This is a genomic window from Vibrio sp. YIC-376 (assembly GCF_052353105.1).
Taxonomy (GTDB): Bacteria; Pseudomonadota; Gammaproteobacteria; order Enterobacterales; family Vibrionaceae; genus Vibrio.
On record NZ_JBBWFK010000008.1, the window covers coordinates 115344 to 173014 of the forward strand.

Genomic DNA, 57671 nt, shown 5'->3' on the forward strand with positions numbered 1-57671 from the left:
AACCAAGATCCAAGGCAATGCCATGCCTATCGCCAACGCGGTAAAGACCGCAAACAGCGTTAACACATCAGCACCGAGTGCAAAGGCAACTGCAGTCCCCAAGAATGGCGCGGAACACGGTGTCGCAAGTAAAGTCGCGAACATACCTTGAATGTAGTGCCCAACAAGAGAGTTATTCCCTTTTGAAGCCAGCCAAGTGTTAGTCCCCGGTGAAAGTCGAACTTCAAACAGCCCGAGCATATTGGCACCAAATATCCCTGTCACGAGAACCATTAACGCTAAGAACCAGGGACTTTGGAACTGCACACCCCAGCCTATTGCATTGCCGGTAATTTTAAGCGCTACAATAAAGCCAGCCAGAATCCAGAACGAAGTAAGAATGCCGAGCGAAGATGCCATAAACTGGGCACGAATTTGACGACGTTCGACGCCTCGAACCGCAACAATGCTACTTAGCTTCATCCCCAATACGGGCAAAACACAAGGCATGATGTTAAGAATTAAACCGCCTAACAGGGCAAAAACAAACACGCTTGTTAAAGACGTATTCGGCAGGGAACCCACGATCACTTCTGCTTTTGCCCGAGTGGTCTCTTCTGCCAGTAAGTTGTCATCTTTGATACTGACCAAGAGCTCCTGATTACTAAGGTTCACCTCTCCCAGCCAAGTATTCACTTGATAGTTGGCCGTCAGCGTATCGCCTTCCTGATACGTTCCCTCTAACTTAAAACTGTAATCACGAGTTGATTCCTCGACGCCATCCACCAGCACCTGCGGATGATTCCAACCTTGGGAGTTTGTGAGTTTAATTTGCAGTTTCGATTGGTTGGCATCCCAACTTGCCTGAGAAACGTCTATAAATGGCGAAGGTTGAGGAACATTACTTACGGCTTGTGCATAACTGAACATCACGTCTTCATCGATTTGCAAATCTGAAGGCATGAAAGTCAGTTGAATCGGATAATCGGTCAGTACACAAATGGTGGTGCAGGAAGACAAAGTTAATACTGCATCAATAGTGACGGGGTTGGACATATCTTCGATGTGCAGCGTCATCGGAAATAGAGTGTCTCCCTTATAACCTTGCGTCTCAATACCCAACAGTTCAAACTTTTTCGGGTATGGCCAAAGCCAATCCACTTTATTCAAATTTTTCGACTCTTTCCAATCAATAGATGGCGCAATCCCACCTTCACCCGGCGAGCGCCAGTAAGTTTTCCAATCTCCTGATAGCTTTACATCCAGATAGCCGGTGACTGTTTTGGCTTGAAAATCTTGAAGGCCAGTGAGTACGAAACGGGTCTGAACTGGAGGGTGATGAGGATTCGTCATCCAGCCCGTATCTGGCGTCTGAGCTGAAAGTTTTAGAGAAAATAAGAACGGTAGCAACATCATGATGAACATGGATGCCGATTGAATTATTTTAGTCATGTAATTCATAGTGATTCCTGATTAATAACAAGTGTAGACGTTTGCTGACCACTTGGGCCAGTCGTCACTTGTCATTCGCGGAATACACAAAAAGTAAGGTGGACTCGATGTTTGTTGGGGATCGGCTCCGTCCATTGTCTTAACTGAGCGAAAACACCACGTCGACATACTGCCACCAGCGTGACGCTGACAAACAAAATGACAATAAACAGCTCTAGGTGATGTTTGGAAAACTGAATAAGTTTCTCAGACAGCTCGCATTTACTTACGCCTTTTGCTTTAACGTCATGAATCTTCTCCCCGGCTAACACCGAAGTAGCAGTCGGCTCACCTTTCACCGAACATGACGCTACAAAGCCAGAGTTTTGCATCAGGCACACGACAAGCACCCAGCCAATTAAAGCCAGTAACCATTTCGCCTGTTTTTGTGGCGCGTTATGACGGGAAACCGATAAGCTCATAAAAAGTAGAATGAAAGTTGATGCGCTGAAAATCATACGCGAGTCGCAATAAAGCTCAAGCCAAACCGGATAACCACTTGGTGCTCACACAATAGTGTGGAAATCCCTTTCAGCGTCATCATCACTGACCAAATAAACAGGGTTCCGCTTTTCATGGTAGCTCTGAATACAAAAATGCCGCTGGTTTCAGCTGCGTTCATTAAGCTAAAGAATGCAAAAGTTACTCAGTCTTTGATTATTCATGATAGGCCGGATAATCGATATAGCCTTTCTCGTGACCCGCTTTCGTGAGGGCTTTGAATCCTTCAATCTAATATTAACTATCAACCGAATATTTAACGATGGGCCATAGAGCATCGACGAGAATCTCCACTCACAAATGAGCAAAAGTGAGTCATTGATTCCGCTAATTGAACATTTACGGATTATCTTTGGTCACGCGATGTAGCGGAGGAAGGCAAAAGAAAAGTTGTAAAGGGTGTCGGATAAAGCAGACTCAAAGCGAACTTTAGTGAGCCTGCTTGCTCAACGAGTTACGTAGCATCGTTTTGTTTATATAGGCTTCACATTAGTCGCACATGGACCTTTTTGACCTTGCCCTACTTCAAATTCTACTTTCTGACCATCACTCAGCGATTTATAACCACTCATTTTAATTTCCGAGTGATGAACGAATAAATCTTTACTCCCATCATCCGGTGTAATGAATCCAAACCCTTTATCTCCATTGAACCACTTAACTATTCCTGTACTCATATTCTCAATCTTCATATTTGGTGAACTATGAATGACGTACCTTGCTATCACCATTACAAGAGTCGCTTTGTTTTAAGACTTAATGTTGACTCAAAATTAAGCCAATTGATTAAGTCTAAATAAAACTATATGTAACCATTAGCTAAATTTGGGCAATAGGCAAGAAAATTTCTGAATAAATTTGGGAAGTTGTAGTAAAACTCATCATGTAGATGAGCACAGATCAGCCGTCTTGGAATCAATTTCACGTAGAACTCTCGCAGGATTCCCACCAATCACTACGTTATCTCCAAAGCTTTTTGTGACTACGCTTCCCGAAGCCACAACCACATTATTTCCCAGTGTTACACCTGGGTTTATCGTGGCATTTCCTCCAATCCAACATTTATTGCCAATCACAATTGCCTTCGCAGACTCGATACCACTGGCTCGCTCGATTGGGTCAAGCGGATGAGTGGCAGTATAAATGCCAACCTGAGGACCTAGCATACAATCATCACCAAATCGAACTTCAGCACAATCCAAAATGACACAGTTGTAGTTAGCAAAAAAATTCTCACCGACATGGATATTACAACCGTAATCACAAAAAAAGTTTTGATGAATAGATACGTTGTTGCCTGTTGTACCGAGTAAGTCTTTTAAAAGAATTCGTTTATTTTCATCTTCGCCATAGGAAGAGTGATTAAATTTATAGAGTAACTCTCTTGCCCTATTCCTCATCGAACTCAATTGAGTGTCGCTAGGGTCGTACCGTTCTCCAGAGAGCATTTTTTGTAATTCGTCCACAAATCCCTACCTTATACCAATCGTAGTAAATAACTGGTCATTCTAACTTGTTAAAATACTCGATAACTGCGTTAGACTTTTCGTTTCAAAATAAGTTGATTGTAGAATAACTACTTATCGAAAAATCCTGCCTTGTTCTCAGGCATTTTTCCTGCGCTATTTCTGATCACTTACTTACTGTGATTGGTATTACTTAACGATTAAAAACTGAAATAATCTGATGAATACTCTCATTGATGTCCAACGATTGGCGTCTAATTGTACTCAGGGTTGTGCTGTCGTTCATTGTACTCACTTGAAAGCAATCGACGCCAGACCGAGGGGGTTGAACAACAGCCATTGGAATACCATCGCACATACGCGATTCAAACAAGGACGAATCGAGATATGGATTGTCACCATTCGATAAATAAATGATCCCCTCGCATCGTTGATCAACTAGTGTTTGAAAACTTTCCAAACGCGAAAAGTATTCATTGTTGTCTTGCAACACGATTAATGGTTTCTTTAATTGACTCGTAACCTCAATAAGCTGCGAAAGAAATTCCGCCATAGGCGCAGTTCTATTCAAATGGTCTGAAATGATGACACCTATCACTGGGTTGCTGTTTGTTGTCAGTGCTCTCGCAAGTCTATTGGGACGATATCCTAGCCCCTTGAGCGCTTCTGATACTTTTCGGTTGATTTCAGGTGACACAGCAAAGCCATTAACCACTCTTGATACACTTGTTTTAGATACTCCTGCATAATTTGCAACGTCCTGCATCGTTACCATCGCACAACCCTCCCTACCTATTGGGTAATCATTCGCTTTCTTCAACACTATTTGTTACTTCGTACCGAGTATATACAAAAACAAACACAATTGAACACACAAAAACATTTAAATGTTCACGTATTGATAATCGTGTTCATTTGTGTTCTATTATTTAGATAAAGCTGGTTACATTATTGGGAAGAACAATGATTAAACTGATTATCACGGATATGGATGGTACTTTTTTAAACAGTCAGGGCGACTACAACCGGGAAATGTTCAAAGAAGTCGTTAACCGCATGCAAGAACATGGTGTTAAATTCGCCCCTTGCACTGGCAAGCAAGTTGAACGTGTTGAAGAACTATTCGGAGAGCAAAGCAAAGACTTTTGGATACTCGGAGACAGTGCTACGCGTATCAAACATCAAGGAGAGTTCATTTATCAATCTCTTCTCGGTAATACGTTAGGGCTTGATATTATTCAGCAATTAGAATCTATCGACGGGTCACATATTGTGATTGCGTGCACACCTGAATTCGCGGCCATCAAGCGTGATACACCTGAGCACTTACGAGCCTTAGTGAGAAGCTCTTATGCTGAGGTAAAACTGGTAGATTCATATACAGATATTGCATCTGACTTCGTTAAGATCACGGTTTATGATGAGAATAAACAGTGCCCAACAATCCGTCCTCAGCTTTCTCATTTTGACGAACAAGCCTATATCGTTGTATCTGAACCCGCATGGATCGATATTGCTAACGCTGGCGTTCACAAAGGTACAACCGTTGAAAAATTACAAACCATTATCGGTGCAACTGAGGCTGAAACCATGGTGTTTGGTGATGGATTCAATGATATTGAACTAATGGAACGTGCACACTTTAGCTTTGCCATGCGTAACGCTTTTGAAGAGACTAAAGCAGCGGCAAACTATATTACTCGATCAAATGATGAGGATGGCGTGATGCACACGATTTTGCAGTTCTTAGCACTGCAAAGAAAATCATAATCTGTTTCTCTAAGTGGTCATGAAGAAAGGCGTGACCACTTAAACACTCGAATTTTGACAAGCATAAACGAACAGATATGAACATAAAGAGTGTTTGTTTATAATAGTTGTCTTATCTCATGAATAGAAAATGATAATGGAAAAGTTTTCACCAGAAGAACGCCATCAGTTAATCCTGAATTTACTGAAATCTCATAACAAAGTGATGGCAACTGAACTCGCAGTACAACTCGGAACGACTGAAGCGACTGTACGTCGAGACCTGCGTTTTCTTGCTAATGAAGGACTTTGTAAACGCATCCACGGTGGCGCGCTATCTCTCGTCCCACCTTCCGGGACTCAAGAGCAACGTCTTGAAAACCGAAATAACGAAAAGCAAGCCTTAGCGCTTGCCGCATTATCCATTATTAAAGCTGAACAAGTTATATTCTTAGATGCGAGTAGTACCCATATGATGCTTGCAAACTTGTTACCTAACGACATCGGTTTAACCGTAGTTACCAATAGCCCTGCTATCGCGACTCGATTGCTGGAAAGGCAACATATTAGAACCATTCTTATCGGTGGCGAGCTTAATTATGCGGTTGGTGGGGCCATAGACATCACAGCTGTAGAAGCGTTAAACAAATTTCGATTTGATCTTTGCTTTGTGGGAATTTGTGGATGGTCGTCTGAGGCAGGGTTCAGTGCTATTCACTATCAAGACGGTGAGTTTAAACGCCATGTGACCTCTAAAGCTGGTGCTATCGTAGCGTTATGTACAGAAGACAAAATTGAGGCACTAGGACCATACCCATTTATGACGTCTGAAGATGTTGATTACCTAATCTGTCCTCCAAACATTTCCACAGTAAAAGACTATTTTAATCAATTAGACTGTACCGTGATTACCAGTAATCCTCTTTGATGGTAAAGACCAGACATCAAGCGAACGTAGAGACCTTCACTCGCATCAGGTAGCATCACATAAGCGCGAACGATGCCATCAAATGCCTCATCAATACGGGCAATATCGTTAACAGCAAAAACTACACTGGTGCAGGCAAGTCTCCCTTGATGAATTCTGACAGTATCCAATCTCTAAAGATTATTAGCGTAGGATCGTTAGATTTTTCCTCGTTATAAGCCAGATAGTGACACTTCTCTTTGTATCTTGCTTCCAAATCACCAACCCGTACTAACCTTCCGTCTTCGATCAATTTAGACACTAAGTGATGCCACCCCAAACATACACCTTGCCCCTGAGTGGCCATATTAATCAATAAATTATAGTCATTTGAGGTAAATCGATATCCGTTCTTCAATTGAAATGTTTGCTGTACCTCTGCAAACCATACATCCCAATCTACGTGCTCGGCTAACTGTGCCCTTCCATAAGGGCTCAAGTTTAATAGCATTGATTCGTTGAGAAAATCCAGATTCTGAATATCCGGATTAGATTCCAGGTACTTCGGTGAACACACCGGATAAATAATGTCGTGAAAAAGGGGTCTCGATACGTAGCCGCTCAGAGATGTGGAACATTTGCTGATAAAAAAATCGGGATGAGCATCCGGTTCTAAGCTTAGAATGCTGTTAGTTGTTATTATATTTACATTAATTTCCGGGTAAAGAGACATGAATGTAGGAAGATGCAAGGAAAGCCAACAAATTGAAAATGCGGGTGAACAGCAAATCGTCACTTCCTTTTTTTGCACATTTTGATGTTCAATTCGCTGTGCAACTTGTGCAATATTAACAAATGATAGATAAGCGGCATCATAGAAAATATTCCCTGCTTCTGTTAATTCAATAGATCTCCCGACTCTATTAAATAACTTTACTCCTAATGCATCTTCTAACTCTCTAATTTGACGACTTATCGCGGCTTGTGTAACACACAATGATTCTGCAGCAGACGTGAAACTTTGATATTTTGCAGCTGCAACGAAAGATTTTATCGCTCTCAATGAAGGCATTTTCATTAGGATTTTGTCTGGTTCTATATGCTTTGCCATATCCTCTGGTATCTCCTTACACCTACAAGACCGAGCGCCAATTTCTGTTCACATATTCTCAACAGACCATATATCGCTTTATAGGTCAATGCAATACATGTCCTCCCACCCTTACTTAGAACAGCGTTCATTCCAATAGCATCCCGAAGAAACTAATGGTCATAAAGCCGGACCGGAAAGCGCTAATAGGGCATACAGAACGCAACCTATTACTTTAAGTTATGCTTTGTATGAACTAAATGTTTCTCGCCTATAAAGAAACATTTCTTTAACATGATTAACCAAGTTATGCACAAAAGGAGAAATAACAACATCAAAAAATTAACTCATATATCTGCAAAAAGGCATTACTAAAATTATTACCTTACCTGCAGTTATATCGGTTTCATATAAATCAAGTTTGATAATTTATCATATGCAAACGATTTGATTTAAATAATTATAAAAACCACCAAATTCACATTCAATTTAAAGAACGAATTTATATCAAACAAAGAAGTAGAGATATTCATGAACGCCAAATAAGGAAATTACATCTATATGTGTAGGAGAACACAATGAATATAGAAACACTTGTAAATAATATAAACAGTGCTATTTGGGCAATGCCTGTTATTTTATTACTACTGTTTGTTAGTCTGGCCTATATGATAGCAATGCGTTTTGGCACATTGACTAAACCTCGGTTGCAGTTTCGCTTGCTGCGAAGCGGAAGTGAATCTGCAGATGGAATATCACCGTTTGAAACATTTTGCTCTGTAGCCGCTTATCGTATTGCTGTCGGAAATATTGGCGGAGTATGTGTCGCAATTATGTATGGTGGACCAGGAGCAGTTCTGTGGATGCTAATTACCTCTGTGATCACATCCGCACTCGCTTTTGCTGAAAACAGCTTAGGCCAAGTCTATAAAGTTAGACAAGATGGTCAATTCCGAGGTGGACCATACAACTATATTGAAAGCGGTTTAGGTTGGAAACCAGTCGCTGTATTATTTGCCCTTCTTGCATTAATTGGTGTACCACTGTTTGTGAGTGGTGCTGGTGCAAACAACATTGGAATGGCTTTTGAAAGTAGTATGGGGATTAGTCCCGTTATTTCAGGCGCTATCGTCTCAGTCTTATTGTTTCTTGTGATTTCTGGCGGCATTCGTCGCATTGCAAAATTCTCGACTCTGATAGTACCAGTGATGGCTGCTTTCTATTTTGTCATAACATTAGTCGTCTTAGGTGCTAACTTGCATGCGATTCCCGACACTTTAGAGCTTATTTTATCTAGTGCACTTGGAAGTGATGCCGCTTTTGGCGGTTTGTTTGGAAGTGCATTGGTTTATGGCGTCAAGAGAGCTGTGAATTCTAGTGGTGCAGGTATGGGTGAAACGCCCGCTACAGCTGCTGCTGCTGAATGTAAGCATCCAGCCGAGCAAGGCATGATCAATGCCTTCACTGTCTATATTGATGTCGCTGTATGTTTGTGTACTGCCTTTTTAATACTAATTACAGATTGTTTTAATGTTATTGGCACAAACGACTACATCTATATTGGACAAGGCTCGCAAGTTATGGCTGAACAAGCTGCGGCTAATAGCGTTGGTGTAATCTGGGTCCAGGAAGCAGTAAACTCCGTGCTGCCAGGTTTGGGTGGAATTGTAGTTGCTGTGTCTTTACTTTTCTTCGTATTTTCCACAACTATCGCGTACTACTACGAGGGTGAATCTGGGTTAGCCTACTTGGCTCGCAACATCAGCGACAGTGTTCGTGAAAAAATGATATGGGTATTACGTGTATTAATGTGTGTAATGTTCTTCATGTGGTTCAACGTAACTGCAGGCATAGCATGGGCCGTAAGTGAGATTGGACTTGGGGTAATGATTTGGGTAAACGGTATAGCGCTCATATTTTTATTCCCGCAAGTTATCAAGGTTTACAACGACTACATCTCCCAACTTGATTCTGGTAAGGAACCCCACTTTAATCCCCGGTCTTTAGGAATAAAAAATGCGGATCTATGGCTTGAAATTAACAAGTCACACATTGAAAAATCTCAGACTAATAGAGAATTTGAATACGATAAAAGTGACGTTAAAAAAGGTTCACTACTACAACAAAGCGGAAAATAATTAGCATCCCATTTGCTAAAGCCAACGTAAATATCGATTCGTTGGCTTTAGCTCCTCACGAACTTACCGGCTATTTAATCAATTAATCAAACCCTTTCAAGTTCATTTAAACGCCGCTCCATTCCTTCGTACGAGTAATTATCATGTTGCAGCACCCTAAAAATTCACCGACTAGAAAAGACAAATTAAAACAATATCATATAGGATTTTTGTTACAGCCAAATTTTTCTATGATGGCATTTACTGCGGCTATTGACTCCTTAATCACGGCTAACTTAGTGCACGAAAAAGCTCTGTATAATATTCATATCTTTGGTATTGATTCACGTAAAGTACTCAGTGACATAGGTATTGAGATTGTTACGGATTCAACGATTGAATCATTGAATTTACATAACCGAGGGACACTTGACTGGCTATTTGTATGCGGTGGATACAGATGTGACACAAGTTGTTCTGACGTATTGAAATCTGGTTTACGGTCTATAGATACTCAGGGAGTAAGCTTAGGAAGTATCTGGAATGGTACTATCGCACTGGCTCACGCAGATGCATTGAGTAAAAAGACTACGTCAGCAGTACATCCAAGCAGCCATAGTTTTATTCGAACTGCATTTCCTGAGATTCAACTGTCCTCGCATACCTTTGAAGTAGATGAATTCCGCGCCAGTTGTGCGGGTCCTAATAGCGCTCTGGAAATGATGTTAAATATTATTGATGGTCATTTTGGACCATCACTTGTGAGAGCTGTAAGAGAAATATTAAGTTGTGACCAAGCATCAGAAGGACGCCAAGAAGTTCGCTCTCGTCTAGGCCATGAGGAAATCATTCGCGAGCTTCCTGAAACTTTGAAAGAAGCAGTGTCATTAATGGCATCAAATGTTGAAGAGCCTTTGACACCAGATGAGCTAGCTCGATGTATATCTATCTCTAGACGACAACTTGAGAGATTATTTCAATTGCATTTAGATACATCGCCTTCACGTTATTACATACGTTGTCGACTAGCGCGAGCCCACGACTTATTAGAAAACAGTCGTGAGTCCATTATTCAAATTGGCTTGAGCTGCGGGTTCGTTAGTAGTAGTCACTTCAGTAATTGCTTTAAAGACCTTTTCAGTTACACACCTACACAGCTTCGCCAACGCCTCACGCTTTCAGTTCGGAAACAATGAAATTCAAACCATCTCTATAAATCACAACTTTAGCCATACACGAATACTCTACCAACGCTTATCAGTATCGATAAAAAGGCCGCAACTACATCTCGCAACTGCTAAATATTGGTAAGCTTAGTTATCCAGAACCCATGGTTCTACTGCTTTAAAATAGCTTACCAGCCCTAACACAAACTTAGCCTTGAGGATTTAGTTTCGCATTGATCTCAGCATAAGTATGTAGAAGATCTGTCAGCGTTTTAACCCACGCAAATATATCCGTAGGCGCGTTTTCAAGCAGTTTTTCAACTTGCTCACAATGCGTTTCAAGAGTGATAGCTTCTTCCAAACGAAATGAGATCGCATAGAAGTGCCAAAGGACCAATCGCGTCATTCTTTCACTGTTTTGGTTCGCATGTTCTGAGTCATCAAAGGCCTGTTGAATTTCACTCAGTGCAATTGCTGTCATACGCAACATTGCATCAAGGCGTGCCGACAACATGCGATCTTCACTATCAACTTCTTCTTGCTCAAAAGTAAACAGCTCATTCATCACGTCTTCTGGCACCATTTTACTGATCATGCGAGCACTAAACTCTTCCAGTTCATGACGAGGCATGGTTACAAGACAATCGAAGGTGTAATCACGAAGCATAAAATCACTCTAGTTTGGTAATAAGTTTCAGTGTTTGCATTGTAAGTACTGAGATTTCTATTACCACTGTTTATTCTCGTTTGTCGTTAGAAACAGAAATATCTTGTGTGAGTACCTAACTGGCTCACTTTGTTAGAGATACCTTACGTATGTATAGGATTGATATAATTTACACAGGCACCAAAACACCATTAATAAAACTATACTTAAGACAGTCATTCGCAATGAACAATCTCAATATAACAAATTGTTTTTATGAACATTTCATTCAGAATAATGGTATAAATTCATTGGTAGGAAGAAAGCAACTAAGCGTGTCAGTACTCACTGAACACGCTTAATTAGTCTCTATAGAATCGATCCAATACTGAGTAGAACCACTATCAGCAAAGTCAACAGGCCGATTAAAGGGGCTACCCACTTAATCCAACGCACATAAGGTACTCGTGCAATCGCTAACCCTCCCATCACTACTGCCGAGGTAGGAGTGATCAAATTTACCAAGCCTGATGCTGACTGATAGGCAGTGACCACCAGTTCACGGCCAACCCCTGAAAAATCGGCTAACGGAGCCATAATTGGCATAGTCAGGACAGCGAGACCAGATGATGACGGCACCAAAAATGATAGAAGGACTTCAAGAAAGAACATCGCATTGACAAAAGTAATAGATGACAACCCAGAAACTGCCTGCTCTGCTGAATATAAGATGGTGTCTGTGATCATGCCTCTATCCATCACAACCACAATACCCCGAGCAATTCCTATAATTAATGCCACACCTAACAGTTCTCGCGAGCCTTCAATAAAATTGGCGATGAACTCGTCTTCACTCATTCTTGCTATCAAGCCAACGACTATACTCGCTGCCAGAAACATAGCGGATATTTCGGCCATCCACCATCCAGCAACCGACACGCCATAAATCATAATGCCAAATGAAACACCGAAAACCAGTAGAATCATTTTATGTGTAGTAGTAAACGCTTGATTATCTAAGGTGTTATTTCCTAAGAAGTGGTGTTTATTTTCTTGAAATTTGTCATATACGAGAGACTTACTTTGATCGTTGCGGACCATTTTAGCGTAGCGCATAACGTAGGCGACACAGATTACCCAGCCGAGTACAAGGATAGAGATTCGTACAAAGATACCATCGGTAAATGGAATTCCCGCTGCATTTGATGCAATCACAGTGGCAAAAGGATTAATCGTAGAACCTAACGTTCCGATCCCCGCACCAAGTAAAATGGTTGCAGCAGCAACAAGAGGATCGAAGCGTGCAGCCATCATTACTGGCACAAGTAGAGAGTAAAAAGGTAGAGACTCTTCCGCCATACCATATATCGTTCCTCCAGCAGCAAACAAAGCCATGAGGATCGGTATCATTAGTTCTTCCCGACCTTTAAGTTTGAAAGTTACGCTTTCTATACCCTTATCAATCGCACCAGTTTTAGTCACAAGGCCAAGAAAGCCTCCAATAACTAGAATAAACAGGGAGACATCAATTGCCGCTGCTTCATAGGTATTATGGTCATAGAACCCATCGATAGGTGCTAAAAAAACATCCACAACTCCCTGAGGGTTATTTTGAACAGTCTGATAAGTACCCGCAACTGGTACTTTCTTTCCAAGTTCCTCACTAATAACTCTGTCATATTTACCCGCTGGAATTACCCAGGTCATAACGGCAACTATTGCGATAAGTATAAATAGAATGGTATAGGCAGAAGGAAATTTAAACCCTACACGGGAATTTAATTCCTTTTCTTTATTAACAGATTCTACTGTCACATCAAATCCTTAAGCATATGTTTTAAATGATTAATTTAATAAAACAATCATGCTTTCATATAAACAAAAAAATATAAATATTAAATGACTCTATACTTTAAATTAAGTAACACACCAAGATAATAATATTTTCCTGATGTATTATTTTTAATTAAATAAAGTGGAGATATAAATAGAAATATTAAATCCCATCTCTCTCTATAGGGCAACTCATGCAGCGAGCACCACCGCGCCCTCTTCCCAGCTCATTACCGGGAATGGTCAGTACTTCAATACCCGCTTTATCATACTTCTCGTTCGTGTATACATTTCGTTCGTAGCCAATAACGACTCCTGGCTTGACCGTTAATAAGTTATTAGCATCATTCCATTGCTCACGTTCAGCTTCATAGCTATTACCACCAGTTGTAATGAACTTTAGCTGATCAATCCCCAAAGCGGATTCGACGGCTTCAACATAATTTGGTCGCTGTTTCGCACTAACGCTCCCATCAGACTTCGGAGTTAACTGCCAAGTTACCAAATCACGCTTAATAATTTCAGGGTAAATAGAGAAGGTATCGGTATCCAGGTGTGTCATCACCGTATCAAGGTGCATACATGAACGATGTTTCGGAAGCTCCAAGGCAATGACCTGAGTTGCTTGTTGAGATTTAAATAAACTCGCTGCTAAGTTTTCAACACCTTGAGCCGTAGTTCGTTCGGACATTCCAATAAGTACTGCCCCTTTACCAAGTACCAAAACATCTCCACCTTCGATGTTTGCGTTGTCATAGTGAAGATCATCATCACCAAAATATCTAACGAAATCACCGCCAGCAAAAGTTGGATGCCAACGATAGATTGCCCGTAAGTGGTTGGTTTCTCTTTGTCTTGCAGGTTTCATCATTGGATTGAGAGATACACCACCATATACCCAACAAGAGGTGTCACGAGTAAATAAGTGGTTAGGTAGAGGTTCAATGACGAAATCCAACGGTTGATTCATTTTAGGAAGCATTGATGCCGAGCCAAACTCTAATTCTGAGTAAGCCAAACCACCAAGTAACACACTGGTTAAGTGCTCATTATCCAGAGTAGACAGGTAATTTCGTAGCTCTTTAGCGAAAGTAGGACCAAACCTGTAGTCCGAGATTTGTGTATTCAACAGCCACTGTTTCGCCTCATCAACTCTTAGCGTTTCAACTAATAGATCATGCAACAATAAAACCTCTACATCCTGAGATCTCAATGTTTCAGCAAAAACATCATGTTCTCGTCCTGCTTCTTCTACCGCCAGTACATCATCAAATAAAAGCTCCTGACAGTTAGACGGGGTCAGGTGGGTGATTGCTCTTTCAGGCCTGCTTAATAGTACTCTGCGCAGTTGACCGATTTCAGATCCTACAAACAACTCATTACTCATTTAATTTCCATCCATGTTGATTTTTTTCTTTTATTGCAAGAACAAAGAAACAAATCAAATTCAATGAACGGAATTTTATTCTTTACTTTGTGTTATTTTACGCCGAAATCAGAATAATACCTTAATTACTGCAAATTTAACTCGTCAAATAGACGTCTTACTAACCAGCCAATCAAATTTATTTTTATGCTAGCAAAAAAATCATTTTTTACTTTTCCCTATATAGAAGGAAAAGTCGAACGGTTCAAAATACGGTCATTACAACTCGATAATTTATGCATAAATATGTAATAAATTGCCAGTTACATAAATATTATGGTCGCAATATTTTATTCTGAATTTAGCCATACCAATATTTTTTTAAAGAAGCTAAACCGAAGAATATTAGACAAGACGAAATAATGCACCAATATAGATCACAATGCACCATAATATAACACCCTATTGGTGCAAATTATTAAAATTCAAACATTAACCAACTCCCACTACGAAATTATATTCGATTTATCACTCATTCATCTAATTAAATTTCGTTTTTATTAAATATACAAAATCAGGTTTAATTAGTTGCCATAATAAATTTGTTCGTAATTTTTGGCACAACTAATGCTGTGCTTTAGAACAGTGATGTAATCAATTAATTATGAACAGGTATCATCCAGTAACCTAAACACGCTAATTCAACAGGCAAATGAGTATTCAGGTTTACAAGCATGTTTTGATACATCCAGTCGTCACATTTTAACGCGTTTAATTGGACGCTTTAGCTTCCTTAAAAAAGGGGCGCTATGAATGGTATATATAACTTTTTATTGAGGTAAATTATGGCTCTAGTTCAGTCACCAAATGCCGTCGCGATGGTTTGTCCATGGAACTTCTATTCCAACCCTGAAACTTCAAGAGACAATGCTTTTCAGAACATTAATAATAATACTAACAAGGATATCAGTGGACTTGCTAAACAAGAGTTTGAGTCTATGGCTCAGACATTAGAAAACCATGGTGTGAAAGTTCATGTTTTCCATGATTACGGTGACAAGGAAACGCCAGATAGTGTATTTCCTAACAACTGGTTTACTACCCATTCAGGAGGCAATATCGCCATTCACTCAATGTACTCTCCTAGTCGAAGACGCGAACGCAGGGACGACATTATAGAAACCTTAAAACGAGAATATCGAGTCCAATCTGTTGTGGATTTCTCTGGCCTAGAGTGGGACAACCTGTTTTTAGAAGGTACAGGCGCAATGGTTTTAGACCATATAGAGAGAGTGGCGTACACAGCTAAGTCCAACCGAGCGAGCGATATTATCCTAGAAAGGTTTTGTACTATGTTCGGATATGAGCCGATGGCATTTGACAGCGCGGATAGACAAGGCATCCCTATCTATCACACCAATGTGATGATGGCGATAGGAACTAACTATGCTTTAATTTGCCTAGATATGATTGTAGATACAGCAAGACGCGAAGAGATCAAAAACCGACTGCTGGATAGTGGACGGGAGGTCATCGAACTAAGCTATGATCAGATTGATAATTTTGCCGGTAACGCTCTTGAATTGACGAGCGAAACAGGAGAAACGCTTCTCGCTATATCCAAGCGTGCCTATGACGTTCTCACGACGACGCAAATTAATACCATTACAAAGTATGCGAAAATAATTCCTATATCTATTCCGACAATAGAGCTAGCTGGAGGCTCAGTTAGATGTATGCTGGCAGGAATCCATCTAAAAAGAAGAGACCGTTAGATGTACTATGCTAGCTAACGTTCATAGCTAGATAATTTCCCATAAGGGCCAGAGTAATCGATCATTAAACGTTAATGCTCTGGCTCAATAAAACCTCCGGCTCAATAAAACTAAGATAAAAAACTTCTAAAAATCAAAAAACTGCACTTTTAACTCCAATAACTTTTAGAAAATTAAATTAAGTAGCAAGCTCGCTTCAGTCTGGACAATACCCTTTACTGACCGTATACGTCCTAACAACTCCCCGAGTACTGAGAGATTCTCGGCCTGTATTTCAGCGATAAGATCCCAATGTCCATTTGTATGGTAGATGGACAGTATTTCTGGAAATGCATGAAGTTGATCCAACACACCGGCTTCGTCTTTTGCCTCGACAGAAATACTCATGATTGCCTTAACAACATGACTCTCTGACTGCTGATGAAGCTTTATTGTATAACCGAGAATAACGCCATCACGTTCAAGTTTATTAATCCGATTTTGTACTGTCGCCCTCGATACTTTTAGTTCTTTTGCCAAGGTAATTACCGGAGTGCGGGCATCTTTTCTAAGAAGGGCTAATAGTCGTCTATCTGTATCATCCATGAGCTTTATCCTAAAGGTAGGAACTTAGTCACAATGTAACCTATACATAGCAAAATGCCAGATTATTATAAATATTTGTACATTTATCTGACTTTTTGTTGGCTGAGTTCGAGGATAAGATTTCCTTAACAAACAAGTGAATCAATCACACAACAATTGGAGGTTAAGGATGACACTTTTTTTAGATGTTAATGCACTCAGTTCACTGGTCGATAGTCACGGTACGGAAACATTTATGAAGGGTCTCTTGACTTATATGGAAGATGACTTCCGTCGTTGGGAGGAATTTGACAAGTCACCACGTACCGCAGCACACAGTGATATTGGTGTCATAGAATTGATGCCTGTCGCAGATAGCAATAATTACGGGTTCAAATATGTAAATGGTCATCCATCAAACCCCAAACAAGGCTTATCGACTGTAATGGCATTTGGTGCTTTGTCCGATGTGTCTACCGGATTTCCAAGACTGCTGAGTGAGCTAACCATTTCCACTGCTCTTCGTACCGCTGTAACATCCGCTATGGCCGCTAAAGCGCTCGCTAATCCAGAATCGAATATCATGGGAATGATTGGCTGCGGTTCACAAAGTGAGTTTCAGGCTATCGCTTTCCATACAATTCTAGGGATCAATGAGCTACGCATTTTTGACATTGACAATCAATCCATGGACAAAGTGGCGGACAATTTAAAAGTCTATCCTGCTCTTAAGGTAGTCAAGGCAAATTCCGCTAAAGAATGTGTAAAGGGAGCGGACATCATAACTACTGTCACCGCTGATAAAGCATACGCGACGATCCTGACACCTGATATGGTTGAACCGGGAATGCATATTAATGGTGTTGGCGGTGATTGCCCTGGTAAAACAGAGCTTCATATCGATGTTCTAAATGCCGGAAAGATTTTTGTAGAGCATGAGCCACAAACAAGAGTTGAGGGTGATATCCAACAACTACCACCTGAGCATGTTGTTCATCCTCTATGGAAAGTCATTGCTGGAGAAGAGCACGGACGCGATAGCCAACATCAGATCACTATTTTTGATTCAGTAGGATTCGCCTTAGAAGATCTGTCCGTATTACGCTACATATATGATGTAGCGGTAAAACTCAACGTAGGGGAAGCTGTCGAACTGATTCCTAAAATGGAAGATCCTAAAGATTTGTTCGGTATCATGACTGGCAAGAATAAATCTTCTGTACTACAAGTTGCTTAATTTATCTTAACTTCCCCACAGCGAGCGGAGCTGATCAGGATTTTTTATATGCTCCGTTCGCACTTGTCAGTCACTTAGCGGCTATTGATTTAACTTTGCATGTAACGGTAGTTATAGGGACAGAAGGCTATCAGGTTTTTTCAATAACTGTCGATTAATATTTCGCCAATAGAGATATTAAGAGCGAAGTTTATTAATATTATTCATTCTAGTAATTCTAGAGAAAGTCTCATATTATCTTTCAAATTATTAATTGCACCGTGAGCAGTGCTTTCCTCAGGCTTTATAATATGAAAAAATTGGACAAAACGGATTATTGTATTCTTGATATTCTTCAGAGGAACGGAAGAATCACCAATCAAGAATTAGCGAATCAAGTCGCTTTAGCACCAAGTTCTTGCTTGCAACGCGTCCGCCGCTTGGAAGAAGAGGGGTTTATCGACGGATACCATGCCCATGTAAATCTGAGAAATGTCTGCCGATTTGTTACATGTATCGCTAACGTAAAACTTCGCCATCACTCCTATCAAGAGTTATTAGCTTTCAAGGCGATGGCAACATCAATCCCTGAAATTGTAGATTTTTATACAGTAAGTGGAGAATGTGATTATATCCTAAAGATTATCTGTCGCGACATGCAAGCTTATCTGGAAATCAATGATCGACTCATAAGTAACTCAGAGTATTCAGCAACGATTCAATCACATGTCGTAATGGAAGAGAACAGACCAACGACTTACGTTGATTTGGATACATTACGTTAAAATTGCAATAGTAATCATCTCCCATCCACACGGCTCCCCAATATATAATTGTAGGCGTAATAAAACTTACTAAAGATTTTGCTATGTAATTAGTTGTATTCTAATCTGCTAAATCTAACCAATAACCACCTGTTAGCTTTTCGAGTGTTGTTGGGGTTAGTTCAAATAAAGAATTTGGTGTTCCTGCAGCTGCCCATATAACCTCTTGTGATTTTAAATCTTCATCAAGGAAGGTTTGTAGTTTAGTTTTATGAGCAACGGGTGGGATGCCACCAATAGCAAATCCTGTATTCTCTCTTACAAAATCTGCATCAGCTCTGGAAATTGGATTCCCAAGCGCATTTTTTATCTTTTTTGTATCAACCCTGTTACTGCCTGACGCAATCACCAATATTGGTAAACCTGATCGTTTATCTTTGAAAATAAGAGACTTAGCTATTTGATGTACAGCACAGCCGATAGATTCCGCTGCATCTTGAGCGGTACGAGTAGAACTAGAAAACTCTTTAACCACAAAATCATAACCTTGTGAAGATAAACAGTCCTGAACTTTTCTAGCACTAGATTTTAAATTTTCAGACATTCATATTTCCTTTACGTAATCTGATGATTGGGCTTTCTTGACCAAAGTAGTGCCAATAATAAGATACAGACATATGGTTTACTTGCTTTAGACCTAGTTGGCAAGAGGTTTGGTAAATCATTTTAGCCCCAATTCTGGGGCTAAAAAGGTTATTTCTCATACAGGAAAGAGTTAACCATTTCGATAAATGTAGCTGTATGCGTTAATAGCGGGTACACCACCAAGGTGTGCATACAGTACTTTAGAACCTTTAGGGAAATAACCTTTACGAGTAAGGTCAATTAACCCCTGCATAGACTTACCTTCATATACCGGATCCGTCATCATACCTTCGGTACGAGCTGCAATGCGAATCGCTTCATTTGTTTCTTCTGAAGGTACGCCATATTCCGGGTAAGCATAATCATCGATGATAACGATATCTTCTTTGGTAATTGGCGTTTCAAGCTCAACTAAATCTGCAGTATGTTGTGCAATACGAAGTACTTGAGCGTGGTTTTTTTCTGGTGTCGCTGAAGCATCGATACCGATAACGTTTCGTGCACGGCCATCCTCAGCAAAGCCCACTACCATACCAGCCATGGTTGAACCCGTTACCGTACATACCACGATGTAATCGAACTTAATGCCCATCTCTTCTTCTTGCTCACGGACTTCTTCAGCAAACCGAACATAACCTAAGCCACCATATTTATGTTCTGATGCACCAGCCGGAATTGGGTAAGGCTTACCACCTTTAGCTTCAACATCTGCCAATGCATTTTTCCAACTCTCACGAATCCCAATATCAAAACCGTCATTAACTAACTCTACTTCAGCACCCATAACGCGGCTCATCAAGATATTACCCACACGGTCATATACTGCATCCTGGAATGGCACCCAGCTTTCTTGGACTAAACGACACTTCATGCCGATTTTTGCCGCCGTAGCCGCCACTAATCGAGTGTGGTTTGACTGAACACCACCGATTGTTACTAGCGTATCAGCACCTTCTGCAATAGCGTCAGGTACAATGTATTCGAGTTTGCGGATCTTATTACCACCAAAAGCCAGACCACAGTTACAGTCTTCACGTTTAGCATAAATTTCTACATCGCCACCTAAAAATTCAGATAAGCGGCTTAGCTTTTCAATAGGTGTTGGGCCGAATGTTAGTGGGTAACGTTCAAATTTTTCTAAGTTCATAAATAACTTCCTTATTATCGCCTGACTTTTCTTTAATCCGGTGGAATTTCCCTGCCGTCTATGTGATACAGACTATCCAAATTTAGATAAAATGTGCTTTCATTTTTATATGTTATTTTCACTTTTAATTTCACTTTAATAACAAAGGAGGTTAAATTTTGTAAATGCAATCAATTAATATGGAATATTCTTTCATGACAAACACATTAGATCGAACAGACCGCAAGTTATTACAACTTTTACAGCGAGATGGCCGCAAAACGAATGCTGAACTGGCAGAACTCGCCAACATTAGCCCCGCTACGTGCCATAGAAGAGTTGATAGACTATTCAGGCTAGGTGTAGTGAAATCGATTCGTGCGGAAATAAACCCTGTCGATATTGAACTTGGCTCATTGGTTATCGTGGGTGTGGTGCTTGATAGGTCGACACCGGAAAGTTTTGCGGAATTTGAAACTTCAATCGTGAAGCTGAAGATGATCATTGATTGCCAGCTCGTTGCCGGGGAATTTGATTACTTTTTAAAAATACGTGTGAAAGACATGGCCAACTTTAACCAACTTCATGCAAACCATCTGCTCGCACTACCTGGCGTTCGTCAAATTCGTACTTTTTTTGTAATGAAAGAAGTGATTGAAAACGCGCCACTGGCGTTTTAGGACAGCCTGTAACCCTTAGTCACAGGCTTTCTATCGTGGGATGCATTACTTTTGGAATGCATTACTTGTAGAATGAATGGAGACTCAGGATAAATATTGGGCCATTGCTTCTTCTGGCACCATCCCTCCCCCAGTCGCCCATATAACATGAGTACTGTTGGCTAATACATCCGGAGTTAAGCCTATTCGTTGAAGGTATTGCTGATGATTGCTGACCACAACCGGCCCATAGATTGCAGATGCTGCTGATGGCTCAACTTTAATGTTTTCCTGATGATTTAACGTTTTTAACCACTCAAACATATGCTCATCACTGATGGTGAAATAGCCATCAATCAGGCGTTGCATTGCCCTGCCAACAAAACCGGATGGACGTCCTACCGCCAAGCCGTCTGCTGCAGTTTTATTATCAATACCAATATCCTGCACTGAAATACCGTCGTGCAAACCCGTGTGTACGCCAAGCAGCATGCACGGCGAATGTGTAGGCTCAGAAAAAATACAGTGTACATGATCTCCAAACGCTAACTTAAGTCCAAAAGCCACCCCACCCGGTCCACCACCTACGCCACAAGGTAAGTAAACAAACAGCGGATTTGATTCATCTACAACGATACCTAATTCATCAAATTGTGCTTTGAGTCGTTCGCCAGCAACGGCATAACCTAGAAAAAGTGTTTTTGAATTTTCATCATCAATGAAAAAGCATTGCGGATCGCTTTCTGCCATTTTACGTCCCTGAGCAACGGCAATCCCATAATCTTCCTCATACTCAACAACGGTTACACCATGTTCACGTAGCTTATTCTTTTTCCATTCTCTTGCGTCAGCCGACATGTGTACTGTCACATCAAAACCGAGCTTTGCACTCATGATGCCAATAGAGAGACCTAAATTTCCGGTTGAACCCACGGCGATTCGGTGTTGGGAGAACAGAGTACGACACTCTTCATTCAGTAACTTACTGTAATCCTCTTCCTTGGTGATCAACCCTTTCTCCAGCGCTAACGATTCTGCATGAGTGAGTACTTCGTATATTCCTCCACGTGCCTTTATCGAGCCTGAAATAGGCAAATGGCTGTCTTTTTTAATATAAACATCACCCAGTATTTGATTTGGAACTTTTTGCTGTAAGACTTCTTTCAGCTTAGGAGCACAAACAAGCGGAGACTCGATAATGCCTTCTGTTACTTCTGTTTCAGGGAATGCTTTTTTAATGTACGGAGCGAAGCGAAACAATCTGTCAGAAGCATCCTTCACATCGCTCTGATCGAGTCCCACATAGGGCAATGCCACCTCAAGTTCAGTCACTTCAGGGTTAAACCAACACGTTTCTTCTAACTGAATCAGTTGCTGAACAATAGGGTAATCATCGACTAATTGTTTTATAGCAGTCTCGTTCATTCACTTTTCCTTATGTTAAAAGGCACAGAACAGTTTTTGAAACCACTCTGTGCCTATTCATTTAACTGACTTTTTTGTCACCGTTAGCAACCAAAATTTAAAGAGCTAAACAGCACCGCGCAACCACTGTCGCTCGCTCAGCAAAAGTATTCACCCAACAGAACTCGCGCTCCGTGTGAGCATAGCCACCTACCGGACCAGTCGCACACAAAGTTGGAATGCCCATCGCTGATGTCCAACCTGCGTCAGAGCACCCACCGGTGAACTCTCCATCAACCTGTAAGCCCATGCTATTCGCTTCTTGCTTATACAGTGCTAATAGATGTGCGCTAGCATGCTCTTCGAATGGCAAAAAGCCGGCAATTTTCTTGATAGTTGCCTCTGCACCACCCACTCCATGAGAAGTAACACACTGCTCCAACAGCGCTTCAATCTGCTCGACTTGTTCGAGAGTCATAAAACGCACGTCTACTTTGGCTGAAGCAAAAGGGGCTACGGTATTCGGAGTGGTACCGCCCTGAATTACGCCGACGTTAGTTGTTACGCCTGTTTCATAATCCGTCAGCTTATGAATTGACTGAATAATTCGAGCCAGAGCTTCCACTGCACTGATACCGTCTGCGTGACAGACTCCTGAGTGTGCAGCAACACCCGTGACATCCACCACATAAGTACCACCACCTTTGCGCGCTTTAACCACATTACCGGAAATACGTCCAGGCTCTGCATTAAAAACAGCGGTTGCGGGCTTCAGGTATTTTTGAATGAGTTCTTTACCATTAGGAGAACCAATTTCTTCATCACCAGTGAAGAACACACTCACCTTGAATGGCAAAGGTGCAATATGATTAAGCTCATGAAATGCCATAAGAAGAAAAACATTCATAACCAGGCCCGCCTTCATATCTGAAACGCCCGGTCCAAACGCCTTTTCGTCTTCAAGAATAAATGGTCTTTCAGCGACAGTACCACCTTTAAACACGGTGTCCATATGGCCGGTCAAAAATATGTGCTGGTCAGCGCCTTCACCGACGGACGCATGCAATGCATGAGTATCGCTTTCATCAATAACTGTCACTGGAATGCCAGTGTCTATCAATGCTGTTATAAACACTTCTCGTACTGACTGCACCCCTTCCGGATCGTGACTAAACGAATCGATATTAACAATATGACCAAGCATTTCGACCATTCGTGGTTCATTTTCCTTTAGCCACTCAGTAAGGAAATGAATCCTTTCACTATGCTGCATCTCTTGACTCCTTGATACCCGCACCTACTTCTGCAAGTTCCCAGAACACGCCGGTCATCAATTGCAGAGCTTCTTTTGCCACAGACCCTAACATATGTTCATTCGGCCCATGTTGTAAACAAGCAGGGTAAGAGTGAGGAATCCAAACGGTTGGTAAACCGAGCGTTTTAGCAAAGCAGTCATTCGGTAGTGAACCACCTAGGTTAGGTAGCAAAGTCGGATTCTTACCTGTTGTGCGCTTAACTGAATCCAGAACCCAATGAACCCAAGGGTCGTCAGGGTTCAAACGAGTAGCATGCATTTGCACAACGCCTGCTGCAGTGACTTCTACGTCATCAAACCCATGCTTGGTCAAGTGCGCTTTGATGTGTTTCAGGAAGTTATCACTATCGCTGCCAACCACATATCGAAGTTGCGCATGGATAGATGCCTGACCCGGTATCGCGTTTGCCGGTGCTTCAGGGTTACCCGCTTTCATCGACAGTATTTCTAGCGTGTTCCACCCAAACACGCGTTCCGCTGGAGAAAACCCTGGCTCACCCCACTCTTCAGAAATCACCGGATCATTTTCACCTTGTCCAACAGGAATATCTTTAACCGCATTTTTAACGGCATCTGGTAGCGATTCCGGAAGCAATTCAGGAACCAGGATACGTCCCTCAGAATTCACCAGAGAGCCCCATGCATGAGTCAGCCTTGTGGCAGCATTCGCCAACAACCCACCCCAGTTTCCAGAGTGATGACTGCCTTCACGAAGATTTACCGTTAGGTCAAAGTTTAAGGAACCCCGTGAGCCAAGAAATACGGTTGGTAGCTCCGCACCAGCCCTTGGACCGTCTGACGCAATGAACAGATCGGCCGCCAATTTATCGCGATTCTGAGCACAGAATTCAGCCAGACCCGGTGATCCCGCCTCTTCGCCCATTTCCAGAAGAATTTTCACGTTAAAACCGAGTTTTCCTCGTGTTTCCAGGACTGTTTTAAGAGCCGCTAGATTAACTGAATGCTGGCCTTTGTTGTCTGCTGTTCCACGGCCAAACCAGAAGTCTCCCTCAACAGTCACATCCCACGGTTTTAATCCTTCACGCCATTCGTTGTCGTAGCCTCGTACTACATCGCCATGCCCGTACGAAAGAAGGGTAATGTATGAAGGGTCTTCAATACGTTCCGCCAGTAGAAACGGCCAGGCTGATGCATCGTCTGAAGCAGGATTAGGAAGGATTTCACAGCTAAATCCCATTTCAGTTAAGTAAGGTACCATTTCTTTTTCAAGGTACTCGCTCAAGGCAGGAAAACCACTGGCGATTTGACTTTCACTTTTAACGGTAACGCGTGCAGTTAGTTCTTCAAGAAACTTACCAGAATCAAAATATTCAGTGACTTTTTCAATCGCAATTTCACGGCTCATAACAACTCCTTTGAGGTGTAAAACGCCCCACCTTTCTCAATGAGGCGTTTTAAAAACAGTAACGTTAATACGTAGGTGTTTTGGTTAGCTGGCTTCCTGCCAACTACCTGTGTCTATATCCGGTAGACCCAGATCTGGGTCGGGGGTCAAAATTGACGCCAGCAATGCCTGAGTATAAGGGTGCTGTGGTTGATGGAAAATCTGCTCACAGCTTCCCTCTTCAACAACCTGGCCGCGATACATCACCATGACTCGGTCTGCCAAATGTTCGACTACTGCCAGGTTGTGGCTGATAAATAAATAGGTAAGACCAAGATCGCGCTTAAGTTCCAACAGTAGGTTTAATATCTGAGCCTGAACCGATACGTCCAATGCTGAGGTCGGTTCATCACAAATCAGGATCTTTGGCTTGAGAATCAAAGCACGTGCTATCGCAACCCGCTGACGTTGCCCGCCTGAAAGTTGACCAGGATACTGATCCAGCAAACGTTCAGGTAACCCGACACGCTGAGCAATTCTACGTACTTCGTCTTCTTGCTCTGCGGGAGTGCCTATCTTATGCAATTGCAATGGAAGGCGGATAATATCGCAAATCTTTTTGCGTGGATTAAGTGAAGAGTACGGGTCCTGGAACACGGGCTGAATCACTTTTGCCAGTGCAAATCTGTCGTTCAGATCAATCTCTTTATCTTCAATAAGGACATCCCCGTCACTCGGAGGAAGCAGACCCAGAATCATCTTGGCGAGTGTACTTTTCCCGCATCCGGACTCACCGACCAGACCCACCACTTCACCCGGTTTAACCCGTAAAGAAACTTTATCTACTGCGGTAAAGCGAGTTTTCTCTTTCCACATGCCTTTCTTAATATCGAAATGGCGCGTTAGGCTACATAGTTCAAGAGCATAATCCATTATGATGCCTCCTTGATCTCAATTTGATTTGTGGTGTCAGAGTGCAGGAAACAGCGAACCAGATGTTCACCTGAAGCCGGCGTTAATGAAAGATCGACTGCAGTACAAGCAGAAACAGCGTGAGAACAACGGTTCGCAAATGCACAGCCTGTGGTCTTGCCGATTAAGCTTGGTACCACTCCCTGAATCGTTGAGAGAGTGTCACCGGGTTTTGTCTTGCCCGGGATTGGGATACAGTTAATCAGTCCTTGAGTATAAGGATGTTTAGGGGCGGTAAAGATGTCTTTTGTTGATGCGGTTTCTACAACCTGTCCCGCATACATAACCGCAACTCGGTCAGCAATACGTGCGACCACCCCAAGGTCGTGAGTAATGAAAATTACCGCCGTACCAAACTCTTGTTGCAGTTCTCTTATCAACTTAAGAATCTGTGCCTGAATGGTTACATCCAAAGCCGTCGTTGGTTCATCGGCAATGATCAGGTCCGGTTCACACATCAGTGCCATCGCGATCATTACCCTTTGACGTAAACCACCGGAAAGCTGGTGTGGATACTGATTTAATCGCTCTTCTGGCATTGGAACACCGGCACGCTCCAACAGGTAAATCGCACGTTTTCGAGCTTGCTCCTTCGTCACTTTCTTATGGGCAATGATGCCTTCACACAATTGATCACCCAATTTGTAAGAAGGATTCAGTGACGTCATCGGCTCTTGGAAAATCATCGATAAGCGTAACCCACGCAAGGTATCCCTCTTCTTCTTCGGCATTGCCAGCAAATCCTCACCAGCGAATACCAATTTATCAGCGGTACACTTTGCGCGCTTGGGTAATAAATCCATCAGTGCCATAGAGGTCATGGATTTACCACACCCTGACTCACCCACAATACATAACATTTCACCTTTGTTTACCTTCAGATCAATGCCTCGGACAGCGTTCAAGTCACCGTTTGCTGTTGGCAGAGTAACTTTAAGTCCTTTTACGTTTAAAACTGGATTCATCGTTTTTCTCCCTTAGCTACGGTTTTGTGGTGCATTAAGGTCTCTCAGGCCATCACCAACCAAGTTAATGGCTAACACCAGAATCATCAGAGCAATACCAGGAATAGCTATCACCCAAGGCTGGAAGAACATGTATGCCTTTCCTTCTGCGACCATCAGTCCCCAAGACGGTAAAGGAGGTTGTACACCCAGTCCAAGGAACGACAGTGTTGCTTCAAGTAGGATGGCATGCGCCATTTCCAAAGTCGCAACCACAATTAAAGGGCTCAGAATATTAGGAAGCAGTTCTTTCGCTAAGATATACGGTGTTGATGCGCCCAAGACTTTTGCGGAGGCAATAAATTCAGCGTCCCTCAATTGCTGTGTTGTCGCCCTGGCAACCACCGCAAAACGGTCCCACAGTAGAACACCAAGCAATATAATCACGACCTGCAATGATCCCCCGACCAGAGATGACATGGCGAGTGCGACCAATATTACCGGCATCGCCAAACGAGTAGTAATCAGGTAACTAATCACAGCGTCAGTGCGACCACCAAAGTATCCGGCCAGAACACCAAGTACCGTTCCTATTAGTCCAGATATCGCCGCAGCAGCCAAACCAATCGTCAGGGAAATTCTGGCACCAAACAGAAGACGGCTGAAGTAATCACGGCCTAGCTTGTCTGTTCCCAAAATGTGGTCCCAACTGCCTTTGTCATGCCAGACTGGCGGGATCATTCGCTGTGTCACATCCTGAGCATAAGGGTCATGAGGAGCCAGCAATGGAGCAAAAATAGCGGCCAGAACAATTACCAGGATCACACCCGTACCGATAGCTAAACTGTGGTGACCAAGTAGTTTATTTAAACTTTTTCGCCACATCGGAACTTCCGGTAACGATGAATTCATAGATGATGTTAATGTCATAGTACTCACCTTAACCTCCTTGTTAAGCAAAGCGTAATTTTGGATCAAGCATGGCGTTCAACAAATCAGCAAGGAACGTCAGTACGATATAAAACACGGCAATCAACAGAACGACGGCCTGAACTACAGGATAGTCATTACGTGCAATCGAATCCCACGCAAGCTGACCAAGTCCTCTTAGTGCAAATACCGATTCAATAACGATTGACCCACCGAGCATAAAGCCAAGCTCTACCGCCAGAAGCGCGACGACTGGAATAACTGCATTACGTAATGCGTGCTTTACAACCACTCGAGTTTCACTAATCCCTTTTGAGCGAGCGGTACGTATGTAATCCGAACCTAAAACTTCGAGCATACCTGTGCGTGTTAAACGCATGATGGAAGGGGTGGCATAATAGCCAAGCGCTATCGCCGGTAAGATAAAGTGCTGCCATGTGCCTGTCCCACCAGCTGGTAACCAATGTAGGTTTACAGCGAAGATAATGATGAGCACTAAGCCAAAGAAGAAACTCGGCATCGCCTGACCAAAGACCGCAATCATTAATGCAAGTCTGTCTATCCAGGTATCTTGTTTAATAGCAGCAACAACACCGAGCGGAATAGCCACCAACGTTGCTACGCTCAGAGCAATCGCACCCAATGTTAATGTCACTGGTAGCCTTTCACCGATCAACGACATAACTGATTCGGTAAAGTAGTAAGATTCACCAAAATCAAGATGCAATGCACCCCATAACCAATGTATATATTGCAGGGCAATTGGCTGATCCAAACCGAACTGAACGCGTATTTGTTCAATTTGATCGGATGTTGCCTCAGGTCCGGCTATAGCAGTGGCAAGGTCACCAGACAAATGCAGCAACATGAAGCAAATGACCGACACCGTTAGCGCCACACTGATAGCCATTAAAAAGCGACGTACACAATATCCCAACATGATGAACCTCCCTTGTTACATCATTAAATTACTTCGTCAAACTGTCTCGATTACTTCCAGCTAGCTTCCCAAAAACGAGGTAGTTCATCTGGATAAGCGGTAAAGTTCAGATCCGACGTAAACGCATAGTTACTGGTGTAAGAAAACATTGGAGCCCAGTAAGCGTTATTGGTAATTTTGGATATTGCTTTCTTATAAAATTCTTTACGTTGTTCTGGATCGACCGAAGTATCAGCAGTATCCAGCCATTCTTTTACTTGCTCATCTTTGTCGCCATCATCAGCACCACCTTTGAAGTAAACACTGATAATCGCAGAGGCATCATTGATGGAGTACGAGCCCCATGCCTGGAATGCCATTGGCACTTTGCCAGAACGCAACGCGTCACGCAGAGCAGCATAATTCATGTAATGAAGCTTCGCTTTAATGCCTACTTTACGTAAGTCACCAATCACCGCTTCTGCGAACTCTCTGTCACGGTATGCATAAATATCGGTATCGATACCATCTGGGTAACCCGCCTCAGCCAATAGCGCTTTTGCTTTAGCTGGGTCATATTCATATTTCTTAGCTGCCGAAACATCACAACCAAACTGATCCGGGAAACACGGTGTATACAGTGGTCGGCTTCCGCCTCGTACTAATTCATGCGCTAAACCTTCACGGTTGATTGCATAGTTCACTGCTTCACGGACTTTCAAATTCTTAAATGGTGAATTTTCAGAGTCGGTACCCAGACTGTTTAGTTGAAGATATCCCACGCGCATGGTTTCGCTGCTTAAGACACTAAGGTTAGGCATTGCTTTCAATTGCTCGGCCTGGTCTGAAGGAACGCGCCAAATCCAATCCACCTGACCAGTCATGAGCTGAGCAAGTTGTGTATCAGCGTCAGGAATAAGGACGAATTTGATATTGCCGATAGTTGGCTTTTGGATAGGACTTTCTTTGAAATAATTAGGGTTAAGCTTCATTTCAACCGATTCGCCACTGACCACTTTCGTGATTTGATAAGGACCAGTGCCGATAGGCGCTTTATTGAACCCGATTAAACCCACTTCGTTAAAGTATTTTTCCGGATAAATAGGAAGAGGACCTGAGAGGTATTCTAATGCTGCTGGGAAGGGCTGTTTCAATTCAAACTCTACAGCATAGTCATCAATTTTATTAACTTGTTTAATCCAGTTAATATTTTGCAGTGTCACCACTTTTGACTCTGGTGTTAAGCCAAAATTAAAAGTAAAGGCAACATCGTCAGCAGTAAAATCATCACCATTCTGGAATTTCACGCCTTTACGCAGATTAAAAACTAAGTGAGTTGAATCTTTCCATTCCCAGTCTGTTGCCAACATAGGAAGGTAATCACCTGTTGTTGGATCACGATAAATCAACGTATCCCATGCGAGGTTACTAAGAATGACGCCTTCGCGTAGGTTGTTGTGATATGGACTGACGTTTTCTGGCCAACTATTAGATGCATATACAAGTGTATCGTCCGACTTATTCGCCAGCGCACTTTGCGAACCAAACGCTAATACAGCGGCAATCGAAACAGGTAGTAATCTTTTAGTTAGTAACATAAGCACATCCTTATACTTAATTTAAACCCAATAAATTTGTGGAATTATCTATTTCACAGTAACGCAATTTTCGTTCCGGTTTTTACACCTCAAAAACTGGCGTTTTATTTGTGTCAAAAAACTCGTTTTTACTCCTTCCAAAGGCTCCTCTAGTCCACGAGGAGTCACTCCATATTCTCAACCTTCAAATCGATACTAGTGAAAGCTTTTAGTTGCCACAATTAGAGATTTAGCAACCAACTGATGCCGTTTTGGCAAAGCTCTTGCAACGAGAGAGTTAACCAAAAAACGGTTTTATTTTCTTAGAGGGAAAAATATGGCTGCTATCCATCAACTCACTGCTCCAGCCCTTCGGTACTTTCTCGAAGTGGCCAGATACGGGTCTATTAGTGAAGCATCAACGCACCTAAATGTGGCAACAAGCGCCATAAGTAGGCAAATAGCCAGCTTAGAAGATCATTTAGATACCCCTCTCTTTGAGCGACGTCCGAGAGGAATGATTCTGAGCGCTGCGGGCGAACGTCTCACTGCTTATGCTCAAAAAATAATGCTCGAGACAGATAGAGTACTCAGTGAAATTGATTCATTGGAAGGATTACAAAAAGGACAAGTTACTATTGCAACTACCGAAGGGTTTGCAATGGAATTTCTTCCTAACGTCATTGGAGTCTACCGACAGCAGTTTCCCGGAATTCAATTTAAGTTAGATGTCTACCCCCCAAAAGATGTATCCGATGCGATTCGGGCCGGTGATGCAGATGTTGGTATGGCGTTCAGTCTTAACCCTACCCCGGATATTCATGTCGTTCATATTCAACCCGCACCGATACTTGCGATTGTTCACCCTGACCATCCGATTGCGAAGAAAAAACGCGTCCGTCTTTCCGAGCTATTAGCAAACCCGATTGCCATTCCCTATCCAAATACGACCTTACGTCAGCTATTCGATATCTGTGTCAGTCAGCAGCAATTAACCTATGAGCCAGCACTAGTGAGCTCTTACATGTCAGCATTAAATCAATTTGCGCTCTGCGGGTCTGGCGTCTCTTTATCTGGTGAAATTTCAGTAAGACAATTAGTGAACAAAGGATTGGTTAAAGCCATACCTATCTCTGACAAGATAATGGGTTTACGCAATATAGAAGTTCAAGTTCTTGCCGGTAGAACTCTCCCTAAAGCGGTACAGTCATTTGTGAATCACCTGATTTCCCAACTTGAGCCAGAATCGAATACGAATCAGTGATGGTGCAGCTTCACGGGTACCAAACAATTCTAGGGTTCATTTAATCGTTTTAATTAATAACAAAAGGTAACTATCGGTATCAATCATGGAAGAAAAACAGTTTAAACCAGGCATCGCGTCTCACTTAAAAGAGATCCGAAAGCAACGCCAACTGAGTCTGGACGCGGTCGCCAAGCTGACCGGCGTATCCAAAGCGATGCTGGGACAGATAGAGCGCGAAGAATCGAGCCCGACGATAGATAAACTGTGGCAGATAGCTTCAGGATTAGACACTTCATTCTCGGCGTTTTTCGGTCAGACTCCAGCGCCAGGTGACGATCAGCATTTTCCAAATGATCCCAATATGCAGGTGAAATCCATCGTCCCTTACAGTCCCTCGGTCAACTACGAGATTCATGAAATCACCCTGACTAACCACCATTGTCAGATGTCTGGGCCTCACGCTCATGGCGTCATTGAAACGATTATTGTCCATGAGGGAGAAATGGAAGTGCTGAGTAGTGGTTGCTGGGAGAAGATTGCAAAAGGTGACAGGCTTAGACTCTATGCCGACCAGACCCATGGCTACAAAGCCGTGACTGAAACCGTCGTATTTCAGAATATTGTGAGTTATTAGAGTGTATTGAACGCAGATTTGCATGAACCCATGGAACTCATCTGCTGATCAAACCTGTTTCTTAACTTCGTTCTCAACCGGTATAGCGCTGGATCTGGTAATCGGAGAAAATCTGATACGCCTGCTCAATCTGCTCCGGCGTCGGTGTCGTAAACGAGTGGAAGCTTTCTTCCATTCGGAAAGCGGTGTATTTGGCCTTACCTAATTCATGATAAGGCAGTAATTCGATACTGCTACCGCTCAGGTGAGTACAGATGAACTCAGCCGTTGCACGCAGGTTATCCTGATTCAGGTTCACCTCGGCAATCAGTGGCACCCGAATAGTTATCGGAACTCCGTGCTGATAGATTTTCCGCGCATTATCCAGAATGGTTCGGTTACTCTGCCCAGTCACCTGCTGATGAACCGTCTCATCCATATGTTTGATGTCTAAGAATATATGCTCAATATACGGCATTAAATCCTGGCACTGATTCCAGCTAAAGAATCCACAGGTTTCGACCCAGACAGAAACCCCAAGCTGGTCGCATTCTCCCATTAATCGCCTGAGAAACTGGTGCTGCAAAAACGGCTCACCACCAGAAAAAGTAACTCCGCCACCTGTATGGCGGAAAAACAGCTCATCACGGCGGATCTTCTGCATGACAGTTTCAGCGTCTGTATCTGAACAGGCAATCTCCAGCGCTTTTTCCGGGCATGCAGAAACACATGCCCCGCATAGAGTGCAGTCATCCAGATTAAAACTTTCACCGGATGGCTTTACCTCCTGCGGGCACACCTGCTCACACTGGTGACACTGGACACATTTATGCGCATAAAAGGCGAGTTTGGACTTCAGCGTCCAGCTTTCCGGATTCGCGCACCATTGGCACCTGAGACTACAACCGGCGAGAAAAATGGTCGTTCTTACGCCATCCCCGTCATGGATGGAGTAATCCTGCATTTGAATTACAACGCCGCTTGCCCCCTTTTCACCCATTACATGGCTCCGTGCGCTGAGCGGGCAATAATCGCTTCCTGCATTTCCGGAGAAAGATTAACAAATTGCGTACTGTAACCAGCCACACGCACCAGCAGATCTTTATATTCGTCAGGGTTCGCCTGAGCTTTACGCAATACTTCTGTAGACAAAGTATTAAACTGCACATGAAACGCACCAAGAGAAAAATAGGCACGAATAATATTGCCCAGATCTCTTTTCCCTTTCGGCGTGCTCACCAGATCCTCACTCAAACGAAGGTTCAGCAAAGTCCCGCCGGTATGCACATCATGATTCATTTTGGCGCTGGAACGCATCGCGGCAAGCGGGCTGCTGACATCGCTACCAGCATAAGGCGATACCCCTTCAGTGATCGGTTTTGTCGCCTTGCGTCCACACGGTGTTGCTCCCACAATTCTGCCGGTCGGGATATAGTTAGAAATCCCCATAAACGCCGAATTGAAGTTCGAACCGAAGATATCTTTGTATGAACGGGTCGTACGGTAATAATAGTTCGCTAAATCCCGGGCTATCGAGTCAACATAATCATCATCATTGCCGTATTTCACAACATCCAGTGCTTTGGCTCTCAGGCTTTCATAGCCTTCCCAGTCCGCATTCATTGCAGCGTCCAGCTCAGCCAGAGTGGTTATCTGCTCTTCAAAAACCAATTTTTTGATCACGGCCAGTGAGTTCGCAACCACAGCCAAACCAATTCCCGTTAACACAGGGCCGACATTATACTTCGCTCCACCCTGTGACAGATCGGAACCACTTTCCATACACTCTTCAATGCAGGTAGAAAGAAATGGCCTTGGTACCATTTGTGAGTGAAGCTTTTGCGCCACAATTGTTGCCACAACAGAGTGATAAATCAGGTTTCCGACCTGTTCAAAAGCCGCATCCTGAACTTCCTGATAAGAGGTGTATTCCTGCACAGGCTTAGCGTCCAGTCCCCGCTTTTCGCCGGTAAGGCGGCTTTTACCCTGATTCAGCGCATATTCCATCGCAGCGGCAAAGTTCACGTTTACCGCAGAAGTCCACTGACCGGTTTTACGGAAGTGAGGCACCACACAACCACAGTTATTCCAGTCTCTGGCATCTTCAGGTTCATATCCAGCCTGCAACAGCATTTGCGTGCCGGCCTGATCATTGTGAATAGCCGGGAAGCCTGTGCCCTTGCTGACCAAATCCGTTACCGCATACAGAAACTCAGGCGGACAATCAGAATGTACCCGCACACTCAGCCCGGGCTGGTGGGTGCGAACTTCATCCGTCGCCTCCAGGCACATATAAGTCAGTTCGTTGGTCGCGTCTGAACCATCACGCTTTCTACCGCCGACCGTCAGGTTCTGGAACTGGTTATATCCGGCAAAATATCCGGTGGTATTTTCGGAAATGGTCCAGACCCACTCAGAGAATTTCAGCCATATCGCGTGGATCAGCTCTTTCGCTGCCGGCTTATCCAGACGACCAGCCTCAATATCCGCTTTATAATAAGGATACATGAACTGATCGAAACGGCCCGGGTTCAGAGCTAACGGGTTTTCCGTGATAATGCCACCCAGTTGTACAAACCAGACAAATTGAATTGCCTCATGAAACGTTTCCGGTGGATGTTCCGGTACCCGCTTACAAACCCGGGCAATCTCGATTAATTCAGCCTGACGCTGGCTATCAGTCTCTTCTTCCGCCATCTTCTCAGCCAGATCCGCATACCGGCCAGCGAGAGTAATGATCGCCTTCGCAGTTAAAACCGTCGCCTTGTAAAAATTAATCTTATCGATGTTCTCATCGCTCAGATAATCCAGCTCAGCCAGTTTCTCTTCAGCCTGTTGCAATATTCCGCGATAGCCCACTTTGAATAACAAGCCTTCATAATCAGGGGTGATTTCGCCAACCGCCTGACGCCATTTTGAGTCGTTATCGATAATGCCGGTATCTACAGCAATTCTGGCGGTATCTTTAGGAAGTAAAGAGAGAAAATGCTCTTCGAGGGATTTGCCCTGCCAGTATGGGAAGATATCAGACCGAACCACACTACGCTGTTCGTCAGTCATCTGATATGGGTCCTGAGGACGGGTGGCAAAGGTATCCATCTCCTTATCAACCCAGCGCCAGGAATACTCGGGAGTCAGGATCCCGGTGCGACGAAACTTACCCGCCGTGCCGACAATCAGTTCATCTGAAAAGATTTTGACATCAAATTCGCTACAGAAATCAGAAAATGCCTGAGCTCTGCGCAGAATAACTGGCTGACCTTCCGTTCGTTTATGCGATTCGGTATAGATCTTCGCTCGCTCATAACAAACTGAAGGTTTTGAATTAACATAATTTAGCCGTAACCGCTCAATGCGCTCTGTAACTTCCATATTCAGACTCCTGCAACAATTCCTTGTGCGCTATTACGCACAAAATAATTTTTAAAGCAAAAAATTATCCATGTCAACTGTGTGGTTTTAAAAGTTAACCAACACTTTTATGGTGAACCAGATATCCAAACCTTTGCCCAATGAAGCGAAATAGCATATTCACAAGCCTGTCAGCTGGACAAACAGATGAATTCTTGGTCAACCAACGTTAAACAAGAAAATTAACCCCAACTCCCAAAAGCAGCATAGAGAACAACTTCTTAAGTAATTCCGGATCGAGTCGATGTGCTAATTTTGCTCCGATTCTTGCACTCCACATGCTGGTTATAGCGATGCCTGCCAGCGCCGGTAGGTAGATGTAACCGAGGCTATACTCCGGCAGCTCAACCAGCCCCGATCCAATCATAATAAATGAGCAGGTTCCCGAAAAAGCAATGGGCATTCCACATGCCGCAGAAATCGCCACTGCGTTTCTCATCTCGACATTATTCCATGAGAGAAAAGGCACCATTAATGAACCACCGCCAACACCAAAAATAGCTGAAGCCCAACCAATAACCACGCCAGCGACTGATAGCACAGACTTTTTCAACGCCGAGGCTGTTTTTTTAGGCTTCCAGCCAAACCACATTTGCAATGCCATTACGACGGCAAATACACCAATAATTTGTTGTAAGTAAGCACCTGGAATGAGAGACGCGGTCACGCCACCAGCAGCACTTCCGACGATGATACCTACGCTCAGCCAGCGCACAATTGTCCAGTTGACGGCGCCTTTTTTATGATGGGCTAATACTGAATTTACAGAGGTAAACAAAATGACAGATAGCGATGTTCCAACGGCTAAATGCGTCAAAACTTCAGGAGGTATCCCCTGAGCCGTAAAACTGAATACCAATACAGGGACGATGATTATCCCACCGCCGATACCAAATAATCCCGCCAGAACACCGGAACAAGTGCCAAGCAATAAATACATTAATAGATACATCTAAATCATCCTAATTGATAAATATCAGCGAAATAGCAACGACTCCTTTCAGAGGCCAGAAAGCGCTAAAGCCATTCAGCGTACTCTGTTTACTTATATTCGACTTATCGTGCTGAAGTAGCTTATGGCGAGTCGCCACATACGACAATTATCAATTAAGCAATAAACTGTTATCTAAAATAGAACGCTTGCCTGAATGACTCAGTAGCAGATAAACAGCACCTTTAATGATGTGAGGTTTTGTCATTGAATAGTGAGAGTTTGGGGAAGCTGTTGAGTTAAATACCATTCACTCGTAGTGACTAAAAAAGCGAGTAATCAGTATGATAGAGCGAGTAAATATCAGGCTTAGACTCAACAAAAAGCCCCTTTCGGGGCTTTTTATTGCTTTATTGAAAACCTCACAGTGCCAATGAGCGACACTGGTGGCCTTATAAACAAGCGTTATTTCAGCATGTATGCACGCATGGTTGTAACTTGCGCTGAGCTTGCTCCTTCGTCGCTCATCACGACACGTAAGTGAACAAATTCACCGGCTTCAGCATCATTTGGCACGGTAGCAACCCACTGACCATCTTCATAAGCCACTTCTGCGTCAACCCAATCTGATTCATTCAGTTTGTTGTAAACCGGGCAGTATGAGTAGGCAAACACATAGCTCAGCAAACATTCCTGACCATAAGCGTATTGCAAGGTCACTTCTGCCAGGTTGACATCGTCACTACTGTCCATTGCACCCGATAGAACAACCTTTGCAGGCTCGCCCGCTGCATGACTGTTGTGCATATCTACAGGCACATCAATTTGCGGCACCAAAATAGGCTGTGCACCTTGCATGCTTTGATCAGTCATAAAGGTAAAGATACCCTGATAGAACGAACCCAGCTTATCGCCAATCGGTGAACGTTCCGCCACACCGAGGTTATAATTACGCAGTTCAAGGCGAACTTCGGCACTTTCAACCGGCATGGTTAAAGTGCCTGAGTTCATGTAGGTACTCTCACCATTCACCCACAAACCATAAGCTGAGCTACCATTAAAACCGGCAATGGCATCGTGACCTGACGAATCACCAAACTGTGGGAAGTTCCAGCTGATCAAATTCGTATCACGGTAACCAACGGAATGAGAGCTGGTATTCAAGCTTGCACCTTTTGGTCCTTTCAGCCAGGTTGTCTCTTCTTTCTCACCAGCAGGCATAATTCGTGGGCCGTCAAAATACGCGCCTCCCGCTTGAATGCGGCTGGCCGGCATGACAATGTTAGTCCAGGTGTTTTTGCTGGTTGCGGTGTAGTATTCGTCACGTACAACCGGTGCAATTAACATTTGCGGACTGCCTGTCGAATAGAATTCACCGGTGCTGTTGGTTTGCGCCATCATGTCACGGAACACTGGAATCTCTTCCCCTTGTGCGTGATAAGCTGCACTGATGTGATACATGTCTTTGTCATGCACTCGAATTAAGCCACCTTTGTTGTGACCATCTGTGATGTGATGTAACTGGTAGGTGTAAGGTGTTTTGTCAACCGCAGTACCCGACCAGCTAATCTTGTTGCGACCACTTTGGATTTCTGCAAACAGCATTTCACCTTCTTCCGCACTTAAACCAACCACTGGCTTAGTCGGAATACCAGTAAAGGCAGTTTTATAACGACCATGAGTGCCAGGACGGTAGAAAAGCACGCCAATTGCGCCTTGATTCATCGCATTTTTCACCATGTAGTTCGTGGCATAGTAAGGGTTCTGGATCAAGGCAATTTTACCGGCCAAATCAAACTGGCTCCAATCGGTGTTATAAGCTGCGTCACCAACAGGTACAACCTCAGCGCTTCCTTCTCCATCAAAACCCACCGCAAGGCCTTGTGCAACAGCATGTAGCTGCTGGCCATTTTCCATGCTTAACACAGTTTCAGGTGCCGTTGCATGAGTAGACACAAATGAACGGAAACGGTCGTCGTGACCTTGTGACCACAGATACATGTTTTCCACATAATCCGGCATCAAATCAATCGCAGCAAGCTTCGCTACTTTATTGTCGTCCAGTGCGTAGGTGAAACCAAACGAGAAGCCCTGGGTATCAATTGGCTTATCGGCTTTAAACTCCACTTTTTCTGCCATACCGGCATCAAAAGTAAGTACCGTATCTGAAGTGACTTTGTGGTCAAGGTACGCCATCTGCGCCGCAGACTCAGGCAATCCACCAAAATCAGAGTCATTGTCGTAAGTTACAATGTGTGAAATAACACTGTAGTTACCCTGTGGTACGCTGATGCTGGCTTGACCATTGGTAAAGGAAAGTGCACGACCCCAATCATCTTCTTCACTGATGATATAAGCTTTAGAGATACTGGTTGCTGGCTTACCACGGTTATCGTACGCATTTAATGTCAGTTCCACCTCTGGCGGCTGAATAAAGAACGATACCGGCACGGTAATTTGCTCATCCGATTGACCAATACTCTCGCCGTGGATGCGTCCGCTAATGGTGCCATACGCGCCATCACGCAGCGCGACTTGTGGCTCAATCCACACAGGCACATCCACTGAACCATTCGCAGGCACTGTTACTGATTTAACCCCTAAACCAGCCAGAGTTGCTGGCAATTGCGTTTTACCGTCTTCGCCAATCAAATCCATGCTCAGCTTATAGCTTACATCACTGTCGCTGATGTTGGTCAGCGTCACATACGCTTCTACGCTGACAGCAGATGCCACATCGACAAAGCGACCCAGTTCAACGTTTGGCGCAGCAATAACAGGTTGCGTTATTGCGCGGTTGACATCCATTGGGCCAGCGCCTTGCTCGAGTACATGAGCATCATTGTCAGAGACTGAAGAAGTCAGAACACGTTTCAGTTGCACAGGAGAAAGATCAGGACGAGCCTGCAAGACAATCGCTGCACCACCGGCAACATGCGGTGCCGACATTGATGTACCCGACATAGAGCGATATGCGTTGCTGCCAACACCACCAGATGCCGCCGCCATTACATCAACACCTTGAGAACCGATATCTGGTTTCACAGAATGACCATCCGGTGACGGACCACGCGAAGAGAAGACTGCCGTCTGGTTGTCACGATCCAACGCAGCCACCGTCAACGCACTTGGCGCACAACCAGGTGAACCCACCGTTTCGCGGGTATAACTGTTACCGGCGGAGATAACAAACAGGGCTTGATCCCTAAATGCTTCAACCACATCGACCATTGGCCCTTCACAGGCTGTTGCTGAGCCACCCAGTGACATATTGACAATATCCGCGCCATTTTCAACCGCCCAGATCATGCCATTAATAATACCGTAGGTACTACCACCACCGCTGTTGCTCAGTACTTTACCGATCAGAAGATCAGCGCCCGGCGCCATACCTGCCCAGTACCCATTCGATTCTGCACCCGTACCAGCGATGGTCGAGGCTGTGTGGGTACCGTGGCCATTCAAATCATCAACACCGTTTGAAGAAAATGAAAAGTCTTTTGAGCCAATCACCTGACCTTGTAAGTCACTGTGCTCAACATCATAGCCAGTATCCAATACCGCTACGGTGACGCCTTCGCCATTAAACGCACTGGCTGCGGTACCCAATGCGCCCGTTAAAGGCACTGTTGGTGTCAACGTGGTGCCAACAGCTTGTTTGTGACCGTAGATCACCGCATCAAGCCATACCCCTTCGATACGTCCGTCCTGTGTCAGACTCTCCCACACCAACGCGGCTTTATCTTTTGCGATACCAAATGCTGCACTGTCGATTAATTCGATTTCACCAGTTAATGATGTCCCCTCAATCACTGTCGGTGCTGCAGCGCCTGCAAGCGTTCCATCTGTGTATTCGATAATTACCGGGAGATTGTCTGTGCTCGCATCATCATAATTTGACTTATATAACTTATTGATATTAAACAATTCTAAGTCAATGGCGTGTGAATCAACAAAAGGTTGTGCCTTAGGTGGCACTAGGTAGGTATCATTACCGCGTTTGAACACAGAAGTAACAATTTCCACACCCTCTGTATTCAGCATGCGAATACCGCCGAGTTCACCAGTATTATTCACGACAGCACTGACTTTGTCGCCAGTAATCAGTGTGAATTCAACCCCTTTTGCCCCACCTTGTACGGCAGCCAATTCCGTTTCGGCTTGCGCGCAAAGTGACATGCTTGCCCCTAATAACGCTAAACAATGCACAGCAACCTTACTGCGCTTAAAGCGACTACTCATAAATATCCTTATTACTATATTTTATTTTTCGCGAGCCTTTATTTATGGCTTCGAACTAAATCCATTTTATTTCAAACGCAGTACTTCCCACCCTGCGAATGAAGCGAGAAATTATTAACATATTACTTATTTTAGGTAAATTGAATGTAAGATTTTATCGCTTAAGGCTTGAAGGCGTGGTTAATTTTTGAGCGTTTAAAAAATATTTGGAGCACTTAGAAGATTAAATTGAAATTCGTAACAATAAACACATTAAGCCATTGAAATTAATTGATTTTTACATATCAAACCATGCTGGAAATAATATCCATTGAGATTAGAGATTTCCATTCCATATAATTATCTATGCATAATAAACTCACCAAAGATAACCTTTGGATTAGGAAAACATCTGAATAAAGATCAACTTTTTAAATGTAATAATGGTTAAAAAATAAGAATTAGCGTTTTAAACGCATATTTACATTATTCATTTATATTTGCTTAATTCTATTTTTGATTAACAAGACGATATTGTGAGGAGTTTTAAAGGAGTGGTTCTATAGCACTGATTAGGGCTGTTATTAAGCCGATATTAGATAAAAGGATATAGCTGATTAACGCCACCCAACCATTACGGGATGTTATAGGCTATGAAGAAAGCCCATTGCAAAACCTAAATTCCATTAAAACGATTTCTAGCTCAATTGTTCAGCTGAGAAATCATTTTGGAATTGCATTCGACCTTGAATGTTAATGCTCTGATACTAAAAAAAACACATAGTGTCGTAGTAAATAATCGCTCGTTGGTATTTTTCTAAGCTCTACCTCGGGCATCAACGGCGTTAACTTTTTACGGTCAGGTGATTTTCTTTTTTGTACCTGAATTCATCACTCCGCTTTTGCATCAGATCCATGCTCGGAAAGCTGAGCACCAAACCAGCGATGTATTGCGGTAACCATACTTAAATCTTTAGTTTCAAAGATGATCTGTGCACCTTCAGGTAGTTCTGAATATGACACTTTCACTTTTGGAGTGTTAGAACTAAGTTCCGTAATTCCAGGCATGTCACCCCCATGTAATTTTGTTGGGTCAGAATAGTTTCCATGTTTAAACATTTCCGCCTCATGTATTAAATGTTGTCGAATAAGTAAGATTTGGTCAGTTTCTTGGGAATTCCTTGCCAAAACCTTCTGCACGCCGCCTGAATCTGTCATTTTGAACACGTGAATAGTTTTAGACATGTCGAAAGGCATTACCTGATGAGACATATGGTGAACCTGTTCTTGTTTGGTTTGTGCGAATGATCCTGAATGGACAAAGAGCAATAATACCGCAGGTACCACGGTTAGTATCGTCACCTTATGTTTTGTGGAAATCATTTACTTTCCTCTAATGATGGTAAATTGACGTGGTTCTATCCATTTCGACGCCACTTTAATTTATGAAGCCGCCAAGTGAACCCACACAAAGTTTTGTAGGTTTTTCCCTTTTTTTCAATTTCTATTCATTCTGAATGGATTAATGACAACAGTGCTAATCATCGCTAGCACTTCATCAATGGGATAGATGTCTTTTTTAAGGTCTGGAAGAAGAACAATAAAGAGCGACCGACATTTTCAAAGTCGGTCGCATTTCTAATTGAGGCATAAGATTCCGCACACTCAGTGAAGCCTACCCTTTATGCAGATTGTGGAACCTTCCAGCTTGTCAGTCCTAGAAGTTTCTCGCCCAGTGCAGTGAGTTCTGCTTGCGGGTACTTGGTTTGCTCCCAGTTACGCGGGTCACCGGGGAAAGCAAATCCTTGTGGTGGAATTCGTTCTTTCCAAGAGTTTATCCGCCAATCTCTGATGGTCTGATTATCTTCTTCAGCCGGAACCATCGAGATGTATTGTGCCATGCGTACCTGATCCGATTGATTTGGACGAATACCATGTGGAAGCAAGCTGTTAAATATCAATAAATCCCCCGCCTTCATTGAGATGAATTCCACATCAAACCCAGTGAGATCGGGAACATAAGGGTCACGGTCATCTGGCTGTGTTTTACGCCATACTTCAAGCTGTCGGTATAGCTCAGGAACACACTGAAACCCTCCCGTGTCCTCACTGGTATCTGATAGTGCTAGCACCCCTTGAACATTAACCGGAAGTGGATCTAGCGACGAATCGGCATCCCAGTGAATGAAACCACTAAACTCACGTCCTGATTTGTTTGGTGGATTTAAGTTCGCTCGGTCAATCGTGACCCATAAGTTTTCCTGATCCCAGATATCGACAAACGCATTGTACACATCAGGATTTTGGCGATTATTCCAAAGGACTTGGTTGTTATAACATTCGACCATCCCTGAATTGTTAAGCTCTACCATAGCATGATCACGACGCTGAGCTTGATACCAGGTTTGCGGATCGAGCGGATCCATTTCTTGGAACTCCCATAAGAACTCTTGTGAACGTTTAACCGCCTCTTGAGAAATAATTTGCGGAATCACCAAATAACCATTGTGCTGCCAAAACTCAAATTGTTCTTGGGTCAGTTTCTTCAAAGGCAAACTTTTTGATATGTCTTTCAACTGTGCTGAATTGATGTTGGACACGCTATTGTTACCAGGTGCATTGTCTCCGAATCCATATTTGTTTTTCATAATGGCTTGTTCCTGTAGGGCTGATTATTACTTACTTTGCAGACCTTGAGCTCGCCTGCTTGATCACATTCTGACAACAAACCTTTTAACAAAGTGATACAAAAACAGCATATACTGATACTTTATAGTCATTCATAGTGATCCCATTATTCAGGTTTGTATTACTTATGAAAGCTCAGTATGAAAAGGTTAAATACAATCAGGATAACTCCTGGCAACTGCTTATTCGGCGATTAGATGCCATTCCGTTTGAATGGCACTTTCATCCTGAATATGAGCTCACACTGACGCTTAATAGCAGTGGTGAACGCTATGTTGGCGATACCATATCTGAATATGATGATTTGGATCTGGTGTTACTTGGCCCGAACATTCCTCACTCATGGCACTCTCGTTCAAGTGTGAACCCAAACATTGAGCAGAAAGTCTATGTGTTGTGGTTTGACACTGAGTGGATGAATGAAATCACTCGGTTATTTCCTGAATGTCACAACTTCACTCCCTTGCTACAACAAGCGCAACGAGGAGTTAGCTTCCCGAAAACAGTAGCTGAAAAATTACTCCCGCTGTTCGAGAGATTAGATGCGGCGTCACCCATGCAAAGACTCACGATCATGCTGAATATCATTGATGAGCTGAGCGGCGCGCAAGATTATGAAAGCATTTCAGTTAACCAAATGTTGGACAGGAAAGATTCCGACAAACGACAACAGCGTTTGCTAAGTCAACTTCTGGAAGCGATCCATGAAAATTACACGGAATCATTATCCATATCGGAGTTAGCCTCGCAGGTGGGTATGAGCGAAAGTACATTAGGCCGCTTTTTCAAGAAAATGATGGGGCAAAGTGTAAATAACTACATCACTCAGGTAAGGCTGGGAAAAGGCTGCTCTTTATTAGTTCAGACCGATAAACCAGTGTCATTAATCGCGGAGCTCTCTGGCTTCAATAACCTTTCTAACTTCAATCGGTTGTTCTTGAAGTATAAAAAGATGCCGCCGAAAGAATTTCGCGCCAGTTTTAGAAAACCTCTTAATGGTTAGAGCAGAACTAGCAAGCTATGCCTCGACGTAATAAAGACGGTAGCTTTTCGCCTTTACTATTGATAAGTGAATACCTGGTAAGATTCAGGGCAGGTTCTAAATCCGCGTTTTAACCGTCAACTGTGTGGCTGTAGAAAGATGACGCACTTTAAAGAGGGTTAACCTTTCTAGTTGACCTTGGAATGCAATCAAGTCACAAACGTAAATTGTAAGAAAAAAGCAATTGAATCGCTTGGTGATCACACTGAGGTAGAAGTCTCGTTTTGATGGTGCCGCTCACTCAAACACCAACCAATAATCTGATCAAAATCTAGGCCCCAGACGCGATAATCAGTGATTATCCTCCCAGTCCTTTCTTATCGCCTTAAGGTCATTTCGCCAGGCACTCGCATCACCATATTCAAAAAACTTATCGACTCTCGAGTGTTTGTTTGAAGTTCTCTTTGCATGTTTGATTGGACACCAGAATTGTTCCGTTCTGGAAGTAATTTCTCGGCTATAAGCAATAACGCCATTGCCATAACCACAGTAGACACAATTGAACTTTTCAATGGCATTCAAATACTCCAGCAAGTGTCGATCAATTATGAAAAAGTCAGCCCGCTTAACAAGTGGAATACCATAAATCCTGAAACAAATGTGTTGATACACAGTGAAAGATATATCTTGAATCAACAATGGGACGATCATCGCATATATGAAGGGAGCAGAAAGAATGTAACGTAATTTAGCTTCCCTCAAGTACCGCCAGATACCGACTCGATATTGACGTTGAAATGCGTGGATACGTTTTTCAAACTTAACTTTTCCATGCTCTAGCTTGTAGTGAAACCGTTGTCGTTGCTCATCCAGCAAACGATCTATTTCACTTTCCAGCTCTTTTTCGGTATCTCGTAAACGCTTCAAAAGCTCATCAAAACGGGACTCATTCGTCATATCGTTGCTCCACAAATACTATAGATACATAGACATACGTTGAATAGTGACCAATATTATTAGTATAACTACCATCCCCAAAATTTATTACAACTGATCAAATATATTGTCTTGCGACACTTAGAATATATGGCCAATCGAGCTATCAGTATCGTGGACTGCTCTGCTACTCACACCAAACTATTGCTAAAAGTGAAATGCAGCTTGTGCTACTGGCTGCCCTTTCAAACGGAACGATCCAGCCTTAATCACTCGTAAGATAAAGTTTTTTTATGATACTGTCTCGCGAATGAATAGTTATCTAATTTTTCACAATGAAGGTTATAAAGACATCATTCTAGCTTTTGGAAGCTAAACGAGTAAGATATGGAATCTCGCCGTTCTCTTTACTGCTAATAATCTGAAATTAATGTCAAAATCAAAAACCACAAACTTATTGGTCATCAGCATATTACTGCTTTCTATCAATTTACGTGCACCTTTTACCAGTTTAGCTCCGTTAATTGCGCAAATAATGGAAAGTTTACAGATTTCAGCAGTAAGCATGGGTATTATCACTTCAACTCCATTAATTATGTTTGCGTTGGTTTCCCCTTTCTGTCCCAAATTAAGCAGCAAATTAGGTTTAGAAAAGTCGATTTGTTTAGCGTTGGTGATCATTGCGCTTGGCGTGATATCTCGCTCATTTGGCCACTTTCACTGGTTACTCATCGGGACAGTACTAATTGGTCTGGGCATCGCGGTTGGTAATGTTTTGGCTCCTGCGGTGATCAAATCTTCATTTCCCGGACGAATAGCCACCATTACGGCACTGTATGGTATATCGATGGGGGTTGGTTCAACGTTGAGCTCTGCGAGCATGGTGCCTGTTACTAGTATGATGGATGATTTATCCGTCGGCTGGCGAATTGCATTAGCTGGAAACTTGATTTTCCCATTTCTGGCTTTGGTTTTTTGGTTGCCTCGCTTAGCTGAAAGTAGAACCCGCAGCACAACGAAGAATAAAGATTACTACCCACTGAACAAGCTTATGCGCCAGTCTATTGCTTGGTGCTTTACTTTTGCCTTAGGTTTAAACTCTTTTACTTTTTATACTTTTGCTGGATGGCTACCCAAAATTCTCGTTGCTTTAGGCTATAGCGAGTTAGAAGCTGGTTATGTTTATGGTTTTTTGCAATTTTCCACCATGGTACCGGGATTGTTGCTTATACCTATAATGACGCGAACCAAAAATATTGCACCTTTATTTATTGGTGCTGCGCTTTTAAATGGTGTCGGTGTCACCGGTCTTATCCTGGCACCTCAATGGGCGATATTCTGGGTCGGAGTGTTTGGGTTAGGCAACTGCTCAACCTTTATTTTGGCACTGTCCATTTTAGGTCAGATATCCGTTACGTCCGCTCAAGCTGCTACCTTATCAGGCATGGCGCAATCCATAGGTTACGCCCTTGCAGCGGTCGGTCCAGCCTTTGTCGGCATGATTTACTCCCGAACTCAAACGTGGTCTTTGCCACTGACTATCATTGCCGCAGCCGCTTTCTTATGTGCCCTATTTGCTCTCCTAACGACTCGCAAAGGATACTTGGATGTTGATTAGTTGAACTGGCAAGCGATCCGAGTCATTTTCTGTCAGAATACGTGGATTCCATATATGGGAAGGGGCAGAAACGTTTCAGCAAGAACTGGCTAAAACGAAGATGTTGTTTGTCCATATTCCTGCAGCAATATGGGTTTCAATGATAATTTTCAAAGTCTGGATCTGCCCTCTGGCGCCCTTGGAAAACCAATTGAGGTATGCGGCAGGTAGCGAAGGTTATCTGGGCGGATTTGTCGAACACTATATCATTCCTGTTATTTATCCGGCGGGGTTGCGCTTTGATATCCAGGTGTTACTGGGTATTGTCGCAGTGGGGATCAATATCGTTATTTATGGGCTCGTCTATCATTGGTATAAGATTAAGCAAGACAGGTGGCGAGAATGAAAAGCATGCTGGTTACCCTGGTGGTGTGCTACGCAATTTTTACTCTTACTTTTTACTCACTGCAACGTCGGTTTCTGTACTTTCCCCAGCTTGCTAGTGATGTTTACGGCGAGATGAATACCTGCTTCGTTGTTGATGGCGCACAGCTTTTTGGTTGGGTGCTCAATGAAGGTCAACCTAAGGCGCTAATCTATTATGGCGGGAACGCAGAAAGTATCGAAGCCAATATTCCACTCTTCAAGACAATGGTTCCCAATTATACGATCTACCTCATCCCTTACCGGGGTTATGGTAATAATTTAGGTACGCCTACGGAGGAGGTTTTATATAGCGATGCTGTTCAGGTATTTCATTCTGTTGAAAGTAAACATGATTCAGTATCCTTGATGGGCCGAAGCCTGGGCTCAGGTATTGCCACTTACGTGGCTGCTCATCAGAAAGTAGACAAGCTTATATTGGTGACGCCATTTGATAGCATTGAAAATGTCGCAAAAGATATTTATTGGATGTTCCCCATTTCCTGGCTGATCAAAGACAGATACCGATCTGCAGATAGGGTAAAAGATATTACGGCTCAAACCTATATCTTCATTGCAGAAGAGGATCAGGTGATCCCGAGAGCTAGAACCGAGCAGCTAATCGCTAAGTTTGACGGTCAGCTGGAAGATGTGGTTGTCATTCCGGGAGCGGGTCACAATACTATTTCACAATTCCCTTCTTATATATCAAGACTCCAACGGATATTGAATTAACTCTTGATACATTCTGGTAATTAGGCAAGAAACTACTTTTAATAGCCTTTTCATACTGCTTTTGGCTCGAGTAACCAGAACCAGGACAGCGAACATCAATGCATTAAAGGAATACCGATTAAATAACCATGCAAAAACAGAACAAATATGGCATAAACAACCGTTCCAACCACAATCACTATCACATCATTGACCCAAGAAGCCTTTAAAGGTGAAACGACTCTTTGTTGGCGTTTTTTCATCGAAATAAGATCGACGATAGCCCACGCTAAAAACGAGCCAAACAACAGTATATCTGCCAAGTTACCATTAACTAACAAATGGGAAAATGCCCAAAGTACCACAGATAATAACTGTGGATTTTTTGCGACAGCTTTAATTTTTCCGGGGAAATAAGGAGCAAAAAATAAGATGAATCCGCCGAACATCAGAATAGAGACTAACGGTCTTAAAGATTGAGCACCAAAATAAATAATGCTCGGGTTTTCCCTGAGAGCGCCATATCCAGCAACAACGAAATAGAGACCTAAAAACGACAGCAAAGCATAAACTGCTTTATACGCTTTCTCATTTTTCGTAACCAACGTATCCCGAAACACTGGCGCGATAATAGAAATCGAGTGAATACCAAGAAACAAGACTAAACCAAGTATTAAGCTAAACATTCCATTGCCTCTTCACTTAAAAATTAAGGTCATCCCAATTATATTGAGCACATTACAGTTATCAGAAAAAGTAAGTCAAATGATGCTTTGATGAACATAGGGACGAATCAGGTGTAACAGCGAATGGGACAGATCTGAGCTAGCTAATACGGCTAGCTCTAATTTGGACAAAAACGCTTTGCCAAAATTTTTAATTCAGCAAAACATGTTTTCACTCCAATATGGCAAAGCTTATATAGGTCAGCCCACACTACTACCGGATCAAGCCATTTATGCACTGTGGCCTTTTACAAACACTTGGTGTTGACTTACTCGCTGTATGTAATCTTTCAGGTTAGGAGCGTATTTATCGACAAGATCAACGGGGACATGATCCAGCACACCAGAACAAAGATGACGAACCAACATCATCACCCTTAGATCGGCAATGGTTAAACGATTATCAGCAAAATAATCACCAGCTTCTTCTAATTTTTTAGAAAAGAACTTCAGATATGAAGGAAATACTGATGCACATAATTGCCCCCGTGCTGCTTTCAGTTCTTCTCCCTGCAAAGAAAACGTCTCCGCAAGTTTAGCAGTGAGTTCTTCTGCTGCATCCAATACTTCATCGCACAGCAATGCTTGAATAGGATCTTCAGGATATAGTCCGGTCAGTTTACCAACATATCGATTGATCGCATTAGATTGGGACACTCGATGACCTTCAACATCAATCACCGGTACTTTACCTAACGGGTAGTCCTTCGCTCGTTCAGCCAACTCTTTCGGTGCGAAACGCACATCCTCGAAGTCTATTCCAGCATACCGCAAGGCAATTCGTGCTGGTTCAGCACGACCACCAGGAAAATCAAAATAATGAATGCATAGTTTGCTCATAGCTTAGTCCCTTTCATCTGTTTTGGCTTTCAAGTAGGTTTTTGGGTGTTCAATGAACGTGAAAATCTGCACCAACTACACAAAAAATAATCTACTGAAATATGATTTGCGAGTTTTGACTGTAATGAATAATAGGAAACCCTCTTTTCACCCTGCCCTTCACCACAAATCTGGACGAACCTCGTCAATGACTTTGCTAAGTTAGTAAAGTACGGATTACTGCAAGTATAGAAAACTCACTTAACCTAGTGTTCAGTGTTGGTAGTGCAGTTTGGGATTTGACTGCCACTCTAATTGGGGTGGAAAAATATCTGACCCATCTCTGTTGTGTGATGCAAGAATTAATCATTATTCAGGCCGTATTACGGTTAGAATAAGAATCCGTGTCGTTAAGCTCAGTTCGATTCCGTCCTTTGTGTTTTGCTTGATAAAGCGCGTCATCGGCACTTTTTAACACTGCATTGATCGGTTCATCATTCCCGACCCAATGCCCAACTCCAACCGAAATAGTAATGCGCCCAACAGTATCAAATTCGTAGTTTTCAATAGATTTTCGAATTCTCTCTGCCACCTCTATTGCTTGTCTGACATCTGCGTTGGCTAAGAAGACCATGAACTCCTCCCCTCCGGCTCGACAAACCACATCATCTTTTCGGGCTTGCTCCTTAATTAGATTCGCCACATTTTTTAGTAACAGATCTCCCGCTTCATGACCGAAGGTATCATTCACTTTCTTAAAGTAATCAACGTCCAATGCCAACACCGAAAATGGGATGTTCTGAATACGTAGATTATCTATGGCTCTGTCTAAGCCTCTACGGTTTAATAGGCCCGTCATAGAATCGGTTAAAGTATCAAGGTGAAGTTGATCGATGGTGTTAGATACAATGTTGAATGCACTTAGAAAGGAACGCTTCAAGTGCGACGCTTCGTAGTACCATGGTTTCACCTCGATTAAATCATTGACCGTTGAGGTGTGACTCTCAAAGTTCTTTACTACACTTGCCAATTGCCATAATGGTTTCGATATAAATACGGAGGATATCCAAATAACCAAAAGGGTAAGTGCCCCCATAGGCAAAGATTCCCAAACAACATTCCACATTTGTTCGTTAAGCACTGACAAAGTGAGATATTCTGACCTCTGAGCCACAATCCCCCAGCCAGAATTCGCGACCGGAGCATACCCTGCAAGCATCTCCACACCCAGTGAATTCACGATGGCCTTTCCACCGTTCACACCATTCTCCACGGCTTGTATCGCCTCATTATTGACAATAACCTGTCCCACTCTCTCCTTATTCGGGTGATAAATTAGAGTTCGCTGGCGGTCGACAACATAAAGATAAGAACCGTCTTTGTAACCGTGACGACCTAGGATACTCGACAAAACATTATGCTGGTCGAGATAAATCGTTCCCGCTATATAGCCCAAATACTCACCGTGCTCTGAAAAAATAGGATACGAAATACTGGTTATGTAGTTGCCTGCAGGGGATACAAATGGATCCGTGATCAGTGGTTTTTTTGCACTCAATGATTGGAGTGAGCGTTCGCTAGTCAACTTCACTCCCTTCACTTGCAATGTTTCGGGCGAAACAGAAATAATGACTCCATTCTGATTCACGATGACTACTGAGTTAAACCACTCGGTTTGAGTTCTTAATCGTTCCACTTCTTGTTGTAATACATCAGCATTTTCCATGCTATTACTAAGCTTATGTGCGCTGTATTCAAGCTGAGACATAGCTGTTTCGATGAATAAATCCGTCATTTCAGCCATTTTTTCAGCATAAACGCGATTCGATTCAATCGTGTTACTAACAATGAGCTCATGCTGAACTCGGTAAATGGAATAGAACATGTTTAGCAGTGTACTCATGACACTAAACACGCATAGAATCAGGATCAATTTCCGTAAATTCAGTTTATCCCTCATCTGTTTGGTTTCACCCACATATCCCATAAATTTTATTTTCCATCTAATACATAACACGAAATTAAAATAAATATACATTAAATCAACATCTTAATCGATGAAAAATCTATTACTGAAACCAGTTTGGTAATCATCAAACAGAGATGGTCGTTACAGAATAAAAACAAGGATGTTTCCCTTCGAATTTCGATACATCATTCATCCATTTGGTATGGATAGGAAAGTATTTGAGAAATGTGTTTAATATTGTCTTTTATCCAGTCTCGTTTCACCGCCCCCCAATCCTCAATTTTGTAATGTCCACGTTCCACTTGCACTGCTTTGATCTCGATTTCATGTAGTGCTTTAATTGTGTCCTGAGCGGTTCGGCGGGGCATTCCCGTTGCTTCCATAATAGCTGGTACCGTATCTTTTCCGTTATCAATAAGGTAGGCCACCAGTAATCTTCTCAGAAATGAAGTTTGAGTCTTGCTTGGTGTTTTTGAGGTCATTTTTCATTAGCTCTTGTAAGTCCTGAAGCTTAATCTCAGGTGCTGATTAAATAGCCACTACATCAGTGACATAGAACAATATAATGTGGACTGCCACCGCTCTCCTAGACAAACTTCCTCTATTAATCAACTAAAATCATATTGGTTCATTATCAAAATTGGGGCAAGTTGCGAGGTAAACTAGTGTGATAAAACGTGACTTTAATTCATTCTGGGGCATTTTCTATTTAGAAATTTAATACCTTTCTGGTACAAAACTTTATTAATAAATTGGTGACCTCATTTGACCAGAGTAATTAATTTCTGGAAGTAAAATTTTTCAAGTACTAATGGGTTATCCTCGAACTGTTCCTGAAATGGGTTAAAAACTTTAATCTTTCTCGCTTTTTTGTTACCTCCTTTTTTATTTTTAAATTTTGACAAACCATGACAATTACAGTAATAACTGTTTAAAGTCTGCAATCGAATTTAATATAAAATCAGGAGTCACGGTTGAAGATAAACAAATTTCTTTTCTATATTTACCCGTCTTTACCAATGCTCCCATGATGCCAACCCGTTGAGCACCACCAACATCCGACTCAATATCATCGCCAATCATCACAATACGTTTTTTCTCACACCCCAATGCATCAATTCCTGCATCAAAAAAAGCAGATGACGGTTTACCAATAACAACAGACTGTTTACTTGTCACATATTCAATCCCTGCAACAAAAGCACCTATATCCACCTGCAAGCCTAGCGTGGTTTGCCAGTATTTACCTTTATGCAATGCAATTAACTCTGATCCAGACATCACCATTTGAAATACTTTATTAATAAGCTCGTAATCCCAAGTTGGCCCGATATCACCAATGACAATAACATCAGGATTCTGTTCAGACTGTTTAAATCCGGCAAATTCATTTTTAACTTCATCAGCGACCAATAAATAGCAGGAAACATTTCCTTTTTTCGTCAGATAATGTTTTGCTGCATACGGTGCAGTTAAGATACTTTCAGGCTGAACCTTGAATCCCATTTTTTTCATTTTTTCTGCAATACTATTTCTTGATTTTGTTGTTGTATTAGTCATAAATAGAAATGGTATTTTCTGTTTTTGTAAATATTCAACGGTTTCAATTGCCCCTTCAATTACCCGTTCCCCAACAAATAAAACCCCTTCCAAATCCAAAAGCACTCCACATATTTTATTCTGTTGTTCTTCCATAACTTGTTTCCGAAAAATTATATCTGGCAATAATTTAACTGTAGTTTACTGAAGGAAAGTGGACACAAGAGAAGATTCAAAAAGGTGAACTAGACATAATTTAAGGTCAGTGTTGAATCACACAATGGGGCATTGAGGGGGAAACAAGTAAGAGACAAAGATGAGCGAGCCTTGAATAGATATCCTCTTTCATACTTAATGCCTTCTAGCTGCTCGCTTATTGTGTGTCTGGTCCTCACTTCCAAATAACGATTGGCTAGGCTCGATATCTCTTAGAGTCCATTTGCAAAGGGTTGGTAATTCAAGGAGAAAACATCGATGTACTGTAACAATAGCCAGGTAAACTTGCGTAGGTCTAAAACCTGTTAACTGAATCTAGGGAAAGAGCATGAAGGTATTATTCGTTTGCAAACATAATGCAAGCAGAAGCATTTTGGCTGAAGCTATCGCAAAAAAACAACTGCCAAGTCACTTCCAAATCGCGAGTGGTGGAAGTCACCCGAAAGGTGAAATAAACCCTCGTATTGCCAGATATTTGCAAAACCATGATATCGACCCCACTCAATTCCACAGTACTTCCTGGGAAGAGCGATTAGACTTCCATCCTGACCTCATCATCACTGTGTGCGATAAGGTACACAACGAAGCATGCCCTAACTGGTTGTCATCAGGCATACGTGTGGCATGGGATCTCGAGTCCTTACCTGACATGGATGCTTCAGACACTGAGTTTAATACCCGTTGTGATCAAATATTTCTTTCACTGCAGAAACGAATTGATGCTCTGGGTTCAGTAGATTTTTACTCACTAAGCGATAACGAAATTAAAGATTGTGTGACGAAATTAGCATCCATTTAGTGTGCAGGTAAGTAGTCACTGATTGCTGTTCTTATAACAGAACAGCACTCTTTAAGCTCATTTTCATACCAATCTGTATAAGCCAGCAACATACCCGAAATACTCACCATCTTCATAAAAAATAGGATATGTAAGTCTCGTTATATAATTCGCCGCAAGCGACACAATCGGATCAGTGACTATTGGCGATTACAACTGCAAAGATTGCATCGAATCGTCACCAGTTAAACGAACACTAAACAACGTCAGGCTGATCTGGTTGCCTGTGCCCACCACGGCTATGCGAACTTCAAAATTACGAATCTTTTATGACTATCTAAATTACGGTCTGTTATTTGCTTTTCTTATTGTTGTCATGAGTTAAGTACAAGCTTGTGCAACAGCTACAATATAAAAATAATGAAAACAGAAATCTCACACCCCGCTGGTTTATATTCTTAAACTTCGGAAATTTCCACCTGAGGTAAAGGTGAGTTCCGACCGGGAAATGAGTTTCAAAAACCAGAGGATGGATCCCAGCTATGAGCAAATTAACCGAAGGTTATGATTGTGGAGAGTTCTTTGATGAACTGATCGACTGCGAAGGTAAATACAGAGCGTCGTCATGCAGATTACTAAGCTATATCGATGGATTACCCCCTGAAGAGCTTGATAAACGTAAGCTGGCGGCGGAAGCCACCATTCAGGAGATGGGCATCAGCTTCACCGTATACACCGAAGAAGGAAACATCGACCGAGCGTGGCCGTTCGACATTATTCCCAGAACAATAGACGCTAAAGATTGGGAAATAGCAGAAAAAGGACTCAAGCAGCGCCTTACTGCACTCAACCGTTTTATCGACGACCTTTATCACGATCAGAACTGTATCAAAGACGGAATTATTCCCGCCCATATTATTACAGAGTCAAAAAATTTCCGTCCCGAGTGCATCGGTGTTTCGCCCCCTTTTGGTGTGTGGGCGCATATCTGTGGCACCGATTTGGTGCGAGCTGACGACGGACAGTTTTATGTTCTGGAAGATAACCTCCGAGTTCCATCCGGCGTTTCTTATATGCTGGAAAACCGGGCCGTGACCAAGCGGGTTTTACCGGAGCTATTTGAGAACGACAATATCAGAAAAGTAGACTCCTACCCGTCTCAGTTGCTGGATACACTCAAGGCACTTTCACCACGAGATATTACGCGACCTGAGATCGTGGTTTTGACGCCGGGAATCTACAACTCGGCCTATTTTGAACATGCTTTTCTCGCTCAACAGATGGGTGCTGAGTTAGTCGAAGGAGGAGATCTTTACGTCGGCAAAGATGACTGCGTCTACATGAAAACCATCTACGGTCCGGAGCGGGTCGATGTAATCTATCGCCGCATTGATGACATGTTTCTTGATCCTGAGGTATTCGATCCCGACTCCCTACTTGGCGTTCCCGGACTGATGCGAGCATGGAAACAGGGTAATGTTGCACTGGCCAATGCGCCGGGTGCCGGGGTAGCTGATGATAAAGTGGTTTATGCCTACGTGCCGCAGCTGATCAAATACTATTTGGATGAAGAACCTATCCTTCCAAATGTCGAAACCTTCCTGTGCGAAAATGAAACTGACCGGGAATACGTGCTGAAAAACCTCGACAAGCTCGTGGTAAAACCAGCTAACGAATCCGGCGGTTATGGCATGTTGGTTGGCCCCCATTCAAGTAAAAAGGAACAGGCCGTTTTTGCCGAACTTATCAAGAATAATCCGCGCAATTATATCGCCCAGCCAACACTCAAGCTCTCCACAGCTCCAACGCTGATAGAAAAAGGAAAGTTGGAACCAAGACATCTGGATCTGCGCCCGTTTATCCTGCAGAGCAGCAAAACCTATGTGACTGCTGGCGGCCTGACCCGGGTCGCAATGAAAAAAGGATCCCTAGTGGTGAACTCCTCTCAAGGTGGTGGCAGTAAAGATACATGGATCGTAAAAACAGAAGGAGCCAAATGATGTTATCGAGAGTTGCTGAACGGCTGTTTTGGAGCGCCCGCTATCTGGAGCGAGTTGAAAATATTGTTCGCCTGATAAGTGTTTACGATGAACTATTGTTTGATTTACCAAAGGATGTGCGCATTTCTTGGTACAACCTAATAGAAATAAGCGGCAGTGTGCCCGAATTTACAAAAAAATATAAAGATAAGAGCGAAAGAAACGTTGTGCGCTTTTTGCTCGCCAGTGAAGACAATCCAAGTTCGATGCTATCTTCTCTAAAAATGTTACGCGAGAATATCCGTACAACCAGAGACGTTGTCCCTGAAGAAATGTGGGAGCTTATTAATGAGCTGGACATCTATGTTCGGAAGAATCTGCAAAAAGGGATAAACCGAGGTGAGCGTTATGCTTATCTGAATACAGTGATAGAGGGTTGCCAAAAGATCATCGGATTGCTGAGTAATGCCATGAGCCGAGATGCGGCTTGGAGCTTTATCATTATGGGACGTTATCTGGAACGTACCGATATGAACACTCGTATTCTGGATTCAGCCGTCAGCCTAAAGATAAAAGCCCTACCGGAAGAAGAGGTCTTACTGGAACAGGTAATCTGGCCTAAGGTGCTCAAATCTCAAAGCGCTTATCAAAACTACCTTCGAACCATGCGCTCCGGCATCGATGGTGTAAATACCACGACCTTCTTACTGACCGACGAATATTTTCCACGTTCTCAGGCATTTTGCCTAAAGCAGATCAAGAGCGCAGCCACTTATCTGCCTCGCCACGAGGAGATCATACTTCACATTGATCAATTGCTGTCCGCCACCTACAGCATTGAACACAACGAAAGTATCTGCCAAGAGTTCAGCGACTATCTGAACGATATCCAGCTTGCACTGATAAACCTTCAGGCTGAAATTTGTGAAACCTGGTTCCACTTTAATCACGGAGATGCGGCATGACCATACGTGTAGCCATCCAGCACAAAACCTCGTATAAGTTCGACCGCGATGTGAAGGTCTCACCTCATTTATTGAGGTTAAGGCCAGCTCCTCACTCTCGTACCCATATTCACGGTTACTCACTTAAGATTGAGCCGGAAGAACACTTTATTAACTGGCAACAGGACCCGTTTGGTAACTATCAGGCAAGATTGGTATTCCCGGAGAAAATGCGTGAGCTGAAGTTTGAAGTGGAAGTGATCGCTGATATGACGGTGATTAACCCATTCGACTTCTTTATCGAAGAGTACGCTGAGAATTACCCGTTTGATTACGAAGCACTTTTGCAAGAAGAACTTGCGCCTTATCTGTCGGTAACTGAATCGTGTAAAGAGTTAGACCACTGGCTGGCAGATGTAGACCGCAGTGAAAAACGTATCGTCGATTTTCTGGTGGAACTAAACAGCAAGTTGG

At 42.8% G+C, this 57671-nt stretch carries 51 protein-coding genes (2 of these 51 cut by a window edge); 18 read left to right on the forward strand and 33 right to left on the reverse strand.

Annotated features, from left to right (window positions below):
• The 6 genes from WJM94_RS16110 to WJM94_RS16135 all read right to left on the reverse strand — a co-directional run.
• A protein-coding gene (locus WJM94_RS16110) for a protein-disulfide reductase DsbD family protein (protein WP_444495208.1) crosses the window boundary here: on the reverse strand, nt 1-1440 show its 5' portion. Its footprint begins 669 nt before the window's first position; the window shows 1440 of its 2109 coding nt (coding positions 1-1440); the start codon lies at nt 1438-1440; its stop codon lies off the left edge, out of view.
• 62 nt (nt 1441-1502) lie between these two features.
• Nucleotides 1503-1892 (reverse strand): hypothetical protein, encoded by a 390-nt coding sequence (locus tag WJM94_RS16115; protein WP_444495358.1) that lies wholly within the window; start codon nt 1890-1892, stop codon nt 1503-1505.
• A 32-nt stretch (nt 1893-1924) separates the two neighbouring features.
• On the reverse strand, nt 1925-2047 hold the full coding sequence (locus tag WJM94_RS16120) for a hypothetical protein (protein ID WP_444495209.1): 123 nt from the start codon (nt 2045-2047) through the stop codon (nt 1925-1927).
• 397 nt (nt 2048-2444) lie between these two features.
• Nucleotides 2445-2657, reverse strand: a complete 213-nt coding sequence (locus WJM94_RS16125; protein ID WP_444495359.1) for a cold-shock protein — start codon at nt 2655-2657, stop codon at nt 2445-2447.
• Nucleotides 2658-2852: 195 nt separating this feature from the next.
• Nucleotides 2853-3437, reverse strand: a complete 585-nt coding sequence (locus tag WJM94_RS16130) for a sugar O-acetyltransferase (protein WP_444495210.1) — start codon at nt 3435-3437, stop codon at nt 2853-2855.
• Between the two features lie 193 nt (nt 3438-3630).
• Nucleotides 3631-4212: a LacI family DNA-binding transcriptional regulator gene (locus WJM94_RS16135; protein WP_444495211.1), complete on the reverse strand. Its 582-nt coding sequence runs from the start codon at nt 4210-4212 to the stop codon at nt 3631-3633.
• Nucleotides 4213-4400: 188 nt separating this feature from the next.
• On the opposite strand from WJM94_RS16135, the gene WJM94_RS16140 reads away from it, so the two are divergent.
• Entirely contained in the window at nt 4401-5207 is an 807-nt protein-coding gene (locus WJM94_RS16140) for an HAD family hydrolase (protein WP_444495212.1), read from the forward strand.
• A gap of 136 nt (nt 5208-5343) precedes the next feature.
• Nucleotides 5344-6114 (forward strand): DeoR/GlpR family DNA-binding transcription regulator, encoded by a 771-nt coding sequence (locus tag WJM94_RS16145; protein ID WP_444495213.1) that lies wholly within the window; start codon nt 5344-5346, stop codon nt 6112-6114.
• 121 nt (nt 6115-6235) lie between these two features.
• On the opposite strand, the gene WJM94_RS16150 is transcribed toward WJM94_RS16145, so the two are convergent.
• The gene (locus tag WJM94_RS16150) at nt 6236-7204 is read right to left on the reverse strand and encodes a LysR substrate-binding domain-containing protein (RefSeq protein ID WP_444495214.1); all 969 of its coding nucleotides are present in this window, start codon (nt 7202-7204) and stop codon (nt 6236-6238) included.
• Between the two features lie 557 nt (nt 7205-7761).
• On the opposite strand from WJM94_RS16150, the gene WJM94_RS16155 reads away from it, so the two are divergent.
• Nucleotides 7762-9321, forward strand: a complete 1560-nt coding sequence (locus WJM94_RS16155; RefSeq protein WP_444495215.1) for an alanine/glycine:cation symporter family protein — start codon at nt 7762-7764, stop codon at nt 9319-9321.
• 143 nt (nt 9322-9464) lie between these two features.
• Entirely contained in the window at nt 9465-10496 is a 1032-nt protein-coding gene (locus tag WJM94_RS16160; RefSeq protein WP_444495216.1) for a GlxA family transcriptional regulator, read from the forward strand.
• 178 nt (nt 10497-10674) lie between these two features.
• Here WJM94_RS16160 and WJM94_RS16165 read toward each other — a convergent pair whose 3' ends face one another.
• The 3 genes from WJM94_RS16165 to arcA form a co-directional block, all read right to left on the reverse strand.
• Nucleotides 10675-11133 (reverse strand): exoribonuclease R, encoded by a 459-nt coding sequence (locus tag WJM94_RS16165; protein ID WP_444495217.1) that lies wholly within the window; start codon nt 11131-11133, stop codon nt 10675-10677.
• Nucleotides 11134-11481: 348 nt separating this feature from the next.
• The gene (locus tag WJM94_RS16170; RefSeq protein WP_444495218.1) at nt 11482-12927 is read right to left on the reverse strand and encodes a YfcC family protein; all 1446 of its coding nucleotides are present in this window, start codon (nt 12925-12927) and stop codon (nt 11482-11484) included.
• Between the two features lie 181 nt (nt 12928-13108).
• Nucleotides 13109-14332, reverse strand: coding sequence for an arginine deiminase (gene arcA, locus WJM94_RS16175; RefSeq protein ID WP_444495219.1), 1224 nt, complete (start codon nt 14330-14332; stop codon nt 13109-13111).
• 824 nt (nt 14333-15156) lie between these two features.
• Here arcA and ctlX point away from each other — a divergent pair.
• Nucleotides 15157-16086 (forward strand): citrulline utilization hydrolase CtlX, encoded by a 930-nt coding sequence (gene ctlX, locus WJM94_RS16180; RefSeq protein WP_444495220.1) that lies wholly within the window; start codon nt 15157-15159, stop codon nt 16084-16086.
• Nucleotides 16087-16251: 165 nt separating this feature from the next.
• Here ctlX and WJM94_RS16185 read toward each other — a convergent pair whose 3' ends face one another.
• Nucleotides 16252-16671: an Lrp/AsnC family transcriptional regulator gene (locus WJM94_RS16185; RefSeq protein ID WP_444495221.1), complete on the reverse strand. Its 420-nt coding sequence runs from the start codon at nt 16669-16671 to the stop codon at nt 16252-16254.
• 169 nt (nt 16672-16840) lie between these two features.
• On the opposite strand from WJM94_RS16185, the gene WJM94_RS16190 reads away from it, so the two are divergent.
• Nucleotides 16841-17887, forward strand: coding sequence for an ornithine cyclodeaminase (locus WJM94_RS16190; protein WP_444495222.1), 1047 nt, complete (start codon nt 16841-16843; stop codon nt 17885-17887).
• 290 nt (nt 17888-18177) lie between these two features.
• Nucleotides 18178-18651 (forward strand): Lrp/AsnC family transcriptional regulator, encoded by a 474-nt coding sequence (locus WJM94_RS16195; RefSeq protein WP_444495223.1) that lies wholly within the window; start codon nt 18178-18180, stop codon nt 18649-18651.
• A 100-nt stretch (nt 18652-18751) separates the two neighbouring features.
• Here WJM94_RS16195 and WJM94_RS16200 read toward each other — a convergent pair whose 3' ends face one another.
• Together WJM94_RS16200 and WJM94_RS16205 are read right to left on the reverse strand one after the other, a co-directional pair.
• Nucleotides 18752-19234, reverse strand: a complete 483-nt coding sequence (locus WJM94_RS16200; protein ID WP_444495224.1) for a YbaK/EbsC family protein — start codon at nt 19232-19234, stop codon at nt 18752-18754.
• 171 nt (nt 19235-19405) lie between these two features.
• The gene (locus WJM94_RS16205; protein WP_444495225.1) at nt 19406-20422 is read right to left on the reverse strand and encodes a 1-aminocyclopropane-1-carboxylate deaminase; all 1017 of its coding nucleotides are present in this window, start codon (nt 20420-20422) and stop codon (nt 19406-19408) included.
• Nucleotides 20423-20616: 194 nt separating this feature from the next.
• Here WJM94_RS16205 and WJM94_RS16210 point away from each other — a divergent pair, with 194 nt between their 5' ends.
• A complete protein-coding gene (locus WJM94_RS16210; RefSeq protein ID WP_444495226.1) occupies nt 20617-21081 on the forward strand; it encodes an Lrp/AsnC family transcriptional regulator in 465 nt (154 codons plus the stop codon).
• Between the two features lie 84 nt (nt 21082-21165).
• Here WJM94_RS16210 and WJM94_RS16215 read toward each other — a convergent pair whose 3' ends face one another.
• The 8 genes from WJM94_RS16215 to WJM94_RS16250 all read right to left on the reverse strand — a co-directional run bounded on the left by WJM94_RS16215 (nt 21166) and on the right by WJM94_RS16250 (nt 30487).
• The gene (locus WJM94_RS16215) at nt 21166-22485 is read right to left on the reverse strand and encodes a D-serine ammonia-lyase (RefSeq protein ID WP_444495227.1); all 1320 of its coding nucleotides are present in this window, start codon (nt 22483-22485) and stop codon (nt 21166-21168) included.
• A gap of 97 nt (nt 22486-22582) precedes the next feature.
• Nucleotides 22583-23737, reverse strand: coding sequence for a M20 family metallopeptidase (locus WJM94_RS16220; protein WP_444495228.1), 1155 nt, complete (start codon nt 23735-23737; stop codon nt 22583-22585).
• Nucleotides 23727-25145, reverse strand: coding sequence for a M20 family metallopeptidase (locus WJM94_RS16225; protein WP_444495229.1), 1419 nt, complete (start codon nt 25143-25145; stop codon nt 23727-23729). The genes WJM94_RS16220 and WJM94_RS16225 overlap by 11 nt, the downstream gene beginning before the upstream one ends.
• An 84-nt stretch (nt 25146-25229) precedes the next feature.
• The gene (locus WJM94_RS16230) at nt 25230-26057 is read right to left on the reverse strand and encodes an ATP-binding cassette domain-containing protein (protein ID WP_444495230.1); all 828 of its coding nucleotides are present in this window, start codon (nt 26055-26057) and stop codon (nt 25230-25232) included.
• Nucleotides 26057-27061 carry an ABC transporter ATP-binding protein gene (locus tag WJM94_RS16235; protein WP_444495231.1) on the reverse strand — a complete coding sequence of 335 codons (1005 nt, stop codon included), beginning with the start codon at nt 27059-27061 and terminating at the stop codon, nt 26057-26059. Before WJM94_RS16235 ends, WJM94_RS16230 begins: the two co-directional genes overlap by 1 nt.
• A 12-nt stretch (nt 27062-27073) precedes the next feature.
• Nucleotides 27074-27970, reverse strand: coding sequence for an ABC transporter permease (locus WJM94_RS16240; RefSeq protein WP_444495232.1), 897 nt, complete (start codon nt 27968-27970; stop codon nt 27074-27076).
• Nucleotides 27971-27992: 22 nt separating this feature from the next.
• The gene (locus tag WJM94_RS16245) at nt 27993-28910 is read right to left on the reverse strand and encodes an ABC transporter permease (protein WP_444495233.1); all 918 of its coding nucleotides are present in this window, start codon (nt 28908-28910) and stop codon (nt 27993-27995) included.
• Between the two features lie 50 nt (nt 28911-28960).
• Entirely contained in the window at nt 28961-30487 is a 1527-nt protein-coding gene (locus WJM94_RS16250) for an ABC transporter substrate-binding protein (RefSeq protein ID WP_444495234.1), read from the reverse strand.
• A 316-nt stretch (nt 30488-30803) separates the two neighbouring features.
• Between WJM94_RS16250 and WJM94_RS16255 the strand changes: the two genes are divergently transcribed.
• Entirely contained in the window at nt 30804-31730 is a 927-nt protein-coding gene (locus WJM94_RS16255; RefSeq protein ID WP_444495235.1) for a LysR family transcriptional regulator, read from the forward strand.
• 85 nt (nt 31731-31815) lie between these two features.
• A complete protein-coding gene (locus WJM94_RS16260; protein WP_444495236.1) occupies nt 31816-32346 on the forward strand; it encodes a helix-turn-helix domain-containing protein in 531 nt (176 codons plus the stop codon).
• A 73-nt stretch (nt 32347-32419) separates the two neighbouring features.
• Here WJM94_RS16260 and WJM94_RS16265 read toward each other — a convergent pair whose 3' ends face one another.
• The 6 genes from WJM94_RS16265 to WJM94_RS16290 all read right to left on the reverse strand — a co-directional run bounded on the left by WJM94_RS16265 (nt 32420) and on the right by WJM94_RS16290 (nt 43536).
• Nucleotides 32420-33325, reverse strand: a complete 906-nt coding sequence (locus WJM94_RS16265; RefSeq protein ID WP_444495237.1) for a glycyl-radical enzyme activating protein — start codon at nt 33323-33325, stop codon at nt 32420-32422.
• On the reverse strand, nt 33325-35697 hold the full coding sequence (locus WJM94_RS16270; protein WP_444495238.1) for a glycyl radical protein: 2373 nt from the start codon (nt 35695-35697) through the stop codon (nt 33325-33327). Before WJM94_RS16270 ends, WJM94_RS16265 begins: the two co-directional genes overlap by 1 nt.
• 208 nt (nt 35698-35905) lie before the next feature.
• Nucleotides 35906-36688, reverse strand: coding sequence for a sulfite exporter TauE/SafE family protein (locus tag WJM94_RS16275; protein WP_444495239.1), 783 nt, complete (start codon nt 36686-36688; stop codon nt 35906-35908).
• Between the two features lie 444 nt (nt 36689-37132).
• Nucleotides 37133-40909 carry a S8 family serine peptidase gene (locus tag WJM94_RS16280; RefSeq protein ID WP_444495240.1) on the reverse strand — a complete coding sequence of 1259 codons (3777 nt, stop codon included), beginning with the start codon at nt 40907-40909 and terminating at the stop codon, nt 37133-37135.
• A gap of 870 nt (nt 40910-41779) precedes the next feature.
• Nucleotides 41780-42271 (reverse strand): hypothetical protein, encoded by a 492-nt coding sequence (locus tag WJM94_RS16285; protein ID WP_444495241.1) that lies wholly within the window; start codon nt 42269-42271, stop codon nt 41780-41782.
• A gap of 299 nt (nt 42272-42570) precedes the next feature.
• On the reverse strand, nt 42571-43536 hold the full coding sequence (locus WJM94_RS16290; RefSeq protein ID WP_444495242.1) for a phytanoyl-CoA dioxygenase family protein: 966 nt from the start codon (nt 43534-43536) through the stop codon (nt 42571-42573).
• Nucleotides 43537-43703: 167 nt separating this feature from the next.
• Here WJM94_RS16290 and WJM94_RS16295 point away from each other — a divergent pair, with 167 nt between their 5' ends.
• Nucleotides 43704-44579, forward strand: coding sequence for an AraC family transcriptional regulator (locus WJM94_RS16295; RefSeq protein WP_444495243.1), 876 nt, complete (start codon nt 43704-43706; stop codon nt 44577-44579).
• Between the two features lie 330 nt (nt 44580-44909).
• On the opposite strand, the gene WJM94_RS16300 is transcribed toward WJM94_RS16295, so the two are convergent.
• The gene (locus WJM94_RS16300; RefSeq protein WP_444495244.1) at nt 44910-45515 is read right to left on the reverse strand and encodes a hypothetical protein; all 606 of its coding nucleotides are present in this window, start codon (nt 45513-45515) and stop codon (nt 44910-44912) included.
• Nucleotides 45516-45924: 409 nt separating this feature from the next.
• Here WJM94_RS16300 and WJM94_RS16305 point away from each other — a divergent pair, with 409 nt between their 5' ends.
• The 3 genes from WJM94_RS16305 to WJM94_RS16315 all read left to right on the forward strand — a co-directional run bounded on the left by WJM94_RS16305 (nt 45925) and on the right by WJM94_RS16315 (nt 48249).
• Nucleotides 45925-47112, forward strand: a complete 1188-nt coding sequence (locus WJM94_RS16305) for an MFS transporter (RefSeq protein ID WP_444495245.1) — start codon at nt 45925-45927, stop codon at nt 47110-47112.
• A 100-nt stretch (nt 47113-47212) separates the two neighbouring features.
• A complete protein-coding gene (locus WJM94_RS16310) occupies nt 47213-47497 on the forward strand; it encodes a DUF2784 domain-containing protein (protein ID WP_444495246.1) in 285 nt (94 codons plus the stop codon).
• On the forward strand, nt 47494-48249 hold the full coding sequence (locus tag WJM94_RS16315; protein ID WP_444495247.1) for an alpha/beta hydrolase: 756 nt from the start codon (nt 47494-47496) through the stop codon (nt 48247-48249). Before WJM94_RS16310 ends, WJM94_RS16315 begins: the two co-directional genes overlap by 4 nt.
• Before the next feature lie 95 nt (nt 48250-48344).
• Here WJM94_RS16315 and WJM94_RS16320 read toward each other — a convergent pair whose 3' ends face one another.
• From WJM94_RS16320 to WJM94_RS16340, 5 genes are all read right to left on the reverse strand, one after another.
• On the reverse strand, nt 48345-48914 hold the full coding sequence (locus WJM94_RS16320) for an NnrU family protein (protein WP_444495248.1): 570 nt from the start codon (nt 48912-48914) through the stop codon (nt 48345-48347).
• 270 nt (nt 48915-49184) lie between these two features.
• Nucleotides 49185-49793: a glutathione S-transferase family protein gene (locus WJM94_RS16325; RefSeq protein ID WP_444495249.1), complete on the reverse strand. Its 609-nt coding sequence runs from the start codon at nt 49791-49793 to the stop codon at nt 49185-49187.
• Nucleotides 49794-50145: 352 nt separating this feature from the next.
• Nucleotides 50146-51732: a sensor domain-containing diguanylate cyclase gene (locus WJM94_RS16330; protein ID WP_444495360.1), complete on the reverse strand. Its 1587-nt coding sequence runs from the start codon at nt 51730-51732 to the stop codon at nt 50146-50148.
• 194 nt (nt 51733-51926) lie between these two features.
• The gene (locus tag WJM94_RS16335) at nt 51927-52223 is read right to left on the reverse strand and encodes a helix-turn-helix domain-containing protein (protein ID WP_444495250.1); all 297 of its coding nucleotides are present in this window, start codon (nt 52221-52223) and stop codon (nt 51927-51929) included.
• 433 nt (nt 52224-52656) lie between these two features.
• On the reverse strand, nt 52657-53436 hold the full coding sequence (locus WJM94_RS16340) for a TIGR01458 family HAD-type hydrolase (protein WP_444495251.1): 780 nt from the start codon (nt 53434-53436) through the stop codon (nt 52657-52659).
• Nucleotides 53437-53824: 388 nt separating this feature from the next.
• Here WJM94_RS16340 and WJM94_RS16345 point away from each other — a divergent pair, with 388 nt between their 5' ends.
• The 4 genes from WJM94_RS16345 to WJM94_RS16360 all read left to right on the forward strand — a co-directional run.
• Complete coding sequence (locus WJM94_RS16345; protein ID WP_444495252.1) at nt 53825-54295, forward strand: arsenate-mycothiol transferase ArsC; 471 nt, start codon at nt 53825-53827, stop codon at nt 54293-54295.
• Nucleotides 54296-54816: 521 nt separating this feature from the next.
• Nucleotides 54817-56274, forward strand: a complete 1458-nt coding sequence (locus tag WJM94_RS16350) for a circularly permuted type 2 ATP-grasp protein (protein ID WP_444495253.1) — start codon at nt 54817-54819, stop codon at nt 56272-56274.
• Nucleotides 56271-57218, forward strand: a complete 948-nt coding sequence (locus WJM94_RS16355; protein WP_444495254.1) for an alpha-E domain-containing protein — start codon at nt 56271-56273, stop codon at nt 57216-57218. The genes WJM94_RS16350 and WJM94_RS16355 overlap by 4 nt, the downstream gene beginning before the upstream one ends.
• Nucleotides 57215-57671: the beginning of a transglutaminase family protein gene (locus WJM94_RS16360; protein WP_444495255.1), read on the forward strand. The gene runs 2891 nt beyond the window's last position; only the first 457 of its 3348 coding nucleotides appear in the window; it begins with the start codon at nt 57215-57217; its stop codon lies off the right edge, out of view. The genes WJM94_RS16355 and WJM94_RS16360 overlap by 4 nt, the downstream gene beginning before the upstream one ends.

What these genes read in the sequence shown, in the direction of transcription:
- WJM94_RS16115 (WP_444495358.1), bottom strand. Translation starts at nt 1,892, where the DNA reads ATGAGCTTATCGGTTTCCCGTCATAACGCGCCACAAAAACAGGCGAAA.
- WJM94_RS16120 (WP_444495209.1), bottom strand. Translation starts at nt 2,047, where the DNA reads ATGAAAAGCGGAACCCTGTTTATTTGGTCAGTGATGATGACGCTGAAA.
- WJM94_RS16135 (WP_444495211.1), bottom strand. Translation starts at nt 4,212, where the DNA reads ATGGTAACGATGCAGGACGTTGCAAATTATGCAGGAGTATCTAAAACA.
- WJM94_RS16140 (WP_444495212.1), top strand. Translation starts at nt 4,401, where the DNA reads ATGATTAAACTGATTATCACGGATATGGATGGTACTTTTTTAAACAGT.
- WJM94_RS16145 (WP_444495213.1), top strand. Translation starts at nt 5,344, where the DNA reads ATGGAAAAGTTTTCACCAGAAGAACGCCATCAGTTAATCCTGAATTTA.
- WJM94_RS16150 (WP_444495214.1), bottom strand. Translation starts at nt 7,204, where the DNA reads ATGGCAAAGCATATAGAACCAGACAAAATCCTAATGAAAATGCCTTCA.
- WJM94_RS16155 (WP_444495215.1), top strand. Translation starts at nt 7,762, where the DNA reads ATGAATATAGAAACACTTGTAAATAATATAAACAGTGCTATTTGGGCA.
- WJM94_RS16160 (WP_444495216.1), top strand. Translation starts at nt 9,465, where the DNA reads ATGTTGCAGCACCCTAAAAATTCACCGACTAGAAAAGACAAATTAAAA.
- WJM94_RS16165 (WP_444495217.1), bottom strand. Translation starts at nt 11,133, where the DNA reads ATGCTTCGTGATTACACCTTCGATTGTCTTGTAACCATGCCTCGTCAT.
- arcA (WP_444495219.1), bottom strand. Translation starts at nt 14,332, where the DNA reads ATGAGTAATGAGTTGTTTGTAGGATCTGAAATCGGTCAACTGCGCAGA.
- ctlX (WP_444495220.1), top strand. Translation starts at nt 15,157, where the DNA reads ATGGCTCTAGTTCAGTCACCAAATGCCGTCGCGATGGTTTGTCCATGG.
- WJM94_RS16185 (WP_444495221.1), bottom strand. Translation starts at nt 16,671, where the DNA reads ATGGATGATACAGATAGACGACTATTAGCCCTTCTTAGAAAAGATGCC.
- WJM94_RS16190 (WP_444495222.1), top strand. Translation starts at nt 16,841, where the DNA reads ATGACACTTTTTTTAGATGTTAATGCACTCAGTTCACTGGTCGATAGT.
- WJM94_RS16195 (WP_444495223.1), top strand. Translation starts at nt 18,178, where the DNA reads ATGAAAAAATTGGACAAAACGGATTATTGTATTCTTGATATTCTTCAG.
- WJM94_RS16200 (WP_444495224.1), bottom strand. Translation starts at nt 19,234, where the DNA reads ATGTCTGAAAATTTAAAATCTAGTGCTAGAAAAGTTCAGGACTGTTTA.
- WJM94_RS16205 (WP_444495225.1), bottom strand. Translation starts at nt 20,422, where the DNA reads ATGAACTTAGAAAAATTTGAACGTTACCCACTAACATTCGGCCCAACA.
- WJM94_RS16210 (WP_444495226.1), top strand. Translation starts at nt 20,617, where the DNA reads ATGACAAACACATTAGATCGAACAGACCGCAAGTTATTACAACTTTTA.
- WJM94_RS16215 (WP_444495227.1), bottom strand. Translation starts at nt 22,485, where the DNA reads ATGAACGAGACTGCTATAAAACAATTAGTCGATGATTACCCTATTGTT.
- WJM94_RS16220 (WP_444495228.1), bottom strand. Translation starts at nt 23,737, where the DNA reads ATGCAGCATAGTGAAAGGATTCATTTCCTTACTGAGTGGCTAAAGGAA.
- WJM94_RS16225 (WP_444495229.1), bottom strand. Translation starts at nt 25,145, where the DNA reads ATGAGCCGTGAAATTGCGATTGAAAAAGTCACTGAATATTTTGATTCT.
- WJM94_RS16230 (WP_444495230.1), bottom strand. Translation starts at nt 26,057, where the DNA reads ATGGATTATGCTCTTGAACTATGTAGCCTAACGCGCCATTTCGATATT.
- WJM94_RS16235 (WP_444495231.1), bottom strand. Translation starts at nt 27,061, where the DNA reads ATGAATCCAGTTTTAAACGTAAAAGGACTTAAAGTTACTCTGCCAACA.
- WJM94_RS16240 (WP_444495232.1), bottom strand. Translation starts at nt 27,970, where the DNA reads ATGACATTAACATCATCTATGAATTCATCGTTACCGGAAGTTCCGATG.
- WJM94_RS16245 (WP_444495233.1), bottom strand. Translation starts at nt 28,910, where the DNA reads ATGTTGGGATATTGTGTACGTCGCTTTTTAATGGCTATCAGTGTGGCG.
- WJM94_RS16250 (WP_444495234.1), bottom strand. Translation starts at nt 30,487, where the DNA reads ATGTTACTAACTAAAAGATTACTACCTGTTTCGATTGCCGCTGTATTA.
- WJM94_RS16255 (WP_444495235.1), top strand. Translation starts at nt 30,804, where the DNA reads ATGGCTGCTATCCATCAACTCACTGCTCCAGCCCTTCGGTACTTTCTC.
- WJM94_RS16260 (WP_444495236.1), top strand. Translation starts at nt 31,816, where the DNA reads ATGGAAGAAAAACAGTTTAAACCAGGCATCGCGTCTCACTTAAAAGAG.
- WJM94_RS16265 (WP_444495237.1), bottom strand. Translation starts at nt 33,325, where the DNA reads ATGGGTGAAAAGGGGGCAAGCGGCGTTGTAATTCAAATGCAGGATTAC.
- WJM94_RS16270 (WP_444495238.1), bottom strand. Translation starts at nt 35,697, where the DNA reads ATGGAAGTTACAGAGCGCATTGAGCGGTTACGGCTAAATTATGTTAAT.
- WJM94_RS16275 (WP_444495239.1), bottom strand. Translation starts at nt 36,688, where the DNA reads ATGTATCTATTAATGTATTTATTGCTTGGCACTTGTTCCGGTGTTCTG.
- WJM94_RS16280 (WP_444495240.1), bottom strand. Translation starts at nt 40,909, where the DNA reads ATGAGTAGTCGCTTTAAGCGCAGTAAGGTTGCTGTGCATTGTTTAGCG.
- WJM94_RS16285 (WP_444495241.1), bottom strand. Translation starts at nt 42,271, where the DNA reads ATGATTTCCACAAAACATAAGGTGACGATACTAACCGTGGTACCTGCG.
- WJM94_RS16290 (WP_444495242.1), bottom strand. Translation starts at nt 43,536, where the DNA reads ATGAAAAACAAATATGGATTCGGAGACAATGCACCTGGTAACAATAGC.
- WJM94_RS16295 (WP_444495243.1), top strand. Translation starts at nt 43,704, where the DNA reads ATGAAAGCTCAGTATGAAAAGGTTAAATACAATCAGGATAACTCCTGG.
- WJM94_RS16300 (WP_444495244.1), bottom strand. Translation starts at nt 45,515, where the DNA reads ATGACGAATGAGTCCCGTTTTGATGAGCTTTTGAAGCGTTTACGAGAT.
- WJM94_RS16305 (WP_444495245.1), top strand. Translation starts at nt 45,925, where the DNA reads ATGTCAAAATCAAAAACCACAAACTTATTGGTCATCAGCATATTACTG.
- WJM94_RS16310 (WP_444495246.1), top strand. Translation starts at nt 47,213, where the DNA reads ATGTTGTTTGTCCATATTCCTGCAGCAATATGGGTTTCAATGATAATT.
- WJM94_RS16315 (WP_444495247.1), top strand. Translation starts at nt 47,494, where the DNA reads ATGAAAAGCATGCTGGTTACCCTGGTGGTGTGCTACGCAATTTTTACT.
- WJM94_RS16320 (WP_444495248.1), bottom strand. Translation starts at nt 48,914, where the DNA reads ATGTTTAGCTTAATACTTGGTTTAGTCTTGTTTCTTGGTATTCACTCG.
- WJM94_RS16325 (WP_444495249.1), bottom strand. Translation starts at nt 49,793, where the DNA reads ATGAGCAAACTATGCATTCATTATTTTGATTTTCCTGGTGGTCGTGCT.
- WJM94_RS16330 (WP_444495360.1), bottom strand. Translation starts at nt 51,732, where the DNA reads ATGAGGGATAAACTGAATTTACGGAAATTGATCCTGATTCTATGCGTG.
- WJM94_RS16335 (WP_444495250.1), bottom strand. Translation starts at nt 52,223, where the DNA reads ATGACCTCAAAAACACCAAGCAAGACTCAAACTTCATTTCTGAGAAGA.
- WJM94_RS16340 (WP_444495251.1), bottom strand. Translation starts at nt 53,436, where the DNA reads ATGGAAGAACAACAGAATAAAATATGTGGAGTGCTTTTGGATTTGGAA.
- WJM94_RS16345 (WP_444495252.1), top strand. Translation starts at nt 53,825, where the DNA reads ATGAAGGTATTATTCGTTTGCAAACATAATGCAAGCAGAAGCATTTTG.
- WJM94_RS16350 (WP_444495253.1), top strand. Translation starts at nt 54,817, where the DNA reads ATGAGCAAATTAACCGAAGGTTATGATTGTGGAGAGTTCTTTGATGAA.
- WJM94_RS16355 (WP_444495254.1), top strand. Translation starts at nt 56,271, where the DNA reads ATGATGTTATCGAGAGTTGCTGAACGGCTGTTTTGGAGCGCCCGCTAT.